We start from the raw sequence: 57,435 nt of genomic DNA, 5'->3' as shown, positions 1-57,435 counted from the left end.
ATGGCTTGCTCACTCGGTTTTTCCCAGATGTATACGTGGTGCCCGACGAGTTCGCCAGCAGCTTTGACAACTGGGAACTCAGCAACTGAACGAAAGCAACGTGCTCCAAGCCCCAGTGCAGCTGCTGCATCGACCTAGCCTGATGTGCATGGACTTCGCCAAGACTGCGAGCCGTGACGGGTTCGATGTGACCAGCGAGATGTCCTGCCCGTTCTTCATCCCGCAGTCGGTTTTAACGAGCTCTCCCCTACCCCGCGACTTCACGAGTGGCTGGCAGAACCTCGACCAGAAGAATTGCCGGTTCTTTTAGCATCTGGTTTCATTGGTAGATGGGGAGATGTTTGAAAGTTATGAAATGGAGCAGAAAGTGAAGAAATCCGGGTTAGAGGAACTGTTGGATTGGGCGGAGGCCGCCTATATGCAGACTGTTGAGTCGAAACGAGCGATTCCAAAAAGCAACCAAATAGCACCATGCTGACTAGGAGGTCTGCGCGCCTACAAAAAACGGCGGAGGCGTGAACGAATTCAAAAACGTGCTGGGTCAAGAGTATCCTGTTTAGGCGCCGAATAATGCTTGAACCGGCGACATTTGCGATGGCAAAGTTAGCTTGAATTGCCTAAAGACCAATATCACGTGCAAGTCGAATTTCGAGTAACTCATCAGATAAAGCCTCTAACGGACAGAGCTCGAAAGCTTTCCAAGTAAGTTCGTGCCATATGTCAGCCTGAATGATAAGCATGTTGTATACATCGCTCATTCGACTCTCCTCGTCGTCTACTGAAATAATGACGCCTTTTGGGAGAAGCTCGCTTAGTAACTTGATCACCGGTTTCGGATAACAACATCTCCCCGCGAGCTCAGCAATTGGCTGATAAATAAAACAACCCCAATCGCGGCGAAACTTGATAACAGGCAGTAGTGCATCTCGAAGCTGCCCATACTCGAATCTTGAGGCAACTATCCACCAGATTCTCTGGACATCCAGGAAAGACAGTTCTTCGGGAGGAGTGTCACGGTGATCCACATAGTTGTCACAAGGAATCGGGCTGCCAGGCTGCCAGTCGACCATAGGAGAAGATGGATTGGATGTGATCTGCACAGGAGGAGGATGTAGAGTCGCAATCATAGCTTTTTGGTCAATTATGATAAAGATGAAATATACAAGAGCCCCCGCTGGTTTTTGCCAACTGGCCATGGTTGCTCAGCCTTTCTACCCCGCGCCTCGTTCGTTTAGATCCAAAGTGACTCGAGTGACAAGCACGCAGGCTCCAGGACGTAGTAGCGTCTGCGACGAGGCGGCTGAGAAGGTCGAACAGGGTTGAACAACGAAGACGATTCTTGCCCCGAAGAAAGCTATTTGCCGGATCAACCTTTAGAGCCGATCAGTGCGAAAATAAAAAACCCACCAACAGCCACTTCCACCTTCGACCTAATCACTGAAAAACAGTAAGTCATAAGAAATCATAAAGCGGCACGCCAATCTGACAAGTATGATTATTCATACTTGCCTTAACCAACCCTTCACTCAGAATTTCGTTCAAACCATTCAATGACCTCCTGACGAATCGAGCTCAGCTCATGCAAAGCTGAAAGCTCTACAATAATACCGCTCGGCCCATACAAACCTGCCTTGGGGTAATAGTCAGTTTCATCGCCTTCAAGCACCGTCTTGAATGCTTTGTTAACTTGCTCTTGAACTCCATCCAAAATTGCCAGAAGCAATTCTAGCTTCTGATAAAATACCCTCGAATCTACAGATGCACTAGAACCCAAACGCGCAAAGTTAGCTTCAGAGGTCATACCCAAATCAATTGCCCGTATCTTCTCCTTAAGAAGCTGATTTTGAGTCTCTAAACTCATTATTCTGATCTTACACGCCTCTAGCTCGGATATACTAATTTCCGTTTTTTGGGAAACCTTTGGGGATATTGCTAATGCCTTTTCTAAAAGTGGGCGATAGTCATCACTACGCAACAACGTAACATGACTCATCGGCTTGAAAACCTCGCCTCTCTCGCCCTCATCGAGCGAGAGATGGCGTTGGAGCTCAAACTCAGAAACTAGTTTTGATACATCTTTCGCGAGACGCGATACATTCGCGTACTTGCCATTGGAGAGAATCTTCAGAGCTTGAGCTATTAACTCAACTCTCTGTTTCTTCTGAGCTTGACGATAAGCGACGAAGGTGTCCTTTCTCTGAACCAATACCTCTTTCCTCCCGAGCCTTAAATCCAATACTATCCTGAATAAAAGTATTGGGTCTTCCGGGACTGGCTGGAGTGTCAGCCATCTGCCCGATCCTATAGACGTCCATGACGTCCAAAGCTCCGGAATTTATCATACTGCTGATTTGGGAGGCCAGTTGGATACCAGGCAAGCCCTCGCCGATCTGCATGAGGCTGCCTAGATCTCCTTCGTGCATCTGTAATATCGCTCGCAAATAGGCGAATTTAGTGTCTAGTTCCGGACTAGAGGTCTCAGGAAAATTCTGTACATCAACGATGCGCTTCACCAGATGCTCAGCGCTCGACAGCTCCACTCGTCGCAAATGGCCTACCACGGTAGCCCCATCCTTGGCGAAGTAACTAGCGTTTTTTCCCTCGGAGGCCATCTTGTAGAGCTGCTGCTCAATCGCCTCCAGAGCGAAAGCTTCACGTGCGTAATGATCATGCTCCTGCTCAAGGCGATCAATAGTTCCGCGGCTCACCGGTCTCTTCTTAAGTCGTTTGTAATGGCTGATTTTCTTGACCACCGCTACCATGTGTTCCTTACATCTGTCTTTCTCCGCACTAACAGCCGGCAGATGTACTACACCGCGCATAGCGTAAGGGCAAATAGAGCAAGGCCTATTAAGCCCATATTGCACTACAATTTCCTTGGGACAACGATTTCCGAATGCACAGATATGCCCAGCATTGAAGGCAAGCTCCGTTTCTTTCTTCGCTCTCAGAAGCTCTACCCCAGTCTTGTCCTCCTGTACGCCCACGATACTAATCAATCGATGTGTATCGATCGCCTTCACAGGATCTTTCTCAATATCGGTGCGTAACCTCTCGTTGATCAGGTGGATAGCCTCTGCCAACTCTGGCGCCTCGCCGGCCTCCAGTCGCTGAGTGTTTTTCGTCAAATAGCTTGCTAGCAGCGCTTGGTGATCCGGAATCGAGTCCCGATCAAACACCCTGTAATACCATACCAATTGCGCGGTTTGCCCAGTGAGATGAGTACCAATCAAATCTGGTGGCAAGAATCGCAATGCTTCTGTGATGAACCCAGCACGCAAACTGTGAGGCGTATGAACACTTCCAATACGGTGAAGCCCAATATTTTTGATTAGGTCATCCGTATAATGAAGTCGCTCACGATCATCTCCTTTTAGCTTCCCCTTGACATAAACAAGATCAGGAAGAGAGTCATTGTCGAATTGGTTTACGATTGCATATTGCAACATTGCCAAATAACGGGGAAAGAAACGATAATTCGCCCAAGTAGTGGGGGCCTCATTTGGGGCCCTGAATAAAGGTTTGTAGCTGCCGAAGCGAGACCCTTCGCTCATCCCGTAAGGAAGGGGTTCTTGATACTCCTTGGAAATACACTGATCGTACCAATCCCTCTGTCGCTCGAGCAACGCAAAGATGTGTTTATTGACGATCGCAGTCCACTCTCCGTGAGCCTTATCACTGCTCACAAAGAGTGGCGCCAAGAGACTACCGCAGGTGGGATCATAGGCTTGATCAAAGCGATCCTTATCGAGCCAGATAAGGTGATGCTGCCTAAGCCCGGTCTCGCACATGAGAATAGTAACTCTTACATGATTGGGAACGACCCTCTCTACAATGCCCTTTCCTTTCAGTTCATATCGCGACAATTGGTAAAAGCGAGGAATAAACTCAAACCGATAGACCTTTCCATCCTGGTAAAAAATTGGACAATAGTTCAACACACTGAGATCTATCAGGCCAAAGGCTTTCCCTGACTTACCCCAGATCGATTCCCACGCTGCAACCTCTTGAAGCTCGAACAGGGTGGGACAATGCAGGCGGCCTTCTAACACACCAGGCATCACTCCCGAAGCCATCTCGTTCAGATGTATCATTAGATATTCCAACGAATACAGCATATCCAAGAAAACTTTGAAATAAGCTCGCGGAATCGGCCTTTTGGCCGTGCTAACACGCCCCTGAATTTTTGGATAGCATGCCGTGCTAAAGGTATTTACAAATTTCTCAGCATTCTCATGAGACAATTGAGTCCGCACAACAAAATCACAGAAGTCATCGTAGGTTTTCACCCTTTGATAATGTGTCTCCGGACTGTAGTTATGAATGCGAGAATAAATGGAAAGAAATTTCAGGAACGACATAGGGGGCGCAGCTTCATAATTGCCATAGCCATCAATAAAAGTGTATTCCCGTGTAAAGTAGATTACGCATGAAAACTCGTTAAAATTTTTTGGATACCCTTTCAAACTAGCGTCACGCCGAATAAAGAAATTCGGCAAATAGGCCGTTAGATAACTCAAGAGCAAATTTAAAGCGAACACTTCGTTCTTATCATTCTGCAACCGCTTCGACATTGTAAACGAACGAAAAACCGCATTTACCTGCTCACAAAATTTGGTCACAACCTCTGGAAGCATCACATATAAAGGCGATTGCTCTCCAGGCTCCATGCTGTAGACAAGTTTGATGGTACCTGGCATGACTACAGTGTTGATCATTTCTTCGGGAGATACATCCGCCCCTTCACCGTAGGCCAAAATTTGATCGATTACGCGGCCAGAGGCTGTCACGGAACTGAGAGGCTTCTTAGGGTTTTTACGGAGCTTTTCGACTGCTGTCTTCGCCCGCTCAACTAAGGCTATCTTTTCAGGATCGCTATTACACAGCAGAAGAAGAAATTCCACGACGGCAAATCTGGCCAGCGGTGCATCTCTGCGCCCTCCGCTAAGACACATTTTGAAGCAGAACTCATATGTCAAATCTTCCGCGCTGTGGATATGCGTACTCAGCAACAACCGTAGCCAATTGTTAGATTTGTACTCATGGTTACGCACATGCTTTTCGCCCAACACTAAAGAGCCACGCCCCCTTAGTGAGCGAATGGACATGAGCGACTGAACGCAACACTCATTAGAAAGAGCGTCTAACAGATCCTCAACATGGTAAGCATTGCGCACTGTCAATGGCAGTATTAATTTTTTCTCCATCCACAACACAGCAAACACCAATTTAAAAAAATTAGTGACCGACTGATCTCGTTTTGTAGTTGAAAATGGGAACGACGGGTGCGCTTTCGAAATTGGTACTGTGCACCCGACCGAGCAACACTCGACAAGTTTGTTCGCCTCCTCCTCCTTGAATAAAAGGAAGTTTGTATTTGAGTCATTAAAAAATGTCCTAACCTGATAAAATGAGTCAGGCGTGGCATAAGGAGGCGCATGCCGTTCGTACAGCTTTCTCACCCGACTAATAGCGTCGTGCAAAACGATGCCAACTTTCGCGCCGTGCACTAACCATAATGGAGCACCATTATTAAAAACCATTACGCTGCTTCTCCCAATAAGCGCCTTAGCGACTCGACCTGGCGCTCAAGATATTGGATCTGGACACTTAGGACGCTGTGACTAGTCGAACGAATGCGCGAAAGATTCATCGCACAAAGCGTTGCCTCTAACATAAAGCCATCTTTACGAGCATATTTTTCGGTTGTCTTTGTGCTCGCATGCCCCATGACATCCCTTACAAATGCTAGATCCAAGCCGAACGTTCCTGGCCTGAAGGGATTAGGACAATGATTCACTAAGTAATATGCATACATATGCCTAAGCGAGTGAAATCCATACCCCCTACCAGTTACTGCTTTAGCCGCCTTATGAAATCGCTCCCACATCGCTTGATAGGAACTTGGAATCGGCTGTCCATTCAGCATGTTCCTGAAAAGGAAACGGTGCCTTACTGGCCTATGCCTTGCGGATTCCAATATGCGCTGCTCCTGACTGTATTCATCCAAGTAAGTCCAAAACATGGACGCAAACGGCTCAATCAGATACGTTTCGGCTACTTTCCTTCCTTTATGGCTCAATACAGACAGAGCCGCATCACCCATAAACTCCGAAAGTTCTTTTAGTCTAGTGGCGGGATCAACTATCAGCACACGGCTTTTACTCGGCTTATCGAGATTGATCTTTACGTCATCTCTAAAGACTGTTAACGCCTCTGAAATTCGACAGCCTGACGCCGCGATCAAGCTCCACAGCACCTTATCACGCAAACATAAGGCGCTCTCGATCAATGCCTTGCATTTATCGATTGGGAAGACTAGATCATCCCCACCAAACCTATCGGTGTACGTCACATTGGAGCGTTTGGACACAGGCACCAATGTGGCTTTTGGCACTCGCCTCACGCCTCCCTGAAGACAACCTGCCAGCCAACTGCTTTCCTTGATTGCCCGCTTAACCCCGACAGAAGCTCCCACATGCCGGCTGGTTATGAGAGGGAGCGTTGCCACGAGCGTATCACTTACATATCCAGTCTCTACCAGTTGCTGCAGGGATATCCGAAAGTTCTCACTCGCTGCGATGAAGTTGTTAATTCCTGCGATATGTACCCTGATAGAGCTGCCACCCATAGACCTGTTGCCGATCATTTTGGCTGCGGCACTGATGTAAGGATCTGAACTCTCACTTCCATACACCAAGTAGCTCTCGTAGCTGTCAATCGCATCAGTGAGGATTAGGTTGGTCAAACCTCCTCTTATGTGAGCCACTGCATAGACGTACGCTAGGAACAGCTTGACGGCTTCGCTATAGGTTTTGACGGTGTTAGGGCTGCAGCGGGCGGTTAGGCCATACGACCAATGATCGAAGAACTCAGCTACCGCCGGGTCATCGCACAAAAGCCTGTAGAACGCCCTCCCGTTGCGTGAAGATTTGACAGTTTCGAAGTACATCCTCTTTAGCGCCATCTGTGATTACCACCATCTGCTCAAATATCCTCATAAGGCGCAGCTGCTTTCGTCGACAGCGCGCATGGTGCACAAAGGCGAAACAGGCTGCAACCGCACAAGTTGCACTTTATGATTTGAGCGCTATTTTTCGTACCTGCGTCGACGGGCGTTAGCTGGAGAGGGCAGGAATTCGAGACAAAAAAAAGGGCCTAGATTTCTCTAGGCCCTTGATTTTTCTGTGTTTGGCGGGAAACCAGGGATTCGAACCCTGGGAACGCTTTCACGTTCGCCGGTTTTCAAGACCGGTGCATTCAACCACTCTGCCAATTTCCCGGGAGGTGTTGCTGAGCGATCACCTGGATGGTGGTCTCCGTGGTATAAGATGCAACAGGTGAGTACCTTAAATAAGAACTCTAGGATAGTTGCCCATCGACGGTTTTCAAGACCGTTGCCTTAAACCACTCGGCCACGCTTCCAGCTCGTTTTGCGGCCGCCATAATACCGTAATGAAACACGCTGTCAAACTCTCTGTGTCGCGGGTTGCAGGAGCTCTGTTAGACTCCTAGCATCTGAACGTCTGAAACCACAGGTTTTACCAAGGAGTGTCGCCATGCGCGAACAGGATTACGCCGTCCACCACGGCCAGCAGGTCGAGCAGCAGGAGATCAGCAAGGTCCTGCGCAACACGTACAGCCTGCTGGCGCTTACCCTCGCCTTCAGCGGTGTCATGGCATTCGTTGCCCAGCAGATGCGCGTCGGCTACCCGAACGTGTTCGTGGTGCTGATCGGCTTCTACGGGCTGTTCTTCCTGACCAACAAGCTGCGTGATTCAGCCTGGGGCCTGGTGTCTACCTTCGCCCTCACCGGTTTCATGGGCTTCATCCTCGGCCCTATCCTGAACCGTTACCTGGGCATGGCCGGTGGCGCTGAAGTGGTGAGCTCTGCGTTTGCCATGACTGCGCTGGTGTTTGGTGGTCTGTCGGCCTATGTGCTGATCACCCGCAAGGACATGAGCTTCCTCAGCGGTTTCATCACCGCAGGCTTCTTCGTGTTGCTGGGTGCTGTCGTTGCCAGCTTCTTCTTCCAGATCAGCGGCCTGCAACTGGCGATCAGCGCTGGCTTCGTGCTGTTCTCGTCGGTCTGCATCCTGTTCCAGACCAGCGCGATCATTCATGGCGGCGAGCGTAACTACATCATGGCGACCATCAGCCTGTATGTGTCGATCTACAACCTGTTTGTCAGCCTGCTGCAGCTGTTTGGCATCATGGGTCGTGATGACTGATTGATTGCTGTGTGAGAAAGCCCGCTTCGGCGGGCTTTTTTGTGGGTTTTCGAAAGGGGACCGGGGTCCGGGGTGTACGTCGATAGAGGTTCAGCGCCTGATAAATCGAGCGCCGCGCGGGCGGCGCTCGATTTCTGCCCCTCCCTATAACTCAGGGAGGACACCTGCCCCTCAAAACCCTGCCAACCGCAATTGCTGACTAAAAAGTCAGATAATCAGGCAGATGCTCGCCGATCATGCAGACATCGTGCTTTTCTCTACCGCAATCGCTCATCACCCCGTAGAATGCGCTCCTTTTTTCTTCCGGGGCGGCTTTCAGCAATGAGCTCACACGAACACAGCCCAGGCGCAGCGGCGCCTGCCAATGAACTGGTGCTTGGCCTGGAGGACAAGCCACGGCTGCTGATCGGCCTGCTGGCTGCCCTGCAGCACCTGCTGGCGATCATCGTGCCGATCGTCACCCCTGGCCTGCTGATCTGCCAGGCGCTGGGCGTTTCTGCGCGTGATACCAACTTGATCGTTTCCATGTCGCTGGTGATCTCGGGTATCGCCACCTTCGTCCAGTGCAAGCGCTTTGGCCCGTTCGGCGCCGGGCTGCTGATCGTGCAGGGCACCAGCTTCAACTTCGTTGGCCCGCTGATTGCGGGCGGCGCGCTGATGGTCAAGCAAGGCACGCCGGTAGAAGGTGTGATGGCAGCCATCTTCGGCGTGGTGATTGCAGGCTCGTTCGTGGAGATGGGCGTGTCGCGCATCCTGCCGTTCGTCAAACGCCTGATCACCCCGCTGGTGACCGGTATCGTGGTGCTGATGATCGGCCTGACCTTGATCAAGGTCGGCCTGATCAGCATGGGCGGTGGCTTTGGCGCCATGGCCAACGGCACCTTTGCCAATGGCGATAACCTGCTGCTGTCGGGCGTGGTGCTGGCGATCATCGTGATCCTCAACCGCGTACCCGTAGTGTGGATGCGCAGTTGCGCCATCGTCATCGCCCTGGCGGTCGGTTACGCGCTGGCCGGCTACATGGGCCGCCTGGACTTCACCGGCATGCATGAAGCCGCGCTGTTCCAGGTGCCGACCCCGCTGCACTTTGGCCTGGGCTTCTCGTGGGCGCTGTTCATTCCGATGCTGGTGATTTACCTGGTGACTTCGCTGGAAGCCATCGGTGACGTTACCGCCACAAGCAAGGTGTCGCGCCAGCCGGTCGAAGGGCCGGTGTGGATGCAGCGGATCAAAGGTGGCGTGCTGGTCAACGGTGCCAACTCGCTGCTGGCCGGTGTGTTCAACACCTTCCCCAGCTCGATCTTTGCCCAGAACAACGGGGTGATTCAGCTGACCGGTATTGCCAGCCGCCACATCGGCATGTGGATTGCCGTGATGCTGGTGCTGCTGGGGCTGTTCCCAAGCGTTGCCGGGGTGATCCAGGCGGTGCCGGAGCCGGTGCTGGGTGGTGCGGCCATGGTGATGTTCGGGGCGGTTGCGGCTTCGGGTATCAACATTCTGGCCAGCACCCGGCTGGACCGTCGTGCACTGCTGATCATTGCCGTGTCGTTGGCGCTGGGCCTGGGCGTGGCGCAGGTGCCGGAGTTCCTGGCGCATATGCCGGCGGCGATTCGCAATGTGCTGGAGTCGGGTGTGGCTACCGGGGGGATCTGTGCGCTGGTGCTGAACTGGTTCTTGCCGGAGAGCAAGGAGCAGGGTTGAGTCTTGTGGCCTTCTGACAGGGCCATGGGGCTGCTTTGCAGCCCATCGCGACACAAGGCCGCTCCTACAGGGGTCGCGTAGGACACACGGATACACAGAAAGCCCGCGCCGCTTGCACAAGCGGGCGCGGGCTTTTTTGCTTTATCATGGCAGCATTCCTTTGCATGAGTTAGCCATGAAATTCGCTATCGCGGTGTTCTCCCCGGCCCATGCGCCCTCCTCGCGGCGTGCCTTGCGCTACGCCGAGGCGGTACTGGCCGGCGGGCATGAGATTGCCCGGCTGTTTTTCTATCAGGACGGGGTGCACAGTGCCTCGGCCAACGTGGTCGCGCCCCAGGACGAACTGGACGTGGCAGGCCAATGGCGTACCTTTATCCAGACCCACCAGCTGGACGCGGTGGTGTGTATCGCCGCGGCCCTGCGCCGTGGCGTGCTCGACGAGGCTGAAGCCAACCGTTACCAGCGCCCGGCCGTGAACCTGCCCAAACCGTGGGAACTGTCGGGGCTTGGCCAGCTGCATGAAGCGGCGCAGGTTGCCGACCGCCTTGTCTGCTTCGGAGGCGACTGAAGTGGCCAAATCCTTGTTGATCATCAGCCGTCAGGCCCCGTGGAACGGCCCATCAGCCCGCGAAGCACTGGACATTGCCCTGGCCGGCGGCGCGTTCGACCTGCCGCTGGGCATGCTGTTCCTGGACGACGGCGTGTTCCAGCTCGCCCCGGCGCAGCAACCTACCGCTGTGCAACAGAAGAACCTGGCCGCCAACTTGCAGGCACTGCCAATGTTCGGTGTCGAAGAACTGTTTGCCTGCAGCCACAGCCTCAACCGCCGCGGCCTGGCAGCCGATGCCCTGGCACTGCCGGTGCAAGTGCTCGACGACGCGGCACTGGCCGCGCTGATCGCCCGTTTCGACCAGGTGGTAACGCTCTGATGACAACCCTGCATGTAATTGCCCACTCCCCGTTTGGCGACGAGCGCCTGGCCAGCTGCCTGCGCCTGCTCGGCACCGACGACGCGTTGCTGCTGTGCGGCGATGCGGTGTATGCCCTGCGCAGCGGCAGCGAGCCGCATCGCCAACTGCAAGCTGCCGGCCTGGCCCGGCGCCTGTTCGCCCTGGATGAGGATGTGCAAGCTCGCGCGGTCGGCAACGACTTGGCCAAAGCCGTGGACTACGCCGGGTTCGTCGAACTGTCGCTGCTTTACGACAAGGTCAACAGCTGGCTATGAGTACGCTCAACGTTGGCGATCATGCGATCGCCCTGGACAAGGACGGCTTTCTGGTCGACCTGCAAGACTGGTCCCGCGCCGCCGCCGAGGCTTTGGCCGAGCGCGAGGGTATCCCGTTGACGGCGGACCATTGGGAAATCCTCGAACTGCTGCGCCAGTTCTACCAGGAATACCAGCTGTCCCCGGCCACGCGCCCACTGATCAAGTACACGGCCCTGAAGCTGGGCCCGGAAAAGGGCAACAGCCCGCACCTGAACCGCCTGTTCAATGGCACCCCCGCCAAACTTGCCGCCAAGCTGGCGGGCCTGCCCAAGCCGACCAACTGCATATGACCCAGCCCCTCTTGAAAGAAGCTCGCCCGCTCACGCTTGAAACCCCCGCCGAGCACCCGTTCGCCGAATTCGTGCGCATTCTCGGCAAAGGCAAGCGCGGCGCGCGCGGCCTGACCCGTGAAGAGGCCCGCGCGGCCATGACCCTGCTGCTGGAAGGCAAGGTCGAGGACACCCAGCTGGGCGCCTTCCTCATGCTGCTGCGCCACAAGGAAGAAAGCGCCGAAGAGCTGGCCGGCTTCACCGAGGCGCTGCGCGCCCACCTGCAGGCGCCGAGCATTGCGGTGGACCTGGACTGGCCCACTTACGCCGGCAAGAAGCGCCACCTGCCCTGGTACCTGCTGGCGGCCAAGTGCCTGGCCGGCAATGGCGTGCGCATCCTGATGCACGGCGGTGGCGCGCATACCGCCGGGCGGATGTACACAGAGCAACTGCTCGACCTGTTGCACATCCCGCTGTGCCGCGACTGGGCTGCTGTGGGCAATACACTGGACCAGCATCACCTGGCGTTTTTCCCGCTGCACGACTGGGCGCCGCAGTTGCAGCGCATGATCGACCTGCGCAACACCTTGGGCCTGCGCTCGCCCATCCACTCACTGGCCCGGGTGCTCAACCCGCTGGGCGCACGCTGTGGCCTGCAAAGCATCTTCCACCCGGGTTACCAGGCCGTGCACCGTGAGGCCAGCCGCCTGCTGGGCGACCATGCCGTGGTGATCAAGGGCGATGGCGGTGAGATCGAAGTCAACCCCGATGTCATCAGCCACCTCTACGGCACGACGGCGGGCGAAGCATGGGACGAAGAATGGCCAGCGCTGAGCGAGCGCCGCCATGTCAAACCGGCCAGCCTGCAGGCCGAGCACTTGCGGGCGTTCTGGCGCGGTGAAGTGGAAGACAGTTATGGCGAAAAAGCCCTGATCGCAACCATGGCCCTGGCCCTGCGTGGCCTGGGACAGAACCGCGAGCAGGCATTTGCGACAGCCCAAGGCTATTGGAATACGCGAGATAGATCGATTTAACCGATAATAGCACCCGGATCTTTGCGCTATTTGTTCGAACGATTTGGCCTAGACTGGGCTCCAACGACAAATCACTTTGTTTCAGGAGCTCATCATGGGCCTTTTGATCGACGGCCGCTGGCACGACCAGTGGTATGAAAACGGCAAGGACGGCACGTTCAAACGCGAAAACGCCCAACGCCGCAATCAACTGCCGGCTCCCGAAGCCGGCCGGTACCACCTGTACGTCTCGCTGGCCTGCCCATGGGCCCACCGCACCCTGATCTTGCGCGCCCTCAAAGGCCTTGAGCCATTGATCGATGTGTCGGTGGTCAGCTGGCTGATGCAAGACCATGGCTGGACCTTTGACCAGCAGCAAGGCTCCAGCGGTGACCACCTCGATGGCCTGCAGTACCTGCACCAGCGCTATACCCAGGATGACCCACATTACACCGGCCGCGTGACTGTGCCGGTACTGTGGGACAAGAAAGAGAAACGCATCGTCAACAATGAATCGTCGGAGATCATCCGCATCTTCAACAGCGCGTTCAACGAATTGACCGGCAATACCCTGGACCTCTACCCAGAGGCACTGCGCACGACCATCGAAGCCCTGAACGAGCGCATCTACCCAGCGGTGAACAACGGCGTATACCGCGCAGGCTTTGCCACCACGCAGGACGCCTACGAGGCTGCGTTCGACGACGTGTTCAACGAGCTGGATTATCTGGAAGACGTGCTGAGCCGCAACCGTTACCTGGCCGGTGAGTACCTGACCGAGGCCGATGTACGCCTGTTTACCACGCTGGTGCGCTTCGACGCGGTGTACCACGGGCACTTCAAGTGCAACCTGCGCCGCCTCAGCGACTACCACAACCTGTCAAACTGGCTGCGTGAGCTGTACCAGTGGCCGGGGGTGGCGGGCACGGTGGATATGGAGCATATCCAGAAGCACTATTACATGAGCCACAAGACCATCAACCCGACCGGGATCGTGCCTAAAGGGCCTTTGCAGGACTTTGGGTTGCCGCATGATCGGGAGAAGTTGGTAGGGAAAGGGATCTGGCAGGCTTGAGATAGCCGGGGCTGCTTTGCAGCCCATTCGCAGCACAAGGCTGCTCCTACAGGAATCACGTCGGGCTTCACGCGATCCCTGTGGGAGCAGCCTTGTGCTGCGAATGGGCCGCAAAGCGGCCCCAACAATGTCAGCTGTTTTGCGAACCTTCGAACCAGGCCAGCTTGTCACGCAACTGCACCACTTCCCCCACAATCACCAGGGTCGGCGCATGCACTTCATGCCGGGCCACCAAGTCTGGCAAGTCCGCCAAGGTTCCGGTAAACACTCGCTGGTTACGCGTAGTCCCCTGCTGCACCAACGCCGCCGGGGTACTTGCCGCCCGCCCATGGCGAATCAGCTCGGCGCAGATGGTCGGCAAACCAACCAATCCCATGTAGAACACCAGGGTCTGGGACGGCGCCACCAGGTCATTCCACGGCAGGTTGCTGGTGCCATCCTTCAGGTGCCCGGTGACGAAGCGCACCGACTGGGCGTAGTCGCGGTGAGTCAGCGGAATCCCGCCATACGCGGAGCAGCCACTGGCCGCGGTAATGCCCGGCACCACCTGGAACGGAATGCCATGCTCGGCAAGCTCTTCGATCTCTTCGCCACCCCGGCCGAAGATGAACGGATCACCACCCTTCAAGCGCAACACGCGCTTGCCCTGCTGGGCCAGGTCGACCAGCAGGCGGTTGATCTGGTCCTGAGGCACGGAGTGGTCAGCACGGCGCTTGCCCACGTAAATCCGCTCGGCATCACGCCGGCACATCTCGATAATGGCAGGCGCCACCAGGCGGTCGTACAGCACCACGTCGGCCTGCTGCATCAGGCGCAAAGCGCGGAAGGTGAGCAAGTCCGGATCACCCGGGCCCGCCCCTACCAGGTACACCTCACCACCCTGCTGCAGTGGCGCGCCTTCTACCATCGCCTGCAACAGGCGCTCGGCTTCAGCGCCCTGCCCGGCCAGCTGGCGCTCGGCAATCGGCCCCTGGAACACCGTCTCCCAGAAGCCGCGACGCTGGTTGACGTCCGGGTACAAGGCTTTCACCTTGTGCCGGAAACGCGCAGCCAGCCCGGCCAGCTCACCATAGGCTGCGGGGATCCACGCCTCCAGCTTGGCGCGAATCAGACGCGCCAGAACCGGGGCGTCACCGCCACTGGATACCGCAATCACCAGCGGTGAGCGGTCGACGATCGCCGGGAAGATCACCGTGCACAGGGCCGGCGCATCCACCACGTTGACCGGCAGGCTGAGGGCCTGGGCATCGGCCGACACCTGGGCGTTCAGCCCAGGGTCGTCGGTAGCCGCGATCACCAGCCGGCAACCGACCAGGTCGGCTGCCTGATAGCCACGCACCAGCACCTCACCGCCACCTTCGCGGGCCAACGCGGCCAACTGGCCGTCGACGTCCGGCGCTACCACGCGCAGCACGCTACCGGCATCCGCCAGCAGGCGCGCCTTGCGCAAGGCGATCTCCCCACCGCCGACGACCAGCACGCGGCCGCCCTGCAGCTTGTGGAACAGTGGCAGGTAATCCATTTAGCGGATGACCTCGACGCCGCCCATGTACGGCTTGAGCACGTCCGGTACACGGATGGAACCGTCGGCCTGCTGGTAGTTTTCCAGCACGGCAACCAGGGTACGGCCTACGGCCAGGCCGGAGCCGTTGAGGGTGTGCACCAGCTCTGGCTTGCCGGTTTCCGGGTTGCGCCAGCGGGCCTGCATGCGGCGCGCCTGGAAGTCGCCACAGTTGGAGCACGAGCTGATCTCGCGGTACTTGTCCTGGCTCGGCACCCACACTTCCAGGTCGTAGGTTTTCACTGCACCAAAGCCCATGTCACCGGTGCACAAGGCCAGCACGCGGTACGGCAGCTCCAGCAGCTGCAGCACGCGCTCGGCGTTGGCAGTCAGGCCTTCCAGGGCTTCCATCGACTTGGCCGGCTCTACCACCTGCACCATCTCGACTTTGTCGAACTGGTGCTGACGGATCATGCCGCGGGTGTCACGGCCGGAAGCACCGGCTTCACTGCGGAAGCACGGGGTGTGGGCAACCAGTTTCAGCGGCAGCTGCTTGGCGTCGAGGATTTCACCGGCAACCAGGTTGGTCAGGGACACTTCAGCAGTCGGGATCAGGTAGAAGTCAGCTTCACCTTCGCGGGTGATCTTGAACAGGTCTTCCTCGAATTTTGGCAGCTGGCCAGTGCCCTGCAAGGCAGGCGCCTGCACCAGATACGGGGTGTAGTGCTCCTCGTAGCCGTGCTCGCCGGTGTGCAGGTTGATCATGAACTGCGCCAGGGCGCGGTGCAGGCGGGCGATCGGGCCGCGCAGTACAGCAAAACGGGCACCAGACAGCTTGGCTGCGGCCTCGAAGTCCAGGCCACCGCTGACTTCGCCGAGGGCGACGTGGTCCTTGATTTCGAAGTCAAAGGCGGTCGGCGTACCCCAACGGCGCACTTCGACGTTGTCGTCTTCGCTGGCACCGACCGGTACGCTGGCGTCCGGCAGGTTGGGGATGGTCAGCAGGATACCGTCCAGTTCGGCCTGAATGCCGTCCAGCTCGGTCTTGCCGGCAGCCAGTTCGTTGGCCATGCGCTCGACGTCGGCCATCAGTGGCGCGATGTCTTCGCCCTTGGCCTTGGCCTGGCCGATGGACTTGGAACGGGCGTTACGCTCGGCCTGCAATTGCTCGGTGCGGGTCTGCACCGCCTTGCGGCGCTCTTCCAGTGATTCGATGCGCGCGACATCCAGGCTGAAGCCACGGGAGGCCAGGCGTTGCGCCACTTCCTGAAGTTGGCCGCGTAACAGTTTGGAATCGAGCATATCGTTCTCTCGTTATAGGTAGGTGTTGGTTCAGAATCGGGTCAGGGACAGGCCGGCCCAGGTTGCGAGCAGCCCGCCCACCACGCTGATACTGGTATAGCCCAAGGCAAGGGGCACTTGCCCGCTTTCCATCAGGCGCACGGTATCGAGCGAGAAAGAGGAAAAGGTCGTCAGGCCACCGAGGAAGCCGACAATCAGGCCGGCGCGTAATTCGACCGGCGCCAGCGGCTTGTGCAAGAACAAGCCATAGAGCAAGCCGATCAGCAGGCAGCCAACCAGGTTGACCGCCAGCGTACCGGCATAAAAGTGCCGTGGCCAGTGGGCCGCTACCCAGTTGGCGGTAGCGAAGCGCAACAGGGTGCCGGCAACACCGCCCGCGCTGACCGCGGCAATGAGTGCAATCACGGTTTTCTCCGCTGGCGGGGGCTGTTACGGTCCAGGTCGGCCAGGTGGCGCAGCTTCTCGCCAATCTTCAGCTCCAGGCCACGGGGCACCGGCTGGTAGTACTGGCGCGGCTCCAGCGCATCGGGGAAGTAATCCTCACCGGCGGCGTAGGCATCAGGTTCATCGTGGGCATAGCGATACTCGTCGCCATACCCCAGTTGCTTCATCAGCTTGGTCGGGGCGTTGCGCAGGTGCAACGGCACCTCCAGCGAGCCATGCTCGGCCGCTTCACGCAGGGCAGTCTTGAAGCCCATGTACACCGCGTTGCTTTTCGGCGCACAGGCCAGGTACGTGATGGCCTGCGCCACCGCCAGTTCGCCCTCGGGGCTGCCCAGGCGCTCCTGCACGTCCCAGGCTGCCAGGCACAGGCTGAGCGCGCGCGGGTCGGCGTTGCCGATGTCCTCGCTGGCCATGCGCACCACACGGCGGGCGATGTACAGCGGGTCGCAGCCGCCGTCGAGCATGCGGGCAAACCAGTACAGGGCGCCATCGGGGTTGGAGCCGCGCACCGACTTGTGCAGCGCGGAAATCTGGTCGTAGAACGCCTCGCCGCCCTTGTCGAAGCGGCGGCGGCTGTCACCCAGCAGGCTCTGCAGCATCTCGACGTCGATTTCGCTGCCGTCTTCCGCCAGGTCCGAGGCGTTCTCGAGGAAGTTGAGCATGCGCCGGCCATCCCCGTCGGCAGCGGCCATGAGCATCTTGAAGGCCTCGTCGCCCACCTGCAGGTTGCGCTTGCCCAGGCCACGCTCTTCGGTCAGCGCACGGTTGACCAGCTTGCGCAGGGCCGCCTCGTCCAGGCTCTTGAGCACATACACCCGCGCCCGCGACAACAGCGCGTTGTTCAGCTCGAACGACGGGTTTTCGGTGGTAGCGCCGATGAACAGCAGGGTGCCGTCTTCGACGTAGGGCAAAAAGGCGTCCTGCTGCGACTTGTTGAAGCGGTGCACCTCGTCAACGAACAGGATGGTGCGCCGGCCATACTGCCCAGCCTGCTGCTTGGCCACCTCGACCGCCTGGCGAATCTCTTTCACCCCGGCCAGCACCGCCGACACGGTTTCGAAGTGCGCATCGCAAAACTGCGCCAGCAGCCGCGCCAGAGTGGTCTTGCCCACCCCAGGCGGCCCCCAGAAGATCATCGAGTGCAGCGCCCCCTGCTCCAGCGCCTCACGCAGCGGTTTGCCGCGCGCCAGCAGGTGCTCCTGGCCCACGTACTCGTCCAGGTTGGACGGGCGCAGGCGAGCAGCCAGGGGCTGGGCGACGGGTTCGCTTCGAAACAGGTCCATCACGAGCTCCGCTTACTCCTTGATCACGTCCGCACCTTTGGGGATGTCGAACTTGAACCTGCTGTCCGGCACCGCCTGGTTGGCCTTGACGCCATTGAACAGGATGTTGGTGCGTTGGCCGACGCTGTCGACCAACTGCATGTCATTGATCAGGCCTTTGCGGAACGACACGCGCAGCGAGTCGAACAGGGTGTCCTTGGTCTTCGGCTTGAGGGTGAAGTCCATGACTTCGCCCTGCTCCTTGGAGGTGATATCGAAGCTCTGGCTGATCTTCGACACGTCACCGGACAGCAGCAGTGCCGGGGTCTGGTTCAGGCGCACGTCGAGCTTCTTGATGGTGGCCTGTTCCAGGTCCGGGTCCCACAGGGTCACCATCTTGCCATCAGACACCACCACCTGCTCCTGCGGCGCATCGGTGTGCCAGTAGAACAGGCCCGGGCGCTTGACTGTCATCTGGCCAGCGGTTTCCTGCAGGCTGGCGCCGTCGGCACCCAAGGTCAATTGAGAGAAATTGGCCTCGATGGTCTGCGACTTTTCCAGCAGCTGGGTCAGGCGTTGTACATCTTGCTCACCGGCAAAAGCCGAAACGCTGCCCAGAGCAAGGGCAGAAACCAACAGCATGCGAATCGCGCGCATGGTAATCCTCATTGAGCATTGAAAAGACCGGGCGCCACCGTTGGCGCCCGGCAAGGTGTTCATCAGTCGCGCGGGCCGCCCGGGGCAATCACTTCCCGCGAGCCGTTGCTGTTCATCGGGGTGACCACGCCAGCCATTTCCATGGCTTCGATCATGCGGGCGGCGCGGTTGTAGCCGATCTTCAGCTTGCGCTGCACGGCCGAGATCGACGCACGGCGGCTTTCCAGCACGAACTGCACGGCCTCATCATACAGGGCGTCGCTTTCCGAATCTTCGCCATCCCCACCGCCACCGCCGCCTTCGAAGCCGCTGCCGGCCTCTTCCACGCCGTTGAGGATGTCGTCGTTGTAGTCCGGCGCGCCGCGCAGCTTCCACGCTTCCACCACGCGGTGCACTTCGTCGTCGGAGACGAACGCACCGTGCACCCGGATCGGCAGGCTGGTACCCGGCGGCATGTACAGCATGTCACCGTGGCCCAGCAGCTGCTCGGCACCACCTTGGTCGATGATGGTGCGCGAGTCGATCTTGCTCGATACCTGGAACGCCATGCGGGTCGGGATGTTGGCCTTGATCAGGCCGGTGATCACGTCCACCGACGGGCGCTGGGTGGCAAGAATCAGGTGGATACCGGCCGCCCGCGCCTTCTGGGCGATACGGGCGATCAGCTCTTCGACCTTCTTGCCGACGATCATCATCATGTCGGCGAATTCGTCGACCACCACCACGATGGTCGGCAGGGTTTTCAGCGCAGGCGGCTCGTCGTCCATGCTCTCGCGGCGGTACAGCGGGTCATGGATGATCTCGCCGGCCTCCTGGGCATCCTTGATCTTGCGGTTGAAGCCGCCAAGGTTACGCACGCCCATGGCCGCCATCAGCTTGTAGCGGCGCTCCATCTCGGCCACGCTCCAGCGCAGGGCGTTAGCAGCATCCTTCATGTCGGTGACCACTGGGCACAGCAAATGCGGGATGCCTTCGTAGATCGACAGTTCGAGCATTTTCGGGTCAATCATGATCAACCGCGCGTCTTCCGGGCCGGATTTGAACAGGATCGACAGGATCATCGCGTTCACACCCACCGACTTACCGGAGCCGGTGGTACCGGCCACCAGCAGGTGTGGCATCTTGGCCAGGTCGGTGATCACCGGCTTGCCGCCGATGTCGTGGCCCAGGGCCAGGGTGACCGGGGACTTCTGCTCCTCGAACTGCGGCGTGGCCAGCACTTCGGAAAACCGCACCATCTGCCGGTTTTCGTTGGGGATCTCGATACCCACGGTGGTCTTGCCAGGGATGACCTCGACCACCCGCACGCTGGTCACGGCCAGCGAGCGCGCCAGGTCCTTGGCCAGGTTGGCGATACGGCTGACCTTGACGCCAGCGGCCGGCTGGATTTCGTAACGGGTAATCACCGGGCCTGGGTGGATCGAGTCCACCGAGACTTCAACGCCGAATTCCTTGAGTTTGATTTCCAGCAACTGGCCGACACTGGCCAGGGACTCTGGCGAGTACTCGATCTTTTTCTGCTCGGCCGGGTCGAGGATGGAAATCGACGGCAGGGTGCCTTCGACGGCGCTGTCGACGAACAGCGGCGCCTGCTTCTCCTTCATCACCCGCTTGCTCGGCTCCGGCGCCCTGGCCGCTGCCGGAGGCACGATCGTCGGGGCTGCAGGCTGCTCGCGGGGCAGCACGGTTTCACGCGGTACAACCGGCTCGCGCGGCACAACGGGCTCACGGGCCAAGGTCGGTTCGCGTGGCGCGGCAGGTTGAGCAGGCGCTTCTTCGCGCTTGAAAAGACGCTCGCGCAACGCCGGCTTGGCAGGCTCGCGCTTGTCGGCGGCCATCGGCGGCGCCTTGAACACCGGCTCGTCCTCACGCAGCTGGGCCTCCAGGCGTTTACGCTCATTACGCGCTTCCCACCAGCGGTTGGCGGCACCCTGCACCAACTCGAACAGGTCAAGGGTGATCTTGCCGGTCAGGTCCATCACCTTGAACCACGACAAATCGGTGAACACGGTCAGGCCGAACAGGAACAGGGCTATGAACATCAGCGTGCTGCCCTGCACGTTCAGCAGGTTGCGCGCCAGCTCGCCCAGGCTTTCGCCCAGCGCGCCGCCCGCGGAAAACGGCATGCTCGCCGGCGGATGGAAGTGGATATGTGCCAGCGCTGCGCCGGATAGCACCAGGAACACCAGGCCGATCAGCCGCCAGGAGAACAGCCAGCCGCTCCAGTCCCAGGGCTGATGGCGCTCACGGAAGATCTGCCAGGTCTTGACCCCCAGCAACAGCGGGAAGATGTAGGCAAAGTAACCCAGCACCATGAACAGGATGTCGGCGAAGTAGGCGCCGGCGCGCCCGGCGGCGTTCTGCACCTGCTCGACGTTGCTGGTGTGGCTGAAGCCCGGGTCGGAAGTGTCGTAGGTCAGCAGCGCCATCCACAGGTACAGGCACAAGGCGCCGATCGCGATCAACGCACCTTCCTTAAGGCGATAATGCAGCTGCTGCCGCCACAGGGGCACAGGCAAAGGAGCTGGGGTTGCGGTGGATTTCTTCAAAACGCGTCTATTCCTGCGCGTGGTGCGCGTCCAATAGTGATCGGCCGGCTGTGCGGCCAATGAACCACTACTTTTAACATTACTGCCCGCCAGCCGCCATGGCGGCACGCCGCATGGGGGTTTGCCCGGGGGCGACTTTCACATGGCTGCAATTTGAGCATGCATTTTCTTTTGTGACAAAGGGTTATGCTGTGTTTTTGCACAGGTGTGACCGCAAATATAGCGGATGGTGCCTGCGGCTTGATAAATGTGCAGGAAATTGCCTGATTTCCTGGCCTGTGCCGGCCTCTTCGCGGGCTCGCCCGCTCCCACAGGCCTGCGCAAGCCTGAAGACCGTGGGGTTTCTGTGGGAGCGGGCGTGCCCGCGAAGCAGCCAAAGAGATTGACCCTGCTTTTCACCCGCGCCATGCTGCCCTCTCCCCTCCCCCACCGCACGATAGACCATGCTCACCTGGCTGACCCGCGACTCGCTGACCTTCCCACCCCTGGAAAAGGCCCTGCACGACCCCAACGGCCTGCTGGCCGCTGGCGGCGACCTGAGCCCCGAGCGCCTGGTGCAGGCCTACCGCCATGGCTGTTTCCCGTGGTACCAGGACGGCCAGCCCATTCTGTGGTGGTCACCCGACCCGCGCACGGTGCTGCTGCCCGACCAACTGCACGTTTCGCGCTCGCTGGCCAAGCTGATGCGCCAGGGCCGCTACCAGGTCAGCTTCGACACCGACTTTGCTGCCGTCATTGCGGCCTGCGCCGCACCCCGCGACTACGCCGACGGCACCTGGATCACCGATACCATGCGCAACGCCTACTGCGAACTGCACCGCCGTGGCATCGCGCATTCGGTGGAGGTACGCCAGGACGGCGAGCTGGTCGGCGGCCTGTACGGCCTGGCCATGGGCCAGCTGTTCTTCGGCGAATCAATGTTCAGCCGCGCCGACAACGCCTCCAAGGTTGGCTTCGTGACCCTGGTCAACCACCTGCGCGAAGCCGGCTTCGTGCTGATCGACTGCCAGATGCCCACCAACCACCTGCACAGCCTGGGCGCCCATGCCATCAGCCGCGCCGAGTTCGCCGGCTACCTGGCACGCCACCTCGACCAGCCCAACAGCGCAACGTGGGTTGCCTAGGCGAGTTGCCATAGCTGGCTTACACTTAAAACAAAGTCTCACCGAAGGGGTTGATCATGACAGAGTTGGCGCGGTTGAAGTTTTATGCCACTCAGCCCCACTCCTGCAGCTACCTGCCTGACGAGCAGGCGACCACACTGTTCCTCGACCCCAGCCAGCCGATGGACGTAAAGGTGTACGCCGACCTGTCGGAAATGGGCTTTCGGCGCAGTGGCGACCACCTGTACCGCCCCCACTGCCAGAACTGCAACGCCTGCGTGCCGGCGCGCATCCCGGCGGCGCGCTTTATTCCCAACCGCCAGCAACGGCGCATTCTCAAGCGCAATGCCGACCTGACCGTGAGCGCGGCGCGCCCCACGTTCAAGGAGGAGTACTTCGAGCTGTACCGGCGCTATATCGAAACGCGCCACGCCGACGGTGACATGTACCCGCCCAGCCGTGATCAGTTTTCCACCTTTCTGGTACGCGACCTGCCGTTCTGCTGGTTCTACGAGTTCCGCCTGGAAGGCCGGTTGATGGCGGTGGCCGTGTGCGACCTGCTGCCCAACGGCCTGTCGGCGGTGTACACCTTCTACGAGCCGGACGAGGAGCGACGCAGCCTTGGCCGCTTCGCCATCCTCTGGCAGATCACCGAAGCCGTGCGCCAGGACCTGGAGGCGGTTTACCTGGGCTACTGGATCAAGAACTGCAAGAAAATGAACTACAAGACGCAGTATCGGCCTATCGAGCTGCTGATAAACCAGCGCTGGGTCACCCTTAACTGAAAGCATTGGCTTGACACGCAGATTTCCGGCATAATCGGCGCCACTTTTTTGCCCGGTGCGGATATGCGTCGGGCTAACACTGGATCCGAGGGCTCAACTGCATGTCGAAAGAAGACAGCTTCGAAATGGAAGGTACTGTCGTCGACACCCTGCCCAACACCATGTTCCGCGTGGAGTTGGAAAACGGGCACGTCGTAACCGCGCACATCTCCGGAAAGATGCGCAAAAACTACATCCGTATTCTCACTGGCGACAAGGTCCGCGTCGAGCTGACGCCCTACGACCTGAGCAAGGGCCGCATCACCTACCGTGCGCGCTAAGCTCCAGCCATGAAAAAGCCCGGCCATGTGCCGGGCTTTTTTGTGCCTGTGAAATTGTACGGTTGCAACCCTCTCTGTGGGAACGGGCTTGCCCCGCGAAGCAGGCCCCGCGGCGCATGGCACCGGCTTCGCCGGTGTTCGCGGGGCAAGCCCGCTCCCACAGGGCCTCGCTTGTCAGGCAACCTCAGCCGTGGTCTCGAAGTCGAACACCAGTTCGCCATCGCGCAGGTCGATGTGCACCACACCGCCATGCTCGGCCAGTTCGCCAAACAGGATCTCCTCGGCCAACGGCCGTTTGATCTTGTCCTGGATCAGCCGCGCCATCGGCCGCGCGCCCATCTGCACATCGTAGCCCGACGCCGCCAGCCAGCCGCGGGCGTCATCACTGACTTCCAGCAGCACACGCTTGTCTTCCAGCTGCGCCTGCAGTTCGATAAGGAACTTGTCGACGATGCTCTTGATCGTCTCGTGGCTCAGGCGGCCGAACTGGATGATGGTGTCCAGGCGGTTGCGGAACTCTGGCGTGAAGCTCTTGCGGATGACTTCCATGGCATCGGACGCATGGTCCTGATGGGTGAAGCCGATCGAGGCCCGTGCCGCGGTTTCCGCGCCAGCGTTGGTGGTCATGATCAAAATCACGTTACGGAAGTCGGCCTTGCGCCCGTTGTTGTCGGTCAGGGTACCGTGGTCCATCACCTGCAGCAGCAGGTTGAAGACTTCCGGGTGGGCCTTCTCGATTTCATCGAGCAGCAAGACGCAGTGCGGTTGCTTGGTGATCGCCTCGGTCAACAAGCCACCCTGGTCAAAGCCAACGTAACCAGGAGGCGCACCGATCAGGCGGGACACCGTGTGGCGCTCCATGTACTCGGACATGTCGAAACGCACCAGCTCCACACCCAGCGCCTTGGCCAGCTGCCGGGCCGCTTCGGTCTTGCCGACGCCGGTTGGGCCGGCGAACAGGAACGAACCGACAGGCTTGTCTGGCGCCTTGAGGCCGGCACGGGACAGCTTGATGGCAGTCGACAGCGAATCGATCGCCTGGTCCTGGCCAAACACGGTCAGTTTCAGGTCACGCTCGAGATTACGCAGCAGCTCTTTGTCGGAACTGCTGACATGCTTCGGCGGAATGCGCGCAATCTTGGCAACGATGTCCTCGACCTGCGGCACGTCGATGCGTTTGACGCGGTTGGCTTCCGGCTGCAGGCGCTGGTAGGCACCCGCTTCGTCGATCACGTCGATGGCCTTGTCCGGCATGTGCCGGTCATTGATGTAGCGCGAGGCCAGTTCGGCGGCGGCGCGCAGGGCTTCGTCGCTGTACTCGATGTTGTGGTGGCTCTCGAAGCGCCCTTTAAGGCCGCGCAGAATGCCCACGGTGTCTTCGACCGACGGCTCGCTGACATCCACCTTCTGGAAGCGCCGTGCCAAGGCACGATCCTTCTCGAAGATGCCGCGAAACTCCTGGAAGGTGGTGGAGCCAATGCAACGGATCTCACCCGACGACAGCAACGGTTTGAGCAGGTTGGAGGCATCCATCACCCCGCCCGACGCCGCACCGGCACCGATGATGGTGTGGATTTCGTCGATGAACAGGATCGCCTGCGGGCGCTTGCGCAGCTCGCCGAGCAGCGCCTTGAAGCGTTTCTCGAAGTCACCGCGGTACTTGGTACCGGCCAGCAGTGCGCCAAGGTCGAGGGAGTACACCACGCTCTGCGCCAGCAGGTCGGGCACCTGGCCATCGACAATGCGCTTGGCCAGGCCTTCGGCGATGGCGGTTTTGCCCACGCCCGCCTCACCCACCAGCAGCGGGTTGTTCTTGCGCCGGCGGGCAAGGATTTGCGCCACGCGCTCAACTTCCTGCTCGCGACCTACCAGCGGGTCTATACGGCCGGCACGGGCCAGCTCGTTCAGGTTGCTGGCATAAGCGTCCAGCGGGTTGCTCGACGAGGACGTTTCGCCGCCCTCTTCGTCCTGCATTTCCTGATCGCTGTCAGCGTGCGAACCATGGCCAGGCACCTTGGAGATGCCATGGGCGATGTAGTTCACAACGTCGATGCGGGCCACGCTCTGTTGCTTGAGCAGGAATACGGCCTGGCTTTCCTGTTCGCTGAAGATCGCCACCAGCACGTTGGCGCCGGTCACTTCGCGCTTGCCAGAGCTTTGCACGTGGAACACGGCACGCTGCAGCACGCGCTGGAAGCCCAGGGTCGGCTGGGTTTCACGGTCTTCATCGTTGACAGGGATCAACGGGGTGGTGGAATCGATGAACTCTTGCAGGTCGTGCTTGAGCTTGTCGAGATTGGCGCCACAGGCGCGCAGAACGGTCGCGGCAGCCTCATTGTCAAGGAGTGCCAGCAGCAGATGTTCGACGGTCATGAACTCATGACGTTTCGAACGGGCCTCCTTGAAGGCCAGATTGAGGGTGACTTCGAGCTCGCGGTTTAACATAGCTTCACCTCATACCCAAGTGGTCGGCGATTAACCGTCCTTCTCGATTTCACAGAGTAGCGGATGCTGGCTTTCCCTGGCGTATTGGTTGACCTGCATAGCCTTTGTTTCGGCGATGTCACGGGTAAACAATCCGCACACTGCCCGCCCTTCTGTATGGACGGTCAGCATGATCTTGGTCGCCAGCTCGCGGTTCAGACTGAAGAACGTCTCGAGCACTTCGACGACGAAATCCATTGGCGTGTAGTCATCGTTGAACAAAACCACCTTGTACATCGGTGGCGCCTGCAGGATCGGCTTGGCTTCCTGGACTGCAAGACCCGAGCCGTCGTCCTCATTCGTTTGCGGGCGATCCTGATTGAATGTTAGTCGAATCTCACTAGGTGCATGCATGGAAAGAATTTCATCATGAGCGTCAGGTTAAGGTTGTGGGTTGACGGCACAGGCCACGGCCGGCGCAGGCGCCGGGCGACCTTGACTATCGGCAAAACGGTGTTACAACCAATAAGAACCCACCGTGGTCGATAAAGATCCGCGCAGTCAACCAGATTTTTCGCAAGGTTCGTATGCGGATGAAGTGGATGATACTCCAGTGATGGAGTCCTTTGCAGAGGGACATAGGGATGGCAAGCGGTAAAGTCAAGTGGTTCAACAATGCCAAGGGCTATGGGTTCATCAATGAAGAAGGTAAATCCGATGACCTGTTCGCCCATTATTCGGCCATCCGAATGGACGGATACAAGACCCTCAAGGCAGGCCAGTGCGTAGTGTTCGACATCGTACAGGGCCCCAAAGGTCTGCACGCCGTCGACATCAAAGACGCTGCGGTGGCCGCGGCAGAGGGTGCCAGAACCCTGGGCGAGCCGCAGAGCGAAACTGCCAAAGCCTGACTGCCTGCGCTGTGCCGGTATACGAAACAACCGGCCGCTTCTTTACCTGGAAGCGGCCGGTTTTGCATTGCCTACATATGCTTGATCATTTCATCGCCAAAGCCTGAACTGCTCACCAGCGTGGCGCCGTCCATCAGGCGCTCAAAGTCGTAGGTCACGGTCTTGGCACCGATCGCACCGTTGGTGCCTTTGATGATCAGGTCGGCCGCCTCGGCCCAGCCCATGTGCCGCAGCATCATCTCTGCCGAGAGAATCACCGAGCCAGGGTTCACCTTGTCCTGCCCGGCATACTTGGGCGCGGTGCCGTGGGTAGCCTCGAACATGGCCACGGTGTCGGACAGGTTGGCCCCCGGCGCGATGCCGATACCGCCCACTTCCGCCGCCAGGGCGTCGGACAGGTAGTCACCGTTGAGGTTGAGGGTGGCGATCACGTCGTACTCGGCCGGGCGCAGCAGGATCTGCTGCAGCATGGCGTCGGCGATGGCGTCCTTGACGATGACCTCGCGGCCGGTCTTGGGGTTCTTGAACTTCATCCAAGGGCCGCCATCGAGCAATTCGGCACCAAACTCGTCCCTGGCCACCTCGTAGCCCCAGTCCTTGAAGGCCCCCTCGGTGAACTTCATGATGTTGCCCTTGTGCACCAGGGTCAGCGATTCGCGGTCGTTGTCCACCACGTACTGCAGGGCCTTGCGCACCAGGCGCTTGGTGCCCTCGCGGGATACCGGCTTGACGCCGATGCCGCAGTCCTGGTCGAAGCGGATCTTGGTGACGCCCATTTCCTCCTTGAGGAACTTGATCACCTTGTTCGCCTCAGGCGAACCGGCCTTCCACTCGATACCGGCATAGATGTCCTCGGAGTTTTCCCGGAAGATCACCATGTCGACATCACCGGGCTTTTTCACCGGGCTCGGCACACCCTGGAACCACAGTACCGGGCGCAGGCACACGTACAAGTCCAGTTGCTGGCGCAGGGCCACGTTGAGCGAACGGATGCCACCCCCCACCGGGGTGGTCAGGGGGCCCTTGATCGACACCACGTAATCACGCACGGCGTCGAGGGTTTCCTGCGGCAACCAGGTGTCCTGGTCGTACACCTGGGTGGCTTTTTCGCCAGCATACACCTCCATCCAGGCGATCTTGCGCTTGCCGCCGTAGGCCTTCTGCACGGCGGCATCGACCACTTTGATCATGACCGGCGAGACGTCCACGCCAATCCCGTCGCCTTCGATATAAGGAATGATGGGGTTGTCAGGAACGTTGAGCGAATGGTCTGCATTGACGGTGATCTTGGTACCGTCGGTCGGAACCTTGATTTTCTGGTATCCCATGCTTGCACTACTCCGCTGTCGGGTGTGATTGGACATCGTGCGATCCACTGAGCCTAAACCACATCTGCCGACCTGCAAGGCATGCGACAACCCGCCACATTGCCGCTACGTCTTTGGTCTTATAAATGGGCCGATATCACTTGGCCTTGCTGATTAGCCCGAATGGTTTGGTATACTCCGCCGCGACCGAAGGGTCATCGGGGCGAATCCCAGGAAAATGCGGACCGCCCTTGGCCATGAATGGCCGAAAAGCCTGGGTTGTTACCGCAGCTCAGCATTGACGCTCGACTGATGCATCCACCATCACCGCTCGCAGCCTCTCGACTTTCCGCTCATGGCGCTGCCAGGGCGATGCGCCTACCCTGCGCACCACGAGACTCGAGCACGCTCAGCACACAGAGAGTTAACCCGCATGCCCACCCGTTCCAAGATCATCTATACCTTCACCGACGAAGCCCCCGCCCTCGCCACCTACTCGCTGCTGCCGATCGTCGAAGCCTTCACCGCTTCGGCTGACATCGCCGTCGAAACTCGCGACATCTCCCTGGCCGGCCGTATCCTTGCCGCCTTCCCGGAGCAACTGGGCGCAGAGAAGCAAGTAGGCGATCACCTGGCGGAACTGGGCCAGCTGGCTACCACCCCTGAAGCCAACATCATCAAGCTGCCAAACATCAGCGCCTCGGTACCGCAGCTCAAGGCCGCGATCAAGGAACTGCAAGGCAAGGGCTTCAACATCCCTGACTACGCCGACGAGCCGGCCACCGCGGACGAGAAAGAGTCCCGTGCCCGCTACGACCGCATCAAGGGCTCCGCCGTGAACCCGGTGCTGCGCGAAGGCAACTCTGACCGCCGCGCGCCGCTGTCGGTGAAGAACTACGCCCGCAAGCACCCGCACAAGATGGGCGCCTGGGCCGCCGACTCCAAGTCGCACGTTGCCCACATGACCCAGGGCGACTTCTACGGCAGCGAAAAAGCCGCACTGATCGAAGCTGACGACAGCCTGCGCATCGAGCTGGTTGGCAAAGACGGCAGCACCACCGTCCTGAAAGAGAAAACCGCCGTCAAGGCCGCCGAAATCATCGACTGCGCCACCATGAGCCGCAAGGCCCTGAAAGCCTTCATCGCCGAGCAGATCGCTGATGCCAAGGCCGCCGGCGTGCTGCTGTCGGTGCACCTGAAAGCCACCATGATGAAGGTTTCCGACCCGATCATGTTCGGCGTCATCGTCGAAGAGTTCTACAACGACGTGCTGACCAAGCACGCCGCAGCCCTGGCCGAAGTAGGCTTCAACGCCAACAACGGTATCGGCGACCTGTACGCCCGCATCAAGGACCTGCCAGCCGACAAGCAGGCCGAGATCGAGGCTGACATCCAGGCCCTGTACGCCCAGCGCCCGGCCCTGGCCATGGTCAACTCCGACAAAGGCATCACCAACCTGCACGTGCCGAGCGACGTGATCGTCGACGCCTCGATGCCGGCCATGATCCGTGACTCGGGCAAGATGTGGAACACCGCCGGTGAACTGCAAGACGCCAAGGCCGTGATCCCGGACCGTTGCTACGCCGGTATCTACCAGGCCACCATCGAAGACTGCAAGCAGCACGGCGCCTTCGACCCGACCACCATGGGCAGCGTGCCGAACGTTGGCCTGATGGCGCAAAAAGCCGAAGAGTACGGTTCCCACGACAAGACCTTCCAGATCAAGGCCGACGGCGTCGTGCGCGTGGTCGATGGCAAAGGCAACGTTGTGCTGGAGCAGAACGTCGAAGCCGGTGACATCTTCCGCATGTGCCAGACCAAAGACGCGCCGATCCAGGACTGGGTCAAGCTGGCCGTCAACCGTGCCCGCCTGAGCAACACCCCTGCGGTGTTCTGGCTGGACCCGGCCCGCGCCCACGACGGCGTGATGATCGAGAAGGTGCAGCAATACCTGAAGGATCACGACACCACTGGCCTGGACATCCGTGTTCTGGCTCCGGTCGACGCCATCAAGTTCTCCCTGGCCCGCATCCGCGAAGGCAAGGACACCATTTCGGTGACCGGCAACGTGCTGCGCGACTACCTGACCGACCTGTTCCCGATCATGGAACTGGGCACCAGCGCCAAGATGCTGTCGATCGTGCCGCTGATGAACGGTGGTGGCCTGTTCGAGACCGGCGCCGGCGGTTCGGCGCCCAAGCACGTGCAGCAGCTGGTTGAAGAGAACTTCCTGCGTTGGGACTCGCTGGGTGAATTCCTGGCCCTGGCCGCTTCCCTGGAGCACCTGGGCAACACCTACGACAACCCGCGCGCCAAGGTTCTGGCCAGCACCCTGGACCAGGCCACCGGCAAGTTCCTCGACACCAACAAGTCGCCTTCGCGCAAAGTTGGCGGTATCGACAACCGCGGCAGCCACTTCTACCTGACCCTGTACTGGGCTGAAGCCCTGGCCGCTCAAACCGACGACGCTGCGCTGCAAGCGCGCTTCGCACCGCTGGCAAAAACCCTGGCCGAGAACGAAGCGACCATCGTCGCCGAGCTCAACGCCGTTCAGGGCAAGCCGGCCGATATCGGTGGCTACTATGCCCCTGATGCCGAGCTGACCGCCAAGGTGATGCGCCCAAGCCAGACCCTGAACAGCGCCATTGCTGCCCTGTAAGGTTCGCTTGAAGTAACAGCAAAAACCCCGGCCACGCACCGGGGTTTTTGCGTTCTGGACATTGGGGCTGCTTTGCGGGCCATCGCCGGCAAAGCGGTCCCGACCCTCTGAAAGGACACCGCAAATGACCTGGCAACCCCACATCACCGTCGCCACCATCGTCGAGCACGAGGGCAAGTTCCTCTTCGTCGAAGAATTCAAAGCCGGCCTGCACGTCTTCAATCAGCCCGCCGGCCACCTGGAGCCCAACGAAACCTTGCCCCAGGCCGCGCTGCGCGAAACCCTGGAAGAAACCGCCTGGGAAGTCGAGCTCACCGGCGTGGTCGGTATCTATCTCTACACTGCCCCCAGCAACGGCGTGACCTACCAGCGCATCTGCTTTGCTGCCCGCCCGGTGTGCCATCACGCCGACCTGGCACTGGACAGCGACATCGTCCGCGCCGTGTGGCTGACCCGCGACGAGCTGCTGGCCGACCCGGCCCGCTGGCGCAGCGAGCTGGTGCCACGTTGCCTTGACGACTACCTCAAAGGCCCCTTGCACAGCCTTACCCTGCTACGCGACTGACGCGTCGCCACGGGTTTGATAGAATCGACGTTTTTCCCTTGATACACACCGGTAACCATGACCAGCCCAGCACTCAAAGACCCCGCCAAGACCCGCGTCATCGTCGGCATGTCCGGCGGCGTGGACTCTTCCGTCTCCGCCCTTCTGCTCATCGAGCAGGGCTACCAGGTGGAAGGGCTGTTCATGAAGAACTGGGAAGAAGACGACGGCACCGAATACTGCACCGCCCGTGAAGACCTGGCCGACGCCCAGGCCGTCTGCGACCGCATCGGCATCAAGCTGCACACCGCCAACTTCGCCGCCGAATACTGGGACAACGTGTTCGAGCACTTCCTTGAAGAATACAAGGCCGGCCGCACGCCCAACCCGGACATCCTCTGCAACCGCGAAATCAAGTTCAAGGCGTTCCTCGACTACGCCCTGTCACTGGGTGCCGACCTGATCGCCACCGGCCACTACGTGCGCCGTCGTGACACTGGCGCGCTCACCGAACTGCTCAAGGGGCTGGACCCGAACAAGGACCAGAGCTACTTCCTGCACGCCGTCGGCGGCAAGGAAATTGCCCGCACCCTGTTCCCGGTCGGTGAGCTGGAAAAACCGGCAGTGCGCGCCATCGCCGAGAAACACGGCCTGGCCACCGCCAAGAAAAAAGATTCCACCGGCATCTGCTTCATTGGCGAGCGCCGCTTCAGCGACTTCCTCAAGCAGTACCTGCCAGCCCAGCCGGGCAACATCGAAACCACCGAAGGTGAAGTGATCGGCCGCCACCATGGCCTGATGTACCACACCATCGGCCAGCGCCAGGGCCTTGGCATTGGCGGCCTGAAGGATGCCGGTGACGAGCCGTGGTACGTGCTGCACAAGGACCTGACCCGCAACGTGCTGGTGGTCGGCCAGGGTAACGAACACCCTTGGCTGTTCTCCCGCGCCCTGCTCGCCTCGGACATCTTCTGGGTCAACCCCATCGACCTCAGCAGCCCGCGCCAGCTCACCGCCAAGGTCCGCTACCGCCAGAGCGACCAGCAGTGCACCCTGGCGCTTACGGCCAGCGGCTACCGCGCTGTGTTCGACGAACCGCAACGCGCCGTTACCCCAGGCCAGTCGGTAGTGTTCTATGACGGTGAAGTATGCCTGGGCGGCGGCGTAATCGAAGCCGCCGAGCCCTGGAGCCCGCGCGCATGAGCAACCTGCAGGAGCAGCTGATTGCATTGGGCGGTGTGTTTCAGGCCGCCGTATTGGTAGACCGCATCGCCCGCACCGGCCAGGCCAGTGAGGCCAACATCGGCTGCATGCTCGGCAGCCTGCTGGTCCGCGACCCCAAGAACACCCTGGAGGTGTTCGGCGGTGACGACCTGAACCTGCGTGACGGCTACCGTGCGCTGGCCGGTGCCCTGGAGCGCGACCCCAGCAGCCTGCAGCGCGAGCCACTGCGCTATGCCCTGTCGATGCTGGGCCTGGAGCGCCAGCTGAACAAACGTGGCGACCTGCTCGACACCATTGGCAACCGCCTGCCACAAATCCAGTCCCAGGCTGACCATTTTGGCCTGGTTCACGAAAACGTCATTGCTTCCAGTGGAGCCTTGTACCAGGACACCCTGAGCACCCTGCGCCAGCGTATTCAGGTGCATGGCGACATGCGCTTCCTGCAGCAGGCCAGCAACGCCTCGAAAATCCGCGCCCTGCTGCTGGCCGGTATCCGCGCCGCACGCCTGTGGCGCCAGCTGGGCGGTCACCGCTGGCAGCTGGTGTTCAGCCGGCGCAAGCTGCTGAACGAACTGTACGACATGATGCGCAGCGCCAGCTGAGGGGCTGCGCTGATCCTTGTGGGAGCGGGCTTGCCCGCGAAGCAGGCGACTCGGTGGATGGCACCGGCTTCGCCGGTGTTCGCGGGCAAGCCCGCTCCCACAGGGTTTGCCACCAGCATCAAATAGGCCCGACCTTTGGTCAGCCACCCGACCTCGGCGTATTTTTCATGTATGATATGCGCCCTCCAAAAGCCTGACTGTCCGAGAACACCCCATGCAGCTCTCTTCGCTCACTGCGGTTTCCCCTGTAGACGGCCGTTATGCCGGCAAAACCCAGGCCTTGCGCCCCATTTTCAGCGAATTCGGCCTGATCCGTTTCCGCGCCCTGGTCGAAGTGCGCTGGCTGCAGCGCCTGGCCGCCCACCCGCAGATCGGCGAAGTGCCGGCGTTCACCGCCGAAGCCAATGCCCTGCTGGACAACCTGGCCACCGATTTCAAACTTGAGCACGCCGAGCGCGTCAAGGAAATCGAGCGCACCACCAACCACGACGTCAAGGCGATCGAATACCTCCTCAAGGAGCAGGCTGCCAAGCTGCCTGAGCTGGCCAAGGTCAGCGAGTTCATCCACTTCGCCTGCACCAGCGAAGACATCAACAACCTGTCCCACGCGCTGATGCTGCGCGCCGGCCGTGACGACGTGCTGCTGCCACTGATGCGCCAGATCGCCGACGCCATCCGCACCCTGGCCCACACACACGCCGCCGTGCCAATGCTGTCGCGCACCCACGGCCAGCCGGCTTCGCCGACTACCCTGGGTAAAGAGCTGGCCAACGTCGTGTATCGCCTGGAGCGCCAGATCGCCCAGGTCGCTGCCGTACCACTGCTGGGCAAGATCAACGGCGCCGTGGGCAACTACAACGCCCACCTGTCGGCCTACTCGCAGATCGACTGGGAAGAGAACGCCCGCGCCTTCATCGAAGACGAGCTGGGCCTGCAGTTCAACCCGTACACCACCCAGATCGAGCCGCACGACTACATCGCCGAGCTGTTCGACGCCATCGCCCGCTTCAACACCATCCTGATCGACTTCGACCGTGATGTGTGGGGCTACATCTCGCTGGGCTACTTCAAGCAGAAGACCGTTGCCGGCGAAATCGGCTCCTCGACCATGCCGCACAAGGTCAACCCGATCGACTTCGAAAACTCCGAAGGCAACCTGGGTATCGCCAATGCGTTGTTCCAGCACCTGGCCAGCAAGCTGCCGATCTCGCGCTGGCAGCGCGACCTGACCGACTCCACCGTGCTGCGCAACCTGGGCGTGGGCTTTGCCCACAGCGTCATTGCCTACGAAGCCAGCCTGAAAGGCATCGGCAAGCTGGAAGTCAACGAAGCCCGCATCGCCGCCGACCTGGACGCCTGCTGGGAAGTGCTGGCCGAGCCGATCCAGACCGTGATGCGCCGCTTCAACATCGAAAACCCCTACGAGAAGCTCAAAGAGCTGACCCGTGGCAAGGGCATCACCCCGGACGCGCTGCTCACCTTCATCGACGGCCTCGACATGCCAGCCGAAGCCAAGGCCGAGCTCAAGCAGCTGACCCCCGCTACCTACATCGGTAACGCGGCAGCCCAGGCCAAACGCATCTAAGCTGACCGTCGCATACAACGCCCGGCCTGGCCGGGCGTTTTTATTCCCGGACGAAAACTACGTTTTTTCAATAGGTTGAACATGAATCCTGATACTCCACTGCAGCTGCTCGGCGGCATCTCGGCCCGCGAATTCATGCGCGACTACTGGCAGAAGAAGCCCCTGCTGGTGCGCCAGGCCTTCCCGGACTTCATCAGCCCGATCGACCCCGACGAACTGGCTGGCCTGGCCCTGGAAGAGGAAGTCGAGTCGCGTATCGTGCTTGAACACGGTGCACACCCGTGGGAGCTGCGCCGCGGCCCGTTCAACGAAGACACCTTCGCCGAGCTGCCGGAAAAGGACTGGACCCTGCTGGTACAGGCCGTGGACCAGTTCGTCCCGGAAGTGGCCGAACTGCTGGAAAACTTCCGCTTCCTGCCCAGCTGGCGTATCGACGATGTGATGATCAGCTTCGCCGCCCCCGGTGGCAGCGTTGGCCCGCACTTCGACAATTACGACGTGTTCCTGCTGCAGGGCCACGGCCAGCGCAACTGGAAGATCGGCCAGATGTGCAGCAGCGACAGCCCGCTGCTGGAGCACGCCGACCTGCGTATCCTTGCCGACTTCGAGCAGAGCGGCGAATGGACCCTGGAACCAGGTGACATGCTCTACCTGCCGCCACGCCTGGCCCACTACGGTGTAGCCGTGGACGACTGCCTGACCTACTCGGTCGGCTTCCGCGCGCCAAGCGCCGCTGAAGTACTGACCCACTTCACCGATTTCCTGGGCCAGTTCCTGCCGGACGAAGAACGCTACAGTGACGCCGACGCCCAGCCGGTCAGCGACCCACACCAGATCCAGCACGACGCCCTCGACCGCCTCAAGGCCCTGCTCGACAAGCACATGGGCGACAAGGACCTGCTGCTGACCTGGTTCGGCCAGTTCATGACCGAGCCGCGTTACCCCGAACAGATCGTTGGCGAAGAGCTGAGCGAGCAGGAGCTGGTCGACGCCCTCGAGCAAGGCGCCATCCTGATCCGCAACCCGAGCGCCCGCATGGCCTGGTCAGAGTTCGAAGACGACTTGCTGCTGTTCGCCAGCGGCCGTAGCTGCCCACTGCCAGGCAAACTGCGCGAGCTGCTGAAGCTGGTGTGCGCGGCCGATGCCCTGCATGTCGACAACCTCGCCGAGTGGCTGCAGGATGAAGATGGCCTTATGCTTGTACAGCAGCTGGTCAAACAAGGAAGCCTGGGATTCGCCAATGAATAAGATCAGCGTTCGCCTTGCAGACTGGCACAAAGACAACGCCGACATCCGCCGTATCCGTGAAGCGGTGTTCGTCGCCGAGCAGCACATTCCACCAGAGCTGGAGTTCGATTCGGAAGATCAGGACGCCGTCCACTTCCTGGCCCAGGAAGGCGACTATCCGATTGGTACCGCGCGCCTGCTGGCTGACGGCACCATCGGTCGCATCTCCGTGCTCAAGGACTGGCGGGGCCTGAAGGTTGGCGATGCGTTGGTCAATGCGGTCATCGTCGAAGCACAGAACCGCGACCTGAAGCAGCAGACGCTCAGCGCCCAGGTGCACGCCACCCCGTTCTACGAGCGGCTGGGCTTTCGCGTGGTCAGCGAGGAATTCCTCGAAGCCGGCATCCCGCACGTGGACATGGTGCGCGACTCGCACGCCTGATCCATGACCAGCCCACAGGGGCCCCATACATCTGCAAATTGTGGGGGCCCTTGTGGCAGCGGGTTCAACCGGGAAAGGGCCGGAACAGGCTCAAGATACTTCCCCTCACAAAAACCTGTACATCCATCCAGATAAAACTTGCCTCCGCGCCCCCGCTTGCGCATCCTAGTACCCATCACCCCCGATGAAGCGTTCCCGGCCATGCGCCTGTTCCTCTGCGAAAAACCCTCACAGGCAAAAGACATCGCCAAAGTGCTTGGCGCCACTCGCAAGGGCGACGGCTGCTGGCAAGGTACCGATGTCTGCGTAACCTGGTGCATCGGCCATCTGCTGGAAACCGCCCCGCCCGACAGCTACGACGAACGCTACAAGCGCTGGAACCTGGCCGACCTGCCGATCATCCCGGACACGTGGAAGATGCTGGTCAAGCCCAAAACCGCCAGCCAGTTCAAGGCGGTGAAGCGCCTGCTCGGCGAAGCCCGGGAGCTGATAATTGCCACCGATGCCGACCGCGAAGGCGAAATGATCGCCCGCGAGCTGGTCGAGCATTGCCGCTACCGCGGCCCGGTGCAGCGCCTTTGGCTGTCGGCGCTGGATGACACCTCCATCCGCAAGGCCCTGGCGCGCCTGCTGCCAGGCCACGAAACGTTCAACCTGTACCACTCGGCGCTGGGCCGCTCCCGCGCCGACTGGCTCATCGGCATGAACATGAGCCGGCTGTTCACCCTGCTTGGCCGCCAATCCGGCTACCAGGGCGTGCTGCCGGTGGGGCGGGTGCAAACACCCACCTTGCGCCTGGTGGTCGACCGCGACCGCAGCATTGCCGACTTCGTGCCGGTGCCGTTCTGGGCCATCGACGTACAGCTTGAACACGCAGGCCAACGTTTCAACGCCCAATGGCGTGCACCCGAAGATGCCTGCGACGATCAGGGCCGCTGCCTGAACCAGGGTTTGGCGCAACAGGCTGCCACCGCCATCGGTAATGCCGGTACGGCCCGGGCCGTCAAGGTGACCACCGAGCGCATGCGTGAAGCCGCGCCCCTGCCCTTCGACCTCGGCACCCTGCAGGAGCTGTGCTCGAAAAAGTTCGGCCTGGGCGCCCAGGAAACCCTCGACATCGCTCAGGCCCTGTACGAGACCCACAAGCTGATCACCTACCCGCGCAGCGATTGCGGCTACCTGCCACAAAGCCAGCACGCCGAGGCCCCCGCCATCCTGGCTGCCCTGCAACGGGCCGATGCCAGCCTGGCGCCGCTACAGCCCTACCTGGAGCCCCAACGCCGCTCGCGGGCATGGAACGACGCCAAGGTCAGCGCCCACCACGGCATCATCCCCACCGCCGCCGCCAGCGACCCCTCACGCCTGCCGGCCAAGCACAAGGCGGTGTACACGCTTATCCGCGCCCGCTACCTGGCGCAGTTCCTGCCCAATCATGAGTACGACCGCACCCAGGCCGACTTCGACTGTGCCGGCCATGCCTTGCGCGCAGTGGGCAAGCAGATCGTCGAACCGGGTTGGCGCCGCGCCCTGCCCGAGGCGCTGACCCCGGCAAAAGGCCGCGAAGCACCGCCGGCCCAGGTGCTGCCCGTGCTGCGCGAAGGCCAGGACTGCACCGTGCAAGGCCTGCAACTGAAAGACCTGTGGACCCAGCCGCCCAAGCCGTTCACTGAAGGCGACCTGATCAAGGCCATGAAAAACGTGGCCAAGCTGGTGGACGACCCGCGCCTTAAGCAGAAGCTCAAGGAAACCACCGGCATCGGCACCGAGGCCACCCGCGCCAGCATCATCCAGGGCCTGCTCGACCGCGGCTACCTGGTGAAGAACGGCAAGGCGCTCGCGGCCACACCCGCGGCCTTCAGCCTGATTGATGCCGTACCCCGCGCCATCGCCGACCCTGGCACCACGGCGATCTGGGAGCAGGCGCTGGACATGGTGCAAAGCGGCGAGATGAGCCTGGAAGAATTCGTGGCCCGGCAGTCGGCGTGGATGGGCAAACTGGTGGAACGTTGCAGCGGCATGCGCATGACCATCAGCGGGCCGGCAGCCGGGGCAGCACCGCCCTGGAAGAAGAAGCGTCGCGGTGGCAGTGGAAAAAGCAAAGCGGCCGGAAGCAAGTCGGCAGCGGGCAAGCCGCGCCAGCCCCGGAAAAAGGCGACAACCTGAAACTTCTGCACTGGCTTGCCGGCGATAGGGCCTGCTCAGGCAGCACATTAATAACAGGCAAACGACTAAACCCTGCCTGACACATTGGCGCTATGAAATTTCCCTGCTAAGTTTTCATGAAAATAATCACAATAATTTTCACGAGGCTTCTGCATGTTCAAACAATCCGCCCAGCACGTCGCCAGCTACTACGCCCAGACCTACCCCGCCAACATCCCGCTGCGCCCTACCCTGCAAGGCCTCCACGACACTGATGTGCTGATCATCGGCGCCGGCTTCAGTGGCCTGCATACCGCCCTGCGCCTGACCCAGGCCGGCAAGCGCGTCACATTGCTGGAGGCCAGCCGCGTGGCCTGGGCTGCCTCCGGGCGCAATGGCGGCCAGGCGCTGCTGGGCTGGTCCTGCGACATGCCGCCACTGGAAAAAGCCCTGGGCCTGGAACGTACCCAGCGCCTGTGGGCGAGCATGTGCTGGGCCGCCGACGAACTGCGCGAGCTGCCCCAGCGCCATGGTTTCGATATCGACTACAGGCTGGGCAGCCTGTGGACCGCCGTGCTGCCGCGCCGGGTGAAAATGCTTGAAGAAGCCCTGCACGATGCCGAAAGCAAATGGGGCTACGACGCCCTGCGCCTGATCAGCCGCGACGAGCTGCCGCAATGGATCGACAGCCCGCGTTATCAGGCTGCGCTCTACGACGCCAAAGGCGCCCACCTCAACCCGCTGAAGCTGGCCCAAGGTCTGGCCAGCACCCTCGAAGCGGGTGGTGGGCACATCTACGAACAAAGCCGGGTACTCAGTTATCAAAAAGCCGGCAACGGCTATGTTGCCCGCACAGACAACGGCGAAGTGCGCTGCCAAGTGTTGGTGCTGGCCTGCAACGCCTACATCGACCGCCTCGACCCCGGCCTGTCGCGGCGCCTGTTGCCAGTCGGTTCCTACCAGGTCGCCACCGCACCACTGGACGCCGACTTCGCCCGCTCACTGCTGCCGCGCAACAGCTGCGTGATCGACAACCAGTTCGTACCCGACTACTTGCGCCTCACCCCGGACCACCGCCTGCTGTTCGGTGGCGGCTGCACTTACCTGGGCGGCATTCCCAAGGACGTCGCCAGCGCCACGCGCCCTTACCTGGAGCGGGTGTTCCCGCAACTGGCCGGGGTAGCCATTGACTATGCCTGGGGCGGCCATATCGATTGCAGCACCCGGCGCACCCCTGACGTCGGCCGCGAAGACCAGCGCTATTGGCTGCAGGGTTTCTCCGGCCACGGCATACTGCCTACCCTGGCCGCGGCGCGAGCGGTCAGCGATGCCATCCTCGGTGACGACGACCTGTTGGCGTTGTACCAAGGCATCGACAATGGCCGGTTCCCCGGCGGGGACCTGCTCGCAGCACCGCTGGAAGCCGCCGCCAAAGCCTGGTACAGACTGCGCGACACTGTCTGAAGACGACCGGCGCTTGCTGCGCCGGAATCTTTCCTATTCTCAATAGCTCCCTTCGGTTCCTGCAGACAGGAGACACGATCATGAGCCATGTAACCACGAAGGACGGCGTGCAGATTTTCTACAAGGACTGGGGCCCACGCGACGCCCCGGTCATTCACTTCCACCACGGCTGGCCGCTGAGCGCAGATGACTGGGATGCCCAGATGCTGTTCTTTCTCGCCCAGGGCTACCGCGTTGTAGCCCATGACCGGCGTGGTCATGGCCGTTCCAGCCAGGTATGGGACGGCCACGACATGGACCACTACGCCGATGATGTGGCAGCCGTGGTTGCCCACCTGGGTGTCCAGGGCGCCGTGCATGTCGGCCACTCCACCGGCGGTGGCGAGGTGGTGCGTTACATGGCCCGCTACCCTCAGGACAAGGTGGCCAAAGCGGTGCTGATCGCCGCCGTGCCGCCACTGATGGTGCAAACGCCCGACAACCCTGGCGGCCTGCCCAAGTCGGTGTTCGATGACTTCCAGGCCCAGGTCGCCAACAACCGTGCGCAGTTTTACCGGGATGTACCGGCCGGGCCGTTCTACGGCTACAACCGCCCCGGTGTCGAAGCCAGCGAGGGCATCATCGCCAACTGGTGGCGCCAGGGCATGATCGGCAGCGCCAAGGCCCATTACGATGGCATCGTGGCGTTTTCCCAGACCGATTTCACCGAAGACCTCAAAGGCATAAACCAGCCGGTACTGGTGATGCATGGGGACGATGACCAGATCGTGCCGTATGAAAACTCTGGGGTGCTTTCGGCGAAGCTGCTGCCCAATGGCACGTTGAAAACCTACGAAGGTTACCCGCATGGCATGCCGACTACCCATGCCGATGTGATCAATGCGGATTTGCTGGCGTTTATCCGTAGCTGATGTGATCACCTGTAACGGCCCTTTCGCGGGTAAACCCGCTCCCACAGGTACAGCGCTTCCACAGGTTCGACGCTGAACCTGTGGGAGCGGGTTTACCCGCGAAGAGGCCGCCACTGGCAACACACCCCTCCCAGGATTACCATGTCACCCTTCTAGCGCGGCCTTTTGCCGCACCTTGCCTCCCTGCCTGCCAAGACCCCCATGCCCTTCGAACTCACCGTAGAACCCTTAACCCTGCTGATTCTGGCCCTGGTCGCCTTCGTCGCCGGTTTCATCGATGCCATCGCCGGTGGCGGGGGCCTGCTCACCACCCCGGCCCTGCTCACCGCCGGCATGCCACCGCACCTGGTGCTGGGCACCAACAAACTCAGTTCCACCTTCGGTTCGGCCACCGCAGGTTTCACCTACTACAAGCGCAAACTGTTCCACCCGGCGCAGTGGCGCCCGGCGTTGTTCGCCACCTTGACCGGGGCGTTGCTCGGCGCGGTCATCGCCCACTACATGCCAGCCGAATGGCTGAACAAGATGCTGCCGGTAATCGTGTTCGCCTGTGGCATCTACCTGCTGTTCGGCGGCACACTCAAGGCCCCGCTGGATGCCGATGCACCCATCAAGAAGAAGTGGCAGGTACCGCAAGGCTTCACCCTGGGCTTCTACGACGGCGTCGCAGGGCCAGGCACCGGAGCGTTCTGGACGGTCAGCACCCTGCTGCTGTACCCCATCGACCTGGTCCGCGCCAGCGGGGTGGCGCGCAGCATGAACTTCGTCAGCAACATCGCGGCGCTGACGGTGTTCGTCATTTCCGGGCAGGTGGATTACATCGTCGGCCTGTGCATGGGCCTGTCGGTCATGGTGGGCGCCTTCTTCGGCGCACGCACGGCGATCAGCGGCGGCAGCAAATTCATCCGCCCGGTGTTCATCACCGTGGTGCTGGCACTGACTGTGCGCCTAGCGTGGCAGCACTGGTTCGGGCAAGCCTAAACGCCTGGCCACATACAGATCGATCAGGTACCGGGCAATGGACCGCCCGGCCGGCAGCGGCGGCAGGTCGTGGACGCTGAACCACTGGGCATCCTCGATCTCGTCCGGCTGCATGACTATCTCGCCCCCGGCATATTCGGCATGGAAACCCAGCATCATGGAATGCGGGAACGGCCAGCACTGGCTGCCGACGTACTGGATATTCTGCACGTCCACGGCCACTTCCTCGCGCACTTCGCGCACCAGGCAGTCTTCGGCCGACTCACCCGGCTCGGCAAAACCCGCCAGGGTGCTGTACACACCGGTGACGAAGCGCGGCGAGCGCGCCAGCAAGATTTCATCACCACGGGTCACCAGCACGATCATGCTCGGCGAAATACGCGGGTAGCTGCGCAGGTCGCACGGCTGGCAGTACATCGCCCGCTCCCAGTGAATTTGTGTCATCGCCTGGCCACAGCTGCCGCAGAAACGGTGCTCGCGGGCCCAGGTGCCGATCTGCGCGGCGTAACCCAGTACTTTGTAGGTGTCGAAGTCGCCTTCGAGCATGAACGCACGCAGCCCACGCCAGCTGCAGCCGGGCACATCGGTGGCGCTGCGCAGTTCCAGCAAAAATACCGGCTGGCCGTCAAAGTGGCCGATGCCATGCTCGCACAGCACATCGAGGTCCTGGCGCTTCAGCCAGTCGCGGGGGAACAGCGCGCCGTTGTCGTCCACCAGAAACCCTTCCGGGCTGCGGGCCACGGCCACACCCCCGGTGATCTGCGGGTCGAGTACTGCAGTAGTCCAGCGTGCTGACATGTCGGGAGATTCCTTGACTGCGCGTCCCCCGGCCCGATCAGTCGGCGAACGTCGGTTTCTGTTTGCTCATGTGCGCCGCCACGGCCACGCGCAGGTCTTCGGACTGCAGCATCGCGGCGTTCCAGGTGGCGATGTAGTCCAGGCCATCGTCAATGCGATGGTCACGCATGTAGCTGAGCATTTCCTTGGTGCCGGCCACGGCGATCGGTGATTTTGCAGCAATCTCGCGGGCGATGGCAAAGACACCGTCCATCAGTGCGGCCTGATCATCATAGACCCGGTTGACCAAGCCGATGCGCAGGGCCTCGTCGGCCGCAACGTTGCGCCCGGTGAAGGCCAGCTCGCGCATCATGCCGTCGCCAATGATACGTGGCAAACGTTGCAATGTGCCGACGTCGGCGGCCATGCCCATGTCGATTTCCTTGATCGAGAACTGCGCGTCGCTGCTGCAGTAGCGCATGTCACATGCGGAGATGAGGTCGATGGCGCCGCCGATGCAGTAGCCCTGCACGGCCGCCAGCACTGGCTTGCGGCATTTGTCCACGGCGGTGAACGAGGCTTGCAGGCGCTGGATGGTGCTACGCAGAAAGCGCGCATTGCGCCCCACGTCCTTGCCCATTTGCCCAGCCAGCGAGGCCAGCATCATGAGGTCGATGCCTGCGGAAAAATGCTTGCCGGCACCACTGATCACTACCGCCCGCACGGCATCGGTGTCGTCGACCCACTGGAAGATAGTGATGATCTCTTCCCAGAAGGCCGCGTTCATCGCGTTGACCTTTTCCGGGCGATTGATCTGAACGTGGGCGATGTTGTCGGTCAGTTCAACCTTGAACGCACTGTACTCGGTCACGGGCGGCACTCCTGCGGGTGAAGGATTCATGGCGTGGATGGTAACCCAGCCCGATGGCCGTACTTGTGCCAAAAACGGGACTCCACGCCTTGCCTAAGACGCGCCAATCCGGCACCGTGCGCCATCGCCGAATCATAAGGATACATATTCATGCCACGCTCCCTGTCCGGCGCCCTCGCCCATGGTTTTCTGGGCCAGTCGCCGCTTTGGTACAAGGTGGTCATCTGCCTGTTCCTGGTGCTCAACCCGCTGCTGCTGGTTACCGTTGGCCCGGTTGCAGCCGGCTGGGCGCTGGTGCTCGAGTTCATTTTCACTTTGGGCATGGCGCTGAAGTGTTACCCGCTGATGCCGGGCGGCCTGCTGCTGATCGAAGCCTTGCTGTTGCAGATGACCACGCCACAGGCGCTGTATGAGGAACTGCAACACAACTTCCCGGTGATCCTGCTGCTGATGTTCATGGTCGCCGGCATCCATTTCATGAAGGAGCTGCTGCTGTTCCTGTTCTCGCGCATTTTGCTCGGGGTGCGCTCGAAGGCAATTCTGGCGTTGCTGTTCTGCGTGCTGTCGGCGTTTCTGTCGGCGTTTCTCGATGCGCTGACCGTGACGGCGGTGATCATCAGCGCTGCGGTCGGCTTCTACGCCGTGTACCACCGCGTCGCGTCTGGCGCCAACCCACGCGAGGAAAGCGCGCTGGACAGCGACCAGCAGATCGCCCACCTGCACCGCCAAGACCTCGACCAGTTCCGCGACTTCCTGCGTAGCCTGCTGATGCACGGCGCAGTGGGTACCGCCCTGGGTGGCGTGTGCACGTTGGTGGGCGAGCCACAGAACCTGCTGATCGGCCACGAGATGGGTTGGCACTTCGCCGACTTCTTCTTCAAGGTGGCACCTGTGTCGCTGCCAGTGCTGGGTGCCGGCCTGCTGACCTGTGTGCTGCTGGAAAAACTGCGCCTGTTCGGCTACGGCACCGTGATGCCCGAGCCGGTGCGCCAGGTGCTGGCCGCCTATGCGGCCGAAGACGATGCGGCACGTACCCAGGCCCAGCGCATCGCGCTGTGGGTGCAAGGGTTTGCGGCGCTGATATTGATCGTCTGCCTGGGGCTGCATGTGGCCGAGGTTGGCCTGATCGGCCTGATGGTGATCGTGCTGATCACGGCGTTTACCGGTATCACCGACGAACACCGGCTGGGCCGCGCCTTCCAGGACGCCATGCCGTTCACCTCGTTGCTGGTGGTGTTCTTCGCCGTGGTCGCGGTCATTCATCAGCAGCAGCTGTTCAGCCCATTGATCAGCTGGGTGCTGACACTGCCGGCCGAGCAGCAACCGGGCATGCTCTACCTGGCCAACGGTTTGCTGTCGGCAATCAGCGACAACGTGTTTGTCGCCACCATCTACATAACCGAAGTGAAGCAGGCGTTTCTCAATGGCAGCATGAGCCGCGAGCATTTCGAAACGCTGGCGGTGGCGATCAACACCGGCACCAACCTGCCCAGCGTGGCAACGCCGAATGGGCAGGCAGCGTTCCTGTTCCTGCTGACCTCGGCGATTGCGCCGCTGATCCGGCTGTCGTATGGGCGGATGGTGTGGATGGCCTTGCCCTATACCGTGGTGATGGGTGGGCTGGGTTGGTGGGCGGTGACCTACTGGCTGTGACGTAAACCTGCACTGGCCCCACCTGATCGGCTAATGCAGTCTCTTGTAGGAGCGGCCTTGTGTCGCGAACGGGCTGCGAAGCAGCCCCGGTATTTCAGCGCAAATGCACAAATTGCCGGGGCTGCTTCGCAGCCCGTTCGCGACACAAGGCCGCTCCTACACAGGAACTGCATCGCTTTCGAGACCTGTGTCGATTCTGCCTGGTGCCATTCGACTACCCATGAAAGCAGCCACCGGGCTGCCAACAGGAGAGTCCCCATGCGCAAACTCATCGTAGCCGCCTTCATCAGCCTCGACGGCGTGATGCAAGCTCCCGGCGGCCCGCAGGAAGACACCAGCGGCGGTTTCGCCTACGGCGGCTGGATCGTGCCCTACGCCGAGGAAGTGTTTGGCCAGGCCATGCAGGCATTGTTCAGCCAGCCCTTTGAGCTGCTGCTGGGCCGGCGCACCTACGACATTTTTGCCGGCTATTGGCCAAACATCAAAGACAACGCCGAAGACTTCTCCATCGCCAACCTGTTCAACAGCGTGCCCAAACATGTGGCCACCCACACCCCTGCCACCCTCGACTGGCACAACAGCCACGCCCTCGGCGCGGACATCGCCGCTGCAGTACGCTCGCTCAAGCAACGGGACGGCGCCAACCTGCTGACCCAGGGCAGCGCCGAACTGGTGCAGCAACTGCTGGCGGCAGACCTGGTAGATGAACTGCAACTGCTGATCCACCCGCTGCTGCTCGGCCAAGGCAAACGCCTGTTCGGTCATGACGCAGCAGCAGCGGCCTTTACCTTGCAGCAGTCGCAAGTCTCGCCCAAGGGCGTGATCATCAGCCGCTACGTGCGCGCAGGCCAGGTGCAGACCGGTTCATTCGACACGGTGTAATCCCATACAACTTTTGCCCCGCGCAGGCATCGAAACACAGGAAGCCCCTATCCGCTCCAAGGAGGTCAACCATGGCGCTGCGCACTACGCTGCTGCTTTCCTGCATGACCCTGGCGCTGCTCGGCTGCGCCGGCAACGATCAACCGGCACCGCCGCGCACCCAGCAGGTCGACCTGCAACGCTACCAGGGCACCTGGTATGAACTGGGCCGGCTGCCGATGTTCTTCCAGCGCAACTGCGTGCAGTCCGAGGCGCACTATGGCCTGCGCCCGGATGGCCGGATCGACGTGACCAACCGCTGCAAGGAAAAGGACGGCCAGTGGAACGAAGCCAAGGGCATCGCCGAGGCCCAGCAGCCGGGCAGCACCGACAAGCTGTGGGTGCGCTTCGACAACTGGTTCAGCCGCCTGGCACCGGGCCTGACCAAGGGCGAGTACTGGGTGCTGTATCACGACAAGGATTACCGGGTGGCGCTAGTGGGCCACCCCAACCGCGAGTACCTGTGGCTGCTTTCACGCACGCCTGCGGTCACCGACCAGCAGCGCGAGCAACTGCTGACCATCGCCCGGGAGCAAGGTTATGACACCAGCAAGCTCATTTGGCGGCAGGGAGACTAGCAGGCCGTCGACGGCAGGCAGCAATGCGGCTAAGGTGTGCGCCCGTCATACCTCGAAGGAGCGAGCACATTGATCACCTGCCACGTCAAATACATCGTCGACCCTTACCAGCTGCCTGCGTTCGAGGCCTATTCACGCCAGTGGATAGGCCTCGTCACGCGCATGGGCGGCCAGCATCACGGCTACTTCCTGCCTGCTGAGGGCGCTAACAACATCGCGTACTGCCTGTTCAGCTTCCCCAGCCTGGCGGCCTACGAGCAGTACCGCAGACAGGCTGAAACCGACCCGGAATGCATCGCTGCAGTAGCCACAGCTACAGAGCAACGCTTCATCCTCAGCTACGAGCGCAGCTTCCTGAAACCGCTGCTGGGCTGAATCAAGGAGGTTGCACATGGACCTGCTGTTCCTCGGCACCTGCGCCGGGGTGCCCACCAAGGCACGCAATGTCAGCGCCACGGCGGTGATCGAAGCCAGTGGCAGCGGCTGGTACCTGGTCGACTGCGGCGAAGGCACCCAGCACCAGCTGCTGCGCACCCCGCTGTCGATCCGCGACCTGCGCGCCATTTTCATCACCCACGTGCACGGCGATCATTGCTTCGGCCTGCCCGGCCTGCTGGCCAGTGCCGGCATGAGCGGGCGTACGCAGCCGCTGGAACTGATCCTGCCCGCCGCGCTGCATGACTGGGTACGCCAGGGCCTGGCCGCCAGCGATACCTTCCTGCCGTTCGAACTGCGCCTGCTGGCCGTGGAAGATCTGGTCGAATGGCGCAACGATACTCTGCAGGTAACCACCGTTCAGCTGTCACACCGCGTTCCGAGCGTCGGGTTCATATTCACCGAACTCAACCCCGAACCGCGCCTGGACATCCCCCGCCTGGAAGCCGAAGGCATACCGCGTGGCCCGCTGTGGGGCGAGCTGGCCAGGGGTTTGACGGTGCAGCATGGCGAGCAGTTGCTGAATGGCAACGACTACCTGCGCCCTTCCCGGCCACCGCGGCGGGTGATCGTGTGCGGCGACAACGATACCCCCGAGCTGCTGGCCGACGCTGCCCAAGGCGCGGATGTGCTGGTGCACGAAGCCACGTTCACCCAGGCCGTGGTCGAACGCACCGGGGTCACCTTCGGCCATAGTACTGCAGCGGCGGTGGCGCGCTTTGCCGAAGCGGCGGGCGTGCGCAACCTGGTGCTGACGCATTTCAGCGCCCGCTACCAGAGCGACCCAAGGCGCAGCCCGAATATCGACAACGTGCGTGACGAAGCCCTCGTCCACTACAGCGGGCACCTGACCCTGGCGCAGGACCTGCAGCGCTATCACCTTGGCCGGGATGGCTGTCTTGAGCTGACCGGATGAATTAACATGGCCGGTTTTTCCAAAAGGACTTGGTCATGCAACGCATCGTGATTCTGGGCAACGCCGGCAGTGGCAAATCGACCCTGGCCCGGCAGATCGGCGCCCGCCTGGGGGCGTCGGTGGTACACCTTGACACGTTGTTCTGGGAGGCCGGCTGGGTAGAGCCGGATGCCGAGACCTTTCGCAGCCGGGTACGCGATGCGGTTAGCGGGCAAGCGTGGGTATGCGAGGGCAACTACAGCCGCCGCACCTTCGACCTGCGCTTGCCACGGGCCGACCTGGTTATCTGGCTGGATACACCACGGTTGACATGCCTGAAGCGGGTCATCCTGCGCAGTGTGCTGAACAAGCCACGGCCAGACCTGCCGGCTGGGTGTACCGAGCGGCTGGACAGGGCGTTTCTGACCTTCCTGAAGTTTGTGTGGACGTTCGACCGGGGCTATCGGCCAGGTATCGAAGCCAACCGCCAGGCAATCGGCCCGCAGGTGCCGGTTGTGCATCTGCGTGGTGACCGGCAGATTGCGGCGTTTGTGGAAGGCCTCACACAACCAGCACCAGCAGCGCGGTCCCTGTAGGAGCGGCCTTGTGTCGCGATCGGGCTGCACAGCAGCCCCAGCGATATCAGCGTTTACTTCCAAACCCTGGGGCTGCTGCGCAGCCCGATCGCGACACAAGGCCGCTCCCACAAAAAGCGCGGTCGCCTGATGCCCGAGGTGCTAGGCCGCCAAGCGCCCGCTGGCAATCGCCTCCGACGCCGCCAGCATCGCCCGCAGCAACACTGCGCAGCCCGCCGCCAGGTCATCGGGCGTGGCGTTCTCGATTTCGTTGTGGCTGATGCCGTTTTCGCAGGGCACGAAAATCATCCCCGCTGGCCCTAGTTCGGCCAGGAAGATCGCGTCATGCCCCGCGCCACTGACAATGTCCATGTGCGGCAACCCCAGCGCCTGCGCCGAGGCGCGCACGGCATCGACACAGCCTTTGTCGAAGTACAATGCCGGGAAGTCGGCCGTAGGCACCAGTTCGTGGCTCAAGCCATGCTTGGTACAGGTTGCCTCGATCACCCCGCGCACCTCGGCGATCATCGCACTCAGTTGCTCGCCCTCCAGGTGGCGGAAGTCCAGGGTCATGCGCACCTCACCCGGGATCACGTTACGCGAGCCTGGATACGCCTGCAGGCAACCCACAGTGCCACAGGCATGGGGCTGGTGGCCGAGGGCGGTATGGTTGACCGCCTCCACCACGGCGGCAGCGCCGACCAGGGCGTCCTTGCGCAGGTGCATGGGTGTCGGGCCCGCGTGGGCTTCGACGCCGCGCAGGGTCAGGTCGAACCACTTCTGCCCCAGCGCTCCGAGCACCACGCCGATGGTCTTGGCCTGGTCCTCAAGGATCGGGCCCTGTTCGATATGGGCTTCGAAATAAGCCCCAACCGGATGGCCCAGCACCGCGCGCGTACCGGCGTAGCCGATGGCGTTCAAGGCTTCACCCACGCTGATACCCTGGGCATCGCGCTTGGCCAGGGTTTCCGCCAGGCTGAACTTGCCGGCGAACACGCCTGAACCCATCATGCACGGTGCAAAGCGCGAGCCCTCTTCGTTGGTCCACACCACCACTTCCAGCGGTGCTTCGGTTTCCACGCCCAGGTCGTTCAGCGTACGGATCACCTCCAGCCCGGCCATCACACCGAAGCAGCCATCGAACTTGCCGCCCGTGGGCTGGGTGTCGATATGGCTGCCGGTCATCACCGGGGGCAGCTTGGGGTTACGCCCCGGGCGGCGGGCGAAGATGTTGCCGACGCCGTCGACACTGACCTCACACCCGGCCGCCTCGCACCACTGCACGAACAGGTCGCGGGCCTGGCGGTCGAGGTCGGTCAGGGCCAGGCGGCAGACACCGCCCTTGGCGGTGGCACCGAGGCGGGCCAGGTCCATCAGCGATTGCCACAGGCGGTTGCTGTCGACGTGCCGGGCGGTGGTTTCAAGCATCTCTTTGACTGGGGTCACGGGTTTCTCCTTCAGGCTTTTTTTGTGGTCGGTGCGGGCCTCTTCGCGGGTTTACCCGCTCCCACAGCCAAACCGGCGAGAACGTAGTACAGCGCGCCGCCCAGCAGCGAGCCGGTAAACCAGCCGTAGTCGTAGAACCAGCTGAAACTGCTGTTGCCAATCGCCAGTAACGTCAGCCCCACGGGCAAGGCAAAGGCGGCAAAACCGGCCCAGTTCCACGCCGGGTAGACGTCATCGCGGTACAACCCGGCCAGGTCCAGCTGCTGCCGACGGACCAGGAAGTAGTCCACCACCATGATCCCGGCAATCGGCCCGAGCAGGCTGGAGTAACCGAGCAGCCAGTTGGAGTACACGCTCTCCAGGCTCAGGTCCGAGACAATCAGGCCCAGTTTCTTAAGCAGTTCATGGCCCATCAGCGCCAGGCCGATAAAGCCGGTCAGCCATACCGCACGGCTGCGCCCGATCAGGCGTGGGGCAATGTTCTGGAAGTCGTTGGTCGGCGACACGATGTTCGCCGCCGTATTGGTCGACAGTGTGGCAATCACGATCAGCGCCATGGCCAGGGCCACCCAGAACGGGCTGTGGATTTTGCCGATCAGGCTGACCGGGTCGGACACCGTCTCGCCCACCAAAGACGCCGATGCGGCGGTCAGCACCACACCCAGCGAAGCGAACAGGAACATGGTCAGCGGCAGGCCGAAGATCTGCCCAAGAATCTGGTCTTTCTGGCTACGTGCGTAACGGCTGAAGTCGGGAATATTCAGCGACAAGGTGGCCCAGAAGCCGACCATGGCCGTAAGCCCGGCGCAGAAGTAACTGACCACGCTCGCCCCTTCCGGCCGCTTGGGCGGTTGCGCCAGCAGCTCGGTCATCGACATGTGCGGCAGGGCCCAGAACAGCAGCCCGACACCCACCGCCACCAGCAGCGGTGCCGAGAGCGTTTCCAGCCACTTGATCGACTCGGCGCCGCGCAGCACCACCCACAGGTTCAGGCACCAGAAGATCATGAAGCCGATCACCTCGCCAGTACCGGCCAAGGCCTTCCAGCCATCGAACACCGAACCCAGGAACAGGTGAATGGCCAAGCCGCCGAACAAGGTCTGGATGCCAAACCAGCCACAGGCAACCACGGCGCGGATCAGGCACGGTACGTTGGAGCCCAGGATGCCGAACGACGAACGCAGCAGCACCGGGAACGGGATGCCGTACTTGGTGCCTGGGAAGGCGTTGAGGGTAAGCGGGATCAGCACGATCACGTTGGCCAGCAGGATCGCCAGCAGCGCTTCGCCAACGCTCAGGCCGAAGTAGGCGGTGAGCACGCCACCCAGGGTGTAGGTGGGTACGCAAATGGACATGCCCACCCACAGGGCAGTGATGTGCCATTTGTTCCAGGTGCGCTGGTGCACCTTGGTCGGCGCGATGTCGTGGTTGTAGCGCGGGCTGTCGAGGACATCACTGCCCTCGGACAGCTCAAACAGGCCATCCTGCTCGACCACTTCCGATCTGCTCTGTTGCATGGGCCCTTCTCCAGATTTTCTTGTAGTTGTTTGCTCATCGGGCTAATTCGATGGCCGGAGTACACACGCGTATTGGTGCTTAGAAATCTTGACCAGAATTCCATCTTGTCAAGTCAGTCAATAACCCCTCAAACCCCCGAAGTCAGCAGGTCAATAAAAATTAAGTGTTAAATTTCAAACAGTTAAAAACCACAAAAATAATAGGAAAATTTTCTTGAAGATTCCCAAATCAGCATCTAGCCTCGAATCTTGTCAGGTCTGACAGGATTAACCGCCCTGCCTGCCCTGCACCCGAGACAATTCCAAGAACCGGCCCAGACCGGTCAGCCTGCGAGGAAAAACGGCATGTCCCTGTTGATCCGTGGCGCCACCGTGGTCACCCACGAAGAGAGTTACCCCGCCGATGTCCTGTGTGTCGATGGCCTGATCCGTGCCATCGGGCCAAACCTCGAACCGCCCACCGACTGTGAAATCCTCGACGGCAGCGGCCAGTACCTGATGCCCGGCGGCATCGACCCGCATACCCACATGCAGTTGCCATTCATGGGCACCGTGGCCAGCGAGGATTTCTTCAGCGGCACCGCAGCGGGCCTTGCCGGCGGCACCACGTCGATCATCGACTTCGTCATCCCCAACCCGCAGCAGTCATTGCTGGAGGCCTTCCACACCTGGCGCGGCTGGGCGCAGAAGAGCGCCAGCGACTACGGCTTCCACGTTGCCATCACCTGGTGGAGCGAACAGGTGGCTGAAGAAATGGGCGAACTGGTAGCCAAGCATGGGGTGAACAGCTTCAAGCACTTCATGGCTTACAAGAATGCAATCATGGCCGCCGACGACACCCTGGTGGCCAGCTTCGAGCGCTGCCTGCAACTGGGTGCGGTGCCCACCGTGCATGCCGAGAACGGCGAACTGGTGTACCACCTGCAGAAAAAACTGCTTGCCCAGGGCATGACCGGACCAGAGGCCCACCCCCTTTCGCGCCCTTCACAAGTGGAAGGTGAAGCGGCCAGCCGCGCCATCCGTATTGCCGAAACCATCGGTACGCCGCTGTATGTGGTGCACATTTCCAGCCGTGAAGCACTGGATGAAATCACCTATGCACGCGCCAAGGGCCAGCCGGTTTACGGCGAAGTCTTGCCCGGCCACCTGCTGCTGGACGACAGCGTCTACCGTGACCCGGACTGGGCCACTGCCGCTGGCTACGTGATGAGCCCGCCGTTCCGCCCGCGCGAGCACCAGGAGGCGCTGTGGCGCGGCTTGCAGTCGGGCAACCTGCACACCACGGCCACCGACCACTGCTGTTTCTGCGCCGAACAGAAAGCCATGGGCCGCGACGACTTCAGTCGCATCCCCAACGGCACCGCCGGCATCGAAGACCGCATGGCGGTGCTGTGGGATGCCGGTGTCAACAGTGGGCGCCTGTCGATGCATGAGTTCGTTGCGCTGACCTCCACCAACACGGCAAAAATCTTCAACCTTTTCCCACGCAAGGGCGCCATCCGCGTGGGTGCCGACGCCGACCTGGTGCTGTGGGACCCGCAGGGCACTCGCACTCTATCGGCCCAGACCCACCACCAGCGGGTGGACTTCAATATCTTTGAAGGCCGCACCGTGCGCGGGGTCCCCAGCCACACCATCAGCCAGGGCAAGGTGCTCTGGGCCGATGGCGACCTGCGCGCCGAGGCCGGGGCGGGGCGGTATGTGGAACGGCCGGCGTATCCGTCGGTGTACGAGGTGCTGGGGCGACGCGCCGAACAGCAGCGCCCGACGCCCGTTCAGCGCTGAGGCCATTGGGGCTGCTGCGCAGCCCATCGCCGGCAAGCCAAATATAATAAAGAGAGAGGCTACAACCGTGATCGACGCCCTGAACCACTTGCCGCGCCCCCGGGCCGGCGCCGACCAGCTGGCCGAGCGCTTCAGCGACCTGGCCCCACCCCTCACCGCTCGCCAGGCCGCCGTCGAAAGCGCGCGCTGCCTGTACTGCTATGACGCCCCCTGCGTCAATGCGTGCCCAAGCGACATCGACATCCCGTCGTTCATCCACCGCATCAGCGATGAAAACCTGCAAGGCGCCGCCGAGCGCATCCTTTCGGCCAACATCCTGGGTGGCAGCTGCGCCCGCGTGTGCCCCACCGAAATCCTCTGCCAGCAGGCCTGCGTGCGCAACAACGCGCAGGAATGTGCACCCGTATTGATCGGGCAGTTGCAGCGCTACGCCTTGGACAACGCGCATTTCACCGAGCACCCGTTCACGCGCTCACCGGCTACCGGCAAGCGCATCGCCGTGGTCGGCGCCGGGCCTGCCGGGTTGTCCTGCGCCCATCGCCTGGCCATGCACGGGCATGACGTGGTGGTGTTCGAGGCCCGCGACAAGGCGGGCGGCCTCAACGAGTACGGCATTGCCCGCTACAAGCTGGTCGACGACTACGCCCAGCGGGAAGTGGAGTTCCTGCTGGGCATTGGCGGCATCGAAATACGCCATGGCCAGCGCCTGGGCGGCAACCTCAGCCTGGGCGAACTGCGCGACCAGTACGATGCGGTGTTCCTCGGCCTCGGCCTGAATGCCGTGCGCCAGCTAGGCCTGCCAGACGAGGAAGCACCCGGCCTGCTCGCCGCCACCGAGTACATCCGTGAACTGCGCCAGGCAGCCGACCTGAGCCAGCTGCCGCTGGCCGACCGCTGCCTGGTCATCGGCGCCGGCAACACGGCCATCGACATGGCGGTGCAGATGAGCCGCCTGGGCGCCCGCGACGTCAACCTGGTGTACCGCCGTGGCCACGCCGACATGGGCGCCACCGGCCACGAGCAGGACATCGCCAAGGCTAACCAGGTGCGCCTGCACACCTGGGCGCGCCCCGACGCCGTGCTGCTGGATGACGCCGGCAAGGTGCGCGGCATGCGCTTTGCCCGCACCGAACTAATGGACGGCCGACTGCGCGACACTGGCGAAACCTTCGAGCTGCAGGCCGATGCCATCTTCAAGGCCATCGGCCAGCGCTTCGACGATGCCTGCCTCGTCGACCCGGTGGCTGCACAACTGGCCCGGGACGGTGAGCGCATCCGCGTTGACCACACCCTGCAGACCAGCTTGCCGGGCGTATATGCCGGCGGCGACTGCACGGCCCTGGGCCAGGACCTCACTGTCCAGGCTGTGCAGCACGGCAAGCTGGCCGCCGAAGCCATCCATGCCCAACTCATGCTCAACGTGGAGGCAGCGTAAATGGCCGACTTGTCTATCGTATTTGCCGGCATCAAGGCACCCAACCCTTTCTGGCTGGCTTCCGCACCGCCAACCGACAAGGCCTACAACGTGGTCCGCGCCTTTGAGGCTGGCTGGGGCGGCGTGGTCTGGAAAACCCTGGGCGAGGACCCGGCAGCGGTCAACGTGTCGTCGCGCTACTCGGCGCACTACGGCGCCAACCGCCTGGTGCAGGGCATCAACAACATCGAGCTGATTACCGACCGTTCGCTGGAAATCAACCTGCGTGAAATCACCCAGGTAAAGAAGGACTGGCCCGACCGGGCATTGATCGTGTCGCTGATGGTGCCGTGCGTCGAGGACTCGTGGAAGTTCATCCTGCCGCTGGTAGAGGCCACCGGTGCCGATGGCATCGAGCTGAACTTCGGCTGCCCGCACGGCATGCCGGAGCGCGGCATGGGTGCGGCGGTCGGCCAGGTGCCTGAGTATGTGGAGCTGGTCACCCGCTGGTGCAAGACCTACTGCTCGCTGCCGGTGATCGTGAAGCTTACACCCAACATCACCGACATCCGTCAGTCGGCCCGCGCCGCCCACCGTGGCGGGGCCGATGCGGTGTCGTTGATCAACACCATCAACTCCATCACCAGCGTCGACCTGGACCGTATGGTGGCCCACCCCATCGTTGGCGACCAAAGCACCCATGGCGGTTACTGCGGCTCGGCCGTAAAGCCGATTGCCCTGAACATGGTGGCAGAAATTGCCCGCGACCCGCAGACGCGTGGCCTACCGATCTGCGGCATTGGCGGCATCGGCAACTGGCGTGATGCGGCGGAGTTCATGGCCCTGGGCAGTGGCGCCGTCCAGGTGTGCACGGCAGCGATGCTGCATGGTTTTCGCATTGTCGAGGACATGAAGGACGGCCTGGCGCGCTGGATGGACCAGCATGGGCATCGCACCCTCGAGGCGTTCCGTGGCCAGGCGGTAGGGCACACCACCGACTGGAAGTACCTGGACATCAACTACAAATCGGTGGCGCACATCGACCAGGACGCCTGCATTGGCTGTGGGCGCTGCCACATTGCCTGTGAGGACACCTCACACCAGGCCATTGCCAGCACGCTGAAGGCAGATGGCACCCATGCCTACAGCGTGATCGAGGAGGAATGCGTGGGCTGCAACCTGTGCCAGATCACCTGCCCGGTTGAAAACTGCATCGAGATGCAGGCGCAGGATACCGGCAAACCGTACCTGAACTGGACACAGGACCCGCGTAACCCCTACCGCGAGGCCAGTTGAGGTAGATCACTGCCTGAACCCGCAACGCGATCGGTGTAGGAGCGGCCTTGTGCCGCGATGGGGCGCGAAGCGGCCCTGGGGTTTGAGCTTCGCCGCCGAAATTGCCGGGGCCGCTTCGCGCCCCATCGCGGCACAAGGCCGCTCCTACAATGGACCGCGTCAGGCTGGAGTCTCGGTTCAAGGCTCCAGCCCGATCCCCCGCAAGATCACGCTGGTCACCGTTTGCACCGCACTCTCGAACGCCATGTCCGACAGCATCTCGCCGCCATTGAGCAACTGCACCTGGTAACCGAAGTCGGCATAGTGCTGGGTGGACGCCCAGATCATGTACAGCAATGCCGACGGTTCAACCGGCAGAATACGCCCCTCCTCCACCCAACGGCGGATCTTGGCTTCTTTCAATTTCGCCCAGGGCACCAGGCTGTCATCCAGGTTCACCCCAAGCACAGGCGCCCCGTGCAGCATCTCTTCGGCCCAGATCTTCGAGCCCAGTGGCCGCGAGCGCGAATGGCCCATCTTGGCCCTGATGTAGCTGGTCAGCACCACACGCGGGTCGTCGAAGTTCTCGAAGCACAGTGCGTCCTGCTTCCACACATCCAGCAGGTCCTGCAGCACCGCGCGGAACAGCTCGTCCTTGGTGCTGAAGTAATAATGCAAGTTGGAGCGCGGCAATTCGGCCTGCTCGGCGATATCGCCCATGGACGTGGCGCCATAACCTTTGTCGGCGAACACCTTTTCCGCCGCCTGCAAAATTTTCTCGATATTGCGTCGGCGGATTTCGATCTTGTGGTTGGCCATCAGGCTTGGGCCGTCCACACCGCCAGTTCATAGCCGTCCGGGTCGATGAAATGGAAGCGACGCCCGCCCGGAAAGGCAAAGGTCGCCCGGCTGATTGTCGCCCCGGCGGCCTCGACCCGCTGCTGTGTGGCATCGAGGTCGTCGGCGTACAGGATGACCAATGGCCCGCCCGGGCGTACTGGCTCGCCGGTGGTGAAGCCACCGGTCAGCCGGCCGTCACTGAACTCGGTATAGGCAGGCCCATAGTCGGTGAACGCCCAGCCGAACACGCTGCCATAGAAGGCTTTGCTGCTTGCGATGTCGCTGACATTGAACTCGATGTTGTCGATCTGCCGGTCAGTACCGCGAATGCCCATGTGTGCTCCGTGCCGTAGGGGTTTGGCCTAGTCTACTCCGGTCGTTTCACACTTTTATATCAGGCGGCCTGAAACATCCGTGTGATTACAGGCTGATGGCGATGGCACGATGCGTCACCCATTGGTTGCGATCAGAGGCACGTCTATCCGCAACTCGCCCGGTCCCGCACCGGGCACTGTGCGCGATGAAGATTAAGTGCGGTGTTGATGATGCCG

General features: G+C 61.2%; 53 protein-coding genes and 1 tRNA gene (1 of these 54 cut by a window edge). 33 read left to right on the top strand and 21 right to left on the bottom strand.

All coding sequences use genetic code 11. The features are described 5' to 3' along the window. Positions 1-100 precede the first annotated feature (100 nt). Positions 101-310 (top strand): hypothetical protein, encoded by a 210-nt coding sequence (locus LU684_RS14545; protein ID WP_232861197.1) that lies wholly within the window; start codon positions 101-103, stop codon positions 308-310. 307 nt (positions 311-617) lie between these two features. Here the strand turns inward: LU684_RS14545 and LU684_RS14540 are convergent, their stop codons facing one another. The 5 genes from LU684_RS14540 to LU684_RS14520 all read right to left on the bottom strand — a co-directional run bounded on the left by LU684_RS14540 (position 618) and on the right by LU684_RS14520 (position 7,282). Further along, a complete protein-coding gene (locus tag LU684_RS14540) occupies positions 618-1,196 on the bottom strand; it encodes a hypothetical protein (RefSeq protein ID WP_125474429.1) in 579 nt (192 codons plus the stop codon). A gap of 326 nt (positions 1,197-1,522) precedes the next feature. Next, a complete protein-coding gene (locus tag LU684_RS14535; RefSeq protein ID WP_104834325.1) occupies positions 1,523-2,206 on the bottom strand; it encodes a hypothetical protein in 684 nt (227 codons plus the stop codon). Next, the gene (locus tag LU684_RS14530) at positions 2,145-5,543 is read right to left on the bottom strand and encodes a hypothetical protein (RefSeq protein WP_125474428.1); all 3,399 of its coding nucleotides are present in this window, start codon (positions 5,541-5,543) and stop codon (positions 2,145-2,147) included. The genes LU684_RS14535 and LU684_RS14530 overlap by 62 nt, the downstream gene beginning before the upstream one ends. Then, positions 5,543-6,952 (bottom strand): tyrosine-type recombinase/integrase, encoded by a 1,410-nt coding sequence (locus LU684_RS14525; protein ID WP_104835433.1) that lies wholly within the window; start codon positions 6,950-6,952, stop codon positions 5,543-5,545. The genes LU684_RS14530 and LU684_RS14525 overlap by 1 nt, the downstream gene beginning before the upstream one ends. 240 nt (positions 6,953-7,192) lie before the next feature. Continuing rightward, a tRNA-Ser gene (locus tag LU684_RS14520) sits at positions 7,193-7,282 on the bottom strand. A gap of 277 nt (positions 7,283-7,559) precedes the next feature. Here LU684_RS14520 and LU684_RS14515 point away from each other — a divergent pair. From LU684_RS14515 to LU684_RS14480, 8 genes are all read left to right on the top strand, one after another. Further along, complete coding sequence (locus tag LU684_RS14515; RefSeq protein ID WP_003251184.1) at positions 7,560-8,231, top strand: Bax inhibitor-1/YccA family protein; 672 nt, start codon at positions 7,560-7,562, stop codon at positions 8,229-8,231. A 321-nt stretch (positions 8,232-8,552) separates the two neighbouring features. Next, the gene (locus LU684_RS14510; protein WP_023047266.1) at positions 8,553-9,932 is read left to right on the top strand and encodes a nucleobase:cation symporter-2 family protein; all 1,380 of its coding nucleotides are present in this window, start codon (positions 8,553-8,555) and stop codon (positions 9,930-9,932) included. 175 nt (positions 9,933-10,107) lie between these two features. Then, complete coding sequence (tusD, locus tag LU684_RS14505; protein ID WP_016488109.1) at positions 10,108-10,500, top strand: sulfurtransferase complex subunit TusD; 393 nt, start codon at positions 10,108-10,110, stop codon at positions 10,498-10,500. A gap of 1 nt (position 10,501) precedes the next feature. Further along, positions 10,502-10,861, top strand: coding sequence for a sulfurtransferase complex subunit TusC (gene tusC, locus LU684_RS14500; protein WP_060517055.1), 360 nt, complete (start codon positions 10,502-10,504; stop codon positions 10,859-10,861). Continuing rightward, the gene (gene tusB, locus LU684_RS14495) at positions 10,861-11,157 is read left to right on the top strand and encodes a sulfurtransferase complex subunit TusB (RefSeq protein ID WP_016488111.1); all 297 of its coding nucleotides are present in this window, start codon (positions 10,861-10,863) and stop codon (positions 11,155-11,157) included. Before tusC ends, tusB begins: the two co-directional genes overlap by 1 nt. Beyond that, positions 11,154-11,489: a TusE/DsrC/DsvC family sulfur relay protein gene (locus tag LU684_RS14490; protein ID WP_102689949.1), complete on the top strand. Its 336-nt coding sequence runs from the start codon at positions 11,154-11,156 to the stop codon at positions 11,487-11,489. The genes tusB and LU684_RS14490 overlap by 4 nt, the downstream gene beginning before the upstream one ends. An 11-nt stretch (positions 11,490-11,500) precedes the next feature. Continuing rightward, a complete protein-coding gene (locus LU684_RS14485; protein WP_232894757.1) occupies positions 11,501-12,502 on the top strand; it encodes a glycosyl transferase family protein in 1,002 nt (333 codons plus the stop codon). Positions 12,503-12,596: 94 nt separating this feature from the next. Next, on the top strand, positions 12,597-13,556 hold the full coding sequence (locus tag LU684_RS14480) for a glutathione S-transferase family protein (protein WP_232894754.1): 960 nt from the start codon (positions 12,597-12,599) through the stop codon (positions 13,554-13,556). A gap of 130 nt (positions 13,557-13,686) precedes the next feature. On the opposite strand, the gene cysG is transcribed toward LU684_RS14480, so the two are convergent. From cysG to LU684_RS14450, 6 genes are all read right to left on the bottom strand, one after another. Then, positions 13,687-15,078 (bottom strand): siroheme synthase CysG, encoded by a 1,392-nt coding sequence (gene cysG, locus LU684_RS14475; protein ID WP_016488115.1) that lies wholly within the window; start codon positions 15,076-15,078, stop codon positions 13,687-13,689. Next, on the bottom strand, positions 15,079-16,359 hold the full coding sequence (gene serS, locus LU684_RS14470) for a serine--tRNA ligase (protein WP_016488116.1): 1,281 nt from the start codon (positions 16,357-16,359) through the stop codon (positions 15,079-15,081). A 30-nt stretch (positions 16,360-16,389) separates the two neighbouring features. After that, positions 16,390-16,764, bottom strand: a complete 375-nt coding sequence (gene crcB / locus LU684_RS14465) for a fluoride efflux transporter CrcB (protein WP_016488117.1) — start codon at positions 16,762-16,764, stop codon at positions 16,390-16,392. Continuing rightward, positions 16,761-18,086, bottom strand: a complete 1,326-nt coding sequence (locus LU684_RS14460) for a replication-associated recombination protein A (RefSeq protein ID WP_016488118.1) — start codon at positions 18,084-18,086, stop codon at positions 16,761-16,763. The genes crcB and LU684_RS14460 overlap by 4 nt, the downstream gene beginning before the upstream one ends. A 12-nt stretch (positions 18,087-18,098) precedes the next feature. Continuing rightward, positions 18,099-18,722 carry an outer membrane lipoprotein chaperone LolA gene (lolA, locus tag LU684_RS14455; protein ID WP_016488119.1) on the bottom strand — a complete coding sequence of 208 codons (624 nt, stop codon included), beginning with the start codon at positions 18,720-18,722 and terminating at the stop codon, positions 18,099-18,101. A 62-nt stretch (positions 18,723-18,784) separates the two neighbouring features. Beyond that, positions 18,785-21,331: a DNA translocase FtsK gene (locus LU684_RS14450; RefSeq protein ID WP_371918306.1), complete on the bottom strand. Its 2,547-nt coding sequence runs from the start codon at positions 21,329-21,331 to the stop codon at positions 18,785-18,787. Between the two features lie 383 nt (positions 21,332-21,714). Here LU684_RS14450 and aat point away from each other — a divergent pair, with 383 nt between their 5' ends. The 3 genes from aat (at position 21,715) to infA (ending at position 23,479) form a co-directional block, all read left to right on the top strand. Further along, entirely contained in the window at positions 21,715-22,395 is a 681-nt protein-coding gene (gene aat / locus LU684_RS14445; protein ID WP_063422625.1) for a leucyl/phenylalanyl-tRNA--protein transferase, read from the top strand. A 56-nt stretch (positions 22,396-22,451) separates the two neighbouring features. Then, positions 22,452-23,159 carry an arginyltransferase gene (locus tag LU684_RS14440; protein ID WP_016488122.1) on the top strand — a complete coding sequence of 236 codons (708 nt, stop codon included), beginning with the start codon at positions 22,452-22,454 and terminating at the stop codon, positions 23,157-23,159. Between the two features lie 101 nt (positions 23,160-23,260). Next, a complete protein-coding gene (infA, locus tag LU684_RS14435; protein WP_002553999.1) occupies positions 23,261-23,479 on the top strand; it encodes a translation initiation factor IF-1 in 219 nt (72 codons plus the stop codon). A gap of 174 nt (positions 23,480-23,653) precedes the next feature. On the opposite strand, the gene clpA is transcribed toward infA, so the two are convergent. Continuing rightward, positions 23,654-25,924, bottom strand: coding sequence for an ATP-dependent Clp protease ATP-binding subunit ClpA (gene clpA, locus LU684_RS14430; RefSeq protein ID WP_016488123.1), 2,271 nt, complete (start codon positions 25,922-25,924; stop codon positions 23,654-23,656). Between the two features lie 30 nt (positions 25,925-25,954). Continuing rightward, the gene (clpS, locus tag LU684_RS14425) at positions 25,955-26,317 is read right to left on the bottom strand and encodes an ATP-dependent Clp protease adapter ClpS (protein ID WP_016488124.1); all 363 of its coding nucleotides are present in this window, start codon (positions 26,315-26,317) and stop codon (positions 25,955-25,957) included. 230 nt (positions 26,318-26,547) lie between these two features. Between clpS and cspD the strand changes: the two genes are divergently transcribed. Next, positions 26,548-26,814: a cold shock domain-containing protein CspD gene (gene cspD / locus LU684_RS14420; RefSeq protein ID WP_016488125.1), complete on the top strand. Its 267-nt coding sequence runs from the start codon at positions 26,548-26,550 to the stop codon at positions 26,812-26,814. Between the two features lie 71 nt (positions 26,815-26,885). Here cspD and icd read toward each other — a convergent pair whose 3' ends face one another. Further along, on the bottom strand, positions 26,886-28,142 hold the full coding sequence (gene icd, locus LU684_RS14415) for an NADP-dependent isocitrate dehydrogenase (protein ID WP_016488126.1): 1,257 nt from the start codon (positions 28,140-28,142) through the stop codon (positions 26,886-26,888). Positions 28,143-28,554: 412 nt separating this feature from the next. Here icd and LU684_RS14410 point away from each other — a divergent pair, with 412 nt between their 5' ends. The 11 genes from LU684_RS14410 (at position 28,555) to LU684_RS14360 (ending at position 41,902) form a co-directional block, all read left to right on the top strand. After that, positions 28,555-30,780, top strand: a complete 2,226-nt coding sequence (locus tag LU684_RS14410) for an NADP-dependent isocitrate dehydrogenase (RefSeq protein ID WP_102667660.1) — start codon at positions 28,555-28,557, stop codon at positions 30,778-30,780. A gap of 124 nt (positions 30,781-30,904) precedes the next feature. Then, on the top strand, positions 30,905-31,345 hold the full coding sequence (locus LU684_RS14405) for an NUDIX hydrolase (protein WP_095115618.1): 441 nt from the start codon (positions 30,905-30,907) through the stop codon (positions 31,343-31,345). Between the two features lie 57 nt (positions 31,346-31,402). Further along, positions 31,403-32,527 carry a tRNA 2-thiouridine(34) synthase MnmA gene (gene mnmA, locus LU684_RS14400; protein WP_060517040.1) on the top strand — a complete coding sequence of 375 codons (1,125 nt, stop codon included), beginning with the start codon at positions 31,403-31,405 and terminating at the stop codon, positions 32,525-32,527. Further along, the gene (gene hflD, locus LU684_RS14395) at positions 32,524-33,150 is read left to right on the top strand and encodes a high frequency lysogenization protein HflD (RefSeq protein ID WP_016488130.1); all 627 of its coding nucleotides are present in this window, start codon (positions 32,524-32,526) and stop codon (positions 33,148-33,150) included. Before mnmA ends, hflD begins: the two co-directional genes overlap by 4 nt. 214 nt (positions 33,151-33,364) lie before the next feature. Further along, positions 33,365-34,735: an adenylosuccinate lyase gene (gene purB, locus LU684_RS14390; RefSeq protein ID WP_024717417.1), complete on the top strand. Its 1,371-nt coding sequence runs from the start codon at positions 33,365-33,367 to the stop codon at positions 34,733-34,735. Between the two features lie 81 nt (positions 34,736-34,816). Further along, the gene (locus LU684_RS14385) at positions 34,817-35,983 is read left to right on the top strand and encodes a ribosomal protein uL16 3-hydroxylase (protein WP_016488131.1); all 1,167 of its coding nucleotides are present in this window, start codon (positions 34,817-34,819) and stop codon (positions 35,981-35,983) included. After that, a complete protein-coding gene (locus tag LU684_RS14380) occupies positions 35,976-36,404 on the top strand; it encodes a GNAT family N-acetyltransferase (RefSeq protein ID WP_016488132.1) in 429 nt (142 codons plus the stop codon). Before LU684_RS14385 ends, LU684_RS14380 begins: the two co-directional genes overlap by 8 nt. 201 nt (positions 36,405-36,605) lie before the next feature. After that, positions 36,606-38,567, top strand: coding sequence for a DNA topoisomerase III (locus LU684_RS14375; RefSeq protein WP_016488133.1), 1,962 nt, complete (start codon positions 36,606-36,608; stop codon positions 38,565-38,567). A gap of 153 nt (positions 38,568-38,720) precedes the next feature. Beyond that, positions 38,721-40,010, top strand: coding sequence for an NAD(P)/FAD-dependent oxidoreductase (locus LU684_RS14370; RefSeq protein ID WP_016488134.1), 1,290 nt, complete (start codon positions 38,721-38,723; stop codon positions 40,008-40,010). Between the two features lie 80 nt (positions 40,011-40,090). Next, positions 40,091-40,921 (top strand): alpha/beta fold hydrolase, encoded by an 831-nt coding sequence (locus LU684_RS14365; RefSeq protein WP_016488135.1) that lies wholly within the window; start codon positions 40,091-40,093, stop codon positions 40,919-40,921. 201 nt (positions 40,922-41,122) lie between these two features. After that, on the top strand, positions 41,123-41,902 hold the full coding sequence (locus tag LU684_RS14360; RefSeq protein WP_232894753.1) for a TSUP family transporter: 780 nt from the start codon (positions 41,123-41,125) through the stop codon (positions 41,900-41,902). Here the strand turns inward: LU684_RS14360 and nudC are convergent. Both nudC and LU684_RS14350 read right to left on the bottom strand, forming a co-directional pair. Then, positions 41,870-42,700 (bottom strand): NAD(+) diphosphatase, encoded by an 831-nt coding sequence (gene nudC / locus LU684_RS14355; RefSeq protein ID WP_016488137.1) that lies wholly within the window; start codon positions 42,698-42,700, stop codon positions 41,870-41,872. The two genes, LU684_RS14360 and nudC, sit on opposite strands and share 33 nt — an antisense overlap. A 37-nt stretch (positions 42,701-42,737) precedes the next feature. Then, positions 42,738-43,550, bottom strand: a complete 813-nt coding sequence (locus LU684_RS14350) for a crotonase/enoyl-CoA hydratase family protein (protein WP_016488138.1) — start codon at positions 43,548-43,550, stop codon at positions 42,738-42,740. Positions 43,551-43,700: 150 nt separating this feature from the next. Between LU684_RS14350 and nhaB the strand changes: the two genes are divergently transcribed. The 6 genes from nhaB to LU684_RS14320 all read left to right on the top strand — a co-directional run bounded on the left by nhaB (position 43,701) and on the right by LU684_RS14320 (position 48,628). Then, positions 43,701-45,203, top strand: coding sequence for a sodium/proton antiporter NhaB (gene nhaB / locus LU684_RS14345; RefSeq protein ID WP_060517036.1), 1,503 nt, complete (start codon positions 43,701-43,703; stop codon positions 45,201-45,203). 258 nt (positions 45,204-45,461) lie between these two features. Then, positions 45,462-46,085, top strand: a complete 624-nt coding sequence (locus LU684_RS14340; protein WP_016488140.1) for a dihydrofolate reductase family protein — start codon at positions 45,462-45,464, stop codon at positions 46,083-46,085. 71 nt (positions 46,086-46,156) lie between these two features. After that, positions 46,157-46,702: a lipocalin family protein gene (locus LU684_RS14335; RefSeq protein WP_016488141.1), complete on the top strand. Its 546-nt coding sequence runs from the start codon at positions 46,157-46,159 to the stop codon at positions 46,700-46,702. 69 nt (positions 46,703-46,771) lie between these two features. Then, positions 46,772-47,077 carry an NIPSNAP family protein gene (locus LU684_RS14330; protein WP_016488142.1) on the top strand — a complete coding sequence of 102 codons (306 nt, stop codon included), beginning with the start codon at positions 46,772-46,774 and terminating at the stop codon, positions 47,075-47,077. A 16-nt stretch (positions 47,078-47,093) separates the two neighbouring features. Continuing rightward, on the top strand, positions 47,094-48,053 hold the full coding sequence (locus tag LU684_RS14325; protein ID WP_016488143.1) for an MBL fold metallo-hydrolase: 960 nt from the start codon (positions 47,094-47,096) through the stop codon (positions 48,051-48,053). Positions 48,054-48,088: 35 nt separating this feature from the next. After that, entirely contained in the window at positions 48,089-48,628 is a 540-nt protein-coding gene (locus LU684_RS14320; protein WP_016488144.1) for an ATPase AAA, read from the top strand. A gap of 141 nt (positions 48,629-48,769) precedes the next feature. Here LU684_RS14320 and LU684_RS14315 read toward each other — a convergent pair whose 3' ends face one another. Together LU684_RS14315 and LU684_RS14310 are read right to left on the bottom strand one after the other, a co-directional pair. Next, entirely contained in the window at positions 48,770-50,035 is a 1,266-nt protein-coding gene (locus LU684_RS14315) for a Zn-dependent hydrolase (RefSeq protein ID WP_269803297.1), read from the bottom strand. Positions 50,036-50,064: 29 nt separating this feature from the next. Further along, positions 50,065-51,570 (bottom strand): NCS1 family nucleobase:cation symporter-1, encoded by a 1,506-nt coding sequence (locus LU684_RS14310; RefSeq protein WP_232894752.1) that lies wholly within the window; start codon positions 51,568-51,570, stop codon positions 50,065-50,067. 345 nt (positions 51,571-51,915) lie between these two features. Here LU684_RS14310 and hydA point away from each other — a divergent pair, with 345 nt between their 5' ends. From hydA to preA, 3 genes are all read left to right on the top strand, one after another. Then, positions 51,916-53,355, top strand: a complete 1,440-nt coding sequence (gene hydA / locus LU684_RS14305; RefSeq protein WP_096426534.1) for a dihydropyrimidinase — start codon at positions 51,916-51,918, stop codon at positions 53,353-53,355. 67 nt (positions 53,356-53,422) lie between these two features. Beyond that, positions 53,423-54,790 carry an NAD(P)-dependent oxidoreductase gene (locus LU684_RS14300; protein ID WP_102688946.1) on the top strand — a complete coding sequence of 456 codons (1,368 nt, stop codon included), beginning with the start codon at positions 53,423-53,425 and terminating at the stop codon, positions 54,788-54,790. Next, positions 54,791-56,065: an NAD-dependent dihydropyrimidine dehydrogenase subunit PreA gene (gene preA / locus LU684_RS14295; RefSeq protein ID WP_023047434.1), complete on the top strand. Its 1,275-nt coding sequence runs from the start codon at positions 54,791-54,793 to the stop codon at positions 56,063-56,065. Between the two features lie 177 nt (positions 56,066-56,242). On the opposite strand, the gene LU684_RS14290 is transcribed toward preA, so the two are convergent. From LU684_RS14290 to LU684_RS14280, 3 genes are all read right to left on the bottom strand, one after another. Beyond that, positions 56,243-56,863 (bottom strand): TetR/AcrR family transcriptional regulator, encoded by a 621-nt coding sequence (locus LU684_RS14290; protein ID WP_024717560.1) that lies wholly within the window; start codon positions 56,861-56,863, stop codon positions 56,243-56,245. Further along, positions 56,863-57,219, bottom strand: a complete 357-nt coding sequence (locus LU684_RS14285; RefSeq protein WP_023047436.1) for a VOC family protein — start codon at positions 57,217-57,219, stop codon at positions 56,863-56,865. The genes LU684_RS14290 and LU684_RS14285 overlap by 1 nt, the downstream gene beginning before the upstream one ends. Before the next feature lie 143 nt (positions 57,220-57,362). Continuing rightward, positions 57,363-57,435: the final stretch of a glycoside hydrolase family 15 protein gene (locus tag LU684_RS14280; RefSeq protein ID WP_016488152.1), read on the bottom strand. It continues 1,724 nt past the right edge of the window; only the last 73 of its 1,797 coding nucleotides appear in the window; the start codon falls outside the window, past its right edge; its stop codon occupies positions 57,363-57,365.

The sequence above is a fragment of the Pseudomonas sp. NMI542_15 genome, assembly GCF_021283425.1.
GTDB classification, from domain to species: Bacteria; Pseudomonadota; Gammaproteobacteria; order Pseudomonadales; family Pseudomonadaceae; genus Aquipseudomonas; species Aquipseudomonas fortuita.
Note: the sequence above shows the minus strand (reverse complement) of the source record. Positions and strands in the feature narration are given on the sequence as shown.

What these genes read in the sequence shown, in the direction of transcription:
- LU684_RS14540 (WP_125474429.1), bottom strand. Translation starts at nt 1,196, where the DNA reads ATGGCCAGTTGGCAAAAACCAGCGGGGGCTCTTGTATATTTCATCTTT.
- LU684_RS14530 (WP_125474428.1), bottom strand. Translation starts at nt 5,543, where the DNA reads ATGGTTTTTAATAATGGTGCTCCATTATGGTTAGTGCACGGCGCGAAA.
- LU684_RS14525 (WP_104835433.1), bottom strand. Translation starts at nt 6,952, where the DNA reads ATGTACTTCGAAACTGTCAAATCTTCACGCAACGGGAGGGCGTTCTAC.
- LU684_RS14515 (WP_003251184.1), top strand. Translation starts at nt 7,560, where the DNA reads ATGCGCGAACAGGATTACGCCGTCCACCACGGCCAGCAGGTCGAGCAG.
- LU684_RS14510 (WP_023047266.1), top strand. Translation starts at nt 8,553, where the DNA reads ATGAGCTCACACGAACACAGCCCAGGCGCAGCGGCGCCTGCCAATGAA.
- tusD (WP_016488109.1), top strand. Translation starts at nt 10,108, where the DNA reads ATGAAATTCGCTATCGCGGTGTTCTCCCCGGCCCATGCGCCCTCCTCG.
- tusB (WP_016488111.1), top strand. Translation starts at nt 10,861, where the DNA reads ATGACAACCCTGCATGTAATTGCCCACTCCCCGTTTGGCGACGAGCGC.
- LU684_RS14490 (WP_102689949.1), top strand. Translation starts at nt 11,154, where the DNA reads ATGAGTACGCTCAACGTTGGCGATCATGCGATCGCCCTGGACAAGGAC.
- LU684_RS14480 (WP_232894754.1), top strand. Translation starts at nt 12,597, where the DNA reads ATGGGCCTTTTGATCGACGGCCGCTGGCACGACCAGTGGTATGAAAAC.
- cysG (WP_016488115.1), bottom strand. Translation starts at nt 15,078, where the DNA reads ATGGATTACCTGCCACTGTTCCACAAGCTGCAGGGCGGCCGCGTGCTG.
- serS (WP_016488116.1), bottom strand. Translation starts at nt 16,359, where the DNA reads ATGCTCGATTCCAAACTGTTACGCGGCCAACTTCAGGAAGTGGCGCAA.
- LU684_RS14460 (WP_016488118.1), bottom strand. Translation starts at nt 18,086, where the DNA reads ATGGACCTGTTTCGAAGCGAACCCGTCGCCCAGCCCCTGGCTGCTCGC.
- lolA (WP_016488119.1), bottom strand. Translation starts at nt 18,722, where the DNA reads ATGCGCGCGATTCGCATGCTGTTGGTTTCTGCCCTTGCTCTGGGCAGC.
- aat (WP_063422625.1), top strand. Translation starts at nt 21,715, where the DNA reads ATGCTCACCTGGCTGACCCGCGACTCGCTGACCTTCCCACCCCTGGAA.
- LU684_RS14440 (WP_016488122.1), top strand. Translation starts at nt 22,452, where the DNA reads ATGACAGAGTTGGCGCGGTTGAAGTTTTATGCCACTCAGCCCCACTCC.
- infA (WP_002553999.1), top strand. Translation starts at nt 23,261, where the DNA reads ATGTCGAAAGAAGACAGCTTCGAAATGGAAGGTACTGTCGTCGACACC.
- clpA (WP_016488123.1), bottom strand. Translation starts at nt 25,924, where the DNA reads ATGTTAAACCGCGAGCTCGAAGTCACCCTCAATCTGGCCTTCAAGGAG.
- clpS (WP_016488124.1), bottom strand. Translation starts at nt 26,317, where the DNA reads ATGCATGCACCTAGTGAGATTCGACTAACATTCAATCAGGATCGCCCG.
- cspD (WP_016488125.1), top strand. Translation starts at nt 26,548, where the DNA reads ATGGCAAGCGGTAAAGTCAAGTGGTTCAACAATGCCAAGGGCTATGGG.
- icd (WP_016488126.1), bottom strand. Translation starts at nt 28,142, where the DNA reads ATGGGATACCAGAAAATCAAGGTTCCGACCGACGGTACCAAGATCACC.
- LU684_RS14410 (WP_102667660.1), top strand. Translation starts at nt 28,555, where the DNA reads ATGCCCACCCGTTCCAAGATCATCTATACCTTCACCGACGAAGCCCCC.
- LU684_RS14405 (WP_095115618.1), top strand. Translation starts at nt 30,905, where the DNA reads ATGACCTGGCAACCCCACATCACCGTCGCCACCATCGTCGAGCACGAG.
- mnmA (WP_060517040.1), top strand. Translation starts at nt 31,403, where the DNA reads ATGACCAGCCCAGCACTCAAAGACCCCGCCAAGACCCGCGTCATCGTC.
- hflD (WP_016488130.1), top strand. Translation starts at nt 32,524, where the DNA reads ATGAGCAACCTGCAGGAGCAGCTGATTGCATTGGGCGGTGTGTTTCAG.
- purB (WP_024717417.1), top strand. Translation starts at nt 33,365, where the DNA reads ATGCAGCTCTCTTCGCTCACTGCGGTTTCCCCTGTAGACGGCCGTTAT.
- LU684_RS14385 (WP_016488131.1), top strand. Translation starts at nt 34,817, where the DNA reads ATGAATCCTGATACTCCACTGCAGCTGCTCGGCGGCATCTCGGCCCGC.
- LU684_RS14380 (WP_016488132.1), top strand. Translation starts at nt 35,976, where the DNA reads ATGAATAAGATCAGCGTTCGCCTTGCAGACTGGCACAAAGACAACGCC.
- LU684_RS14375 (WP_016488133.1), top strand. Translation starts at nt 36,606, where the DNA reads ATGCGCCTGTTCCTCTGCGAAAAACCCTCACAGGCAAAAGACATCGCC.
- LU684_RS14370 (WP_016488134.1), top strand. Translation starts at nt 38,721, where the DNA reads ATGTTCAAACAATCCGCCCAGCACGTCGCCAGCTACTACGCCCAGACC.
- LU684_RS14365 (WP_016488135.1), top strand. Translation starts at nt 40,091, where the DNA reads ATGAGCCATGTAACCACGAAGGACGGCGTGCAGATTTTCTACAAGGAC.
- LU684_RS14360 (WP_232894753.1), top strand. Translation starts at nt 41,123, where the DNA reads ATGCCCTTCGAACTCACCGTAGAACCCTTAACCCTGCTGATTCTGGCC.
- nudC (WP_016488137.1), bottom strand. Translation starts at nt 42,700, where the DNA reads ATGTCAGCACGCTGGACTACTGCAGTACTCGACCCGCAGATCACCGGG.
- nhaB (WP_060517036.1), top strand. Translation starts at nt 43,701, where the DNA reads ATGCCACGCTCCCTGTCCGGCGCCCTCGCCCATGGTTTTCTGGGCCAG.
- LU684_RS14340 (WP_016488140.1), top strand. Translation starts at nt 45,462, where the DNA reads ATGCGCAAACTCATCGTAGCCGCCTTCATCAGCCTCGACGGCGTGATG.
- LU684_RS14335 (WP_016488141.1), top strand. Translation starts at nt 46,157, where the DNA reads ATGGCGCTGCGCACTACGCTGCTGCTTTCCTGCATGACCCTGGCGCTG.
- LU684_RS14325 (WP_016488143.1), top strand. Translation starts at nt 47,094, where the DNA reads ATGGACCTGCTGTTCCTCGGCACCTGCGCCGGGGTGCCCACCAAGGCA.
- LU684_RS14320 (WP_016488144.1), top strand. Translation starts at nt 48,089, where the DNA reads ATGCAACGCATCGTGATTCTGGGCAACGCCGGCAGTGGCAAATCGACC.
- LU684_RS14315 (WP_269803297.1), bottom strand. Translation starts at nt 50,035, where the DNA reads ATGCTTGAAACCACCGCCCGGCACGTCGACAGCAACCGCCTGTGGCAA.
- LU684_RS14310 (WP_232894752.1), bottom strand. Translation starts at nt 51,570, where the DNA reads ATGCAACAGAGCAGATCGGAAGTGGTCGAGCAGGATGGCCTGTTTGAG.
- hydA (WP_096426534.1), top strand. Translation starts at nt 51,916, where the DNA reads ATGTCCCTGTTGATCCGTGGCGCCACCGTGGTCACCCACGAAGAGAGT.
- preA (WP_023047434.1), top strand. Translation starts at nt 54,791, where the DNA reads ATGGCCGACTTGTCTATCGTATTTGCCGGCATCAAGGCACCCAACCCT.
- LU684_RS14290 (WP_024717560.1), bottom strand. Translation starts at nt 56,863, where the DNA reads ATGGCCAACCACAAGATCGAAATCCGCCGACGCAATATCGAGAAAATT.
- LU684_RS14285 (WP_023047436.1), bottom strand. Translation starts at nt 57,219, where the DNA reads ATGGGCATTCGCGGTACTGACCGGCAGATCGACAACATCGAGTTCAAT.